This is a genomic window from Nocardia sp. NPDC004722 (assembly GCF_053601505.1).
This window is the reverse complement of sequence record NZ_JBSGBY010000006.1, coordinates 1-43,457: the sequence shown is the minus strand read 5'-3', so window position 1 is coordinate 43,457 and position 43,457 is coordinate 1. Positions and strand designations below refer to the sequence as shown.

The following is a 43,457-nucleotide window of genomic DNA, read 5'->3' as shown; positions in this document are numbered from 1 at the left end:
GCGATTCTGCAGTTCCCAGCGCAGATGGTTGGTGATGAAGTCCTCCCAGGCGTAGCGGTAGCTCTTGCCCGGGCCGCCGCCCATCGCCTCGGTCGGCTGCGGTCGTGCACCACCACCGTGCCCGCCAGCGCGTCCCCGATCCGGCGGCCCTGCGGTGAGCACAGCGACACCACGACGGCGATCAGCCCGGTGCCCAGGATCCAGAAGTCCACGATGCCCGCCAGCCCGCGCGTCACCGCGTGCCGGAAGTCGATGGGGCCGCCGTCGGCGCGCACCACGCGCAGCCCGACCGCCATCTTGCCCAGCGAGCGTCCCCGCGAAAACGTCTCGAACAGCACCGGATACCCGATCATGGCGCTCACCATGCCGACCAGCGCCGCGGTGTCACGCCACGCGGAATCCGCGTCGGCCCACGCCAGAATCGCCTCGAACAGCAGGATCAGCAGGAGTCCGATGACGATCTGCACAATGAGATCGAGCAGGAACGCCGCGGCCCGGGTAGGGACGCGGGCGATCGGAAGCTCCACGGCAACAGCCTCGCCGGTGGTGAAAAGTGCCATGAGGGTCGTCTTCCTCCGCCGGGTGTGATCGCGATGGATAGCATTCTGTCAGCGTTAGCGCAGGAGGGGTACTCATGGATCTGGACGCCTATACCTTCGTGCACAGGCCGTCCTGGGAGCGGCTGGATCAGTTGGCCTCCCGGAGTAAACGGCTCAGTGGCACCGAGGCCGACGAGTTGGTCCGGCTCTACCGGGTGGCGTCGCAACAGCTGGCCCGATTGCAGACGCGGGAGGCGGATCCCGAACTCATCGCCGGGCTCTCGGCGGTTCTGACCCGGGCGCGCGGCCGCATACTGAGCGCCCGCATCGACACCCTGCGTGAGATCGGCTACTTCTTCAGCCATCGTTTCCCGGCCGCGGTCTACCGGGCCTGGCCCTGGTGGGTGTCGGTGGCGACGATCTTCCTGCTGGGCTCGGCGGCGCTGGCGGCGTGGGTGGCCAATTCCGCGGCCGCCCGGCGGCATCTCGGACTGGACACGGATACAGATGCCTTGACGCGCTCCGGTGGCGAATTCGAGACCTACTACTACGAGCATCCCCACGACGCCTTCGCCGCGAAGGTGTGGACCAACAACGCGTGGGTGTCGGCGCTGGCGCTGTTCCTCGGGGTGCTGATCCTGCCCGCGGTCTACCTGCTGTTCATGAACGCGCTGAATCTGGGGATCAGTGCGGGGCTGATGGCCGGGGCGGGACGGCTGGGCCCGTTCTTCGGCTGGATCCTGCCGCACGGAATGCTGGAGCTCACCGCCATTTTCGTGGCGGGCGGGGCCGGTCTGAAACTGGGCTGGACCCTGATCGATCCGGGCCGCGAGAGCCGGGCGCAGGCGATGGCGCGGCAGGGCCGGGCGACGGCCGTGATCGCGCTCGGACTGGTGGGCGTGCTGCTGGTTTCCGGCTGCCTGGAGGGCTTCGTGACGCCCAGCGGGCTGCCCACCGCACTGCGGGTCGGGATCGGGGCGCTGGCCGAACTCGGCTTCCTGGCCTACGTCTTCGGCCGGGGGCGGATCGCGGTGCGCGAGCAGGAGGCGGGGATCGGCCCGGAGCACATCGCGGGCTATTCGATCGAGAAGAGTCCCGAACCGGTTGTGGGAGTGGCGACTTCGTAGTCGCGAACCAGTGGGATTTGATTTCCACTGGCCGCAGCGAGTCCGGCTCAGCTGCGGCCAGCGTTGCCGATGACTCTACACAATCGTTATGGCTACGCAACCTCCGACTTGCCCGCCGGGCGTATAACGCGACCAGGCGAAATGCACCGTCTCCGTAGGGAACACGACAAGATCGCTAATTCCCGGCATCCGCTTTGCGGGCGGTCTGCGGAGGGTTCCGAAACTATCCCCGCGGTCGTGTTTTCGCACCGGTTTCAACCCCTTGCACGCGATGTGTTTCGAACCCCGCCGGAAGGTTTGCGAAAACCATGTAATTTTTCCGCTAACCACCGATTCAACCCACGTTAAGCTGGTGTTTCGCCGCAGCTCAGCCCGATTGCCCGGCGGTCGCCAGAACTCAAACAAACTCAGAGTTTGTTTACCCTGGACTTAGCTAAATGATCATCCGGCAATGCCGGGCAGTAATCGGGCGCATACCCCAGACGTCATCCCCCGGCAAACGATTTACGGCCCTCCGAACGCCCCGAAACGCCCGCCGGCAACGCCTCCGCCGAGTCACCCCGGCCAGGGCATGCGATCTTCGTCACATCCGCTTCGACCTGGGAATTTCCGAGTCCCGCCGAGCGGGGAACGCACAGCGGGTACGCAACGCACAAAGTAGGTACTGAACACGCACGGAGTGGGTACTCGACCTACACCCCCGGACAAAGAAGAAGGCCCCCGATCCGGTGTGGATCGAGGGCCTTCTTCTTCAAGTGGGCGAGGGGGGACTTGAACCCCCACGTCCTTACGGACACTGGCACCTGAAGCCAGCGCGTCTGCCATTCCGCCACTCGCCCGAGCGACGGGAAGAAACGTATCACGAGGTTTGCGCCAAAACGAAATCGCCTGGTTACCGGGGGTTCGAACGCGAAGCTGTGATGCCACGGAGACACGGGAACCCAGGGTTGCCGCCAAGAGTTACAGGTGTGGACGATCGTGGATATCATGCAATCAACGTGTCCCTGCGGCGACACGCCATGTCCGCGTGTTGCTTTGTAGGACGCATCGCGCGCCACGGTCGGTCGGCACACACACGACACGACGCACGCGCTCCCTCGCGGGAGTGACAGAACCCGAGAAGGGAGGGGGCTACATGGGGATCGTTTCCCGTTTCGAACGCCGTCTCCAGGGTGCTGTCGGCGATGTCTTCGCTCGCGCCTTCGGCGGGAGCGTCGTACCCCAGGAGGTCGAGGCCGCCCTGCAGCGCGAGGCCGCCGACCATATCCAGGATCTCGGCGGGGGCCATCTGCTGGCTCCCAACAGCTATGTCATCACCGTCAACGAGTCCGATCTGCGGAATCTCGTCCAGGGTGAGGGACAGCCGGATCGCGATCTCGCCGCGCAGGATTACGAGCTCACCAAGCGTGCTTTCGCCAAACATCTGCAAGACCACATCCGCGAGCAAGGGTGGCAGACCTACGGCGAAGTGCACGTGGAGTTCGAGGCATCCCCTACGCTGCACACCGGACAGTTCAGGACGCGCGGCCGGGTGGATCCGGACGCGGGTGGGCGGGCAGGCCCGTCACCGGGTGCTGAACGTCCACAACGACCCAACCCGCAACCAGGAGCTGGCCCCATGACGCAGAACTCAGGCTACGACCCAAGCCGTGAGCCCGCGGAGTCCGATCCGCGGAGTCGCGGGTACGCGCCCCCGCCTGCGGGCCGTCAAGGTCAGCAGGGTTACGGCGAGTACGGCCGCGGTGGCCAGCAGGGCTACGAGCAGGGCGGCTACGGCCAGTCCGAGCAGGGCTACGGCGACTACCAGAACGGCTACGACTACCAGCAGCAGCCGGGTGGCGGGTACGGCCAGCAGGGCGGCTACGCCGAGCAGGGCTACGGCCAGCAGCAGGGCTACGGCCAGTCCGAGCAGGCGTACGGCCAGCAGGGCTACGCCGAGCAGGGCTACGGCCAGCAGCAGCACGGCTACGAGCAGCAGGGCTACGGCCAGTCCGAACAGGCGTACGGCCAGCAGGGCTACGCCGACCAGGCCTACGGCCAGCAGCAGGGCTACGGCCAGCAGGGCTATGCCGAGCAGGGCTACGGCCAGCAGCAGGGGTACGCCGACCAGGGGTACGGCCAGCAGCAGGGCTACGGCCAGCAGGGCTACGACCAGTACCCCGACCAGGCCGGCTACGGCGACGATCAGGGGTACGGACAGCAGCAGGGCTACGGCCAGCAGGGCGGCGGCTACGGCGCGGCCGCGCCGGCCCGGGCCGGCTCGAGCTACTCCGCCACGCTGCAGCTGGACGACGGCTCCGGCCGGACCTACCAGTTGCGCGAGGGTTCCAACATCATCGGGCGTGGGCAGGACGCACACTTCCGGCTGCCCGATACCGGAGTTTCGCGGCGGCACATCGAAGTTCGCTGGGACGGCCAGACCGCGATGCTCTCGGACCTCGGTTCGACCAATGGCACGCTGGTCAACGGGTCGCCCGTCCAGGACTGGCAGCTGGCCGACGGGGATGTGATCCGCGCCGGACATTCCGAGATCCTGATCCGGATCGTCTGATCCCGTAAGCTCGCGGTGCAGGTCACGATATGGCTAGGAATTCCTCGGTCGTATCGTGATCGCAACCGGTCTACGGCCCTATGATGCTGCCAACACTCGCGGCGGAGGATGGCCGCGCTGACCAGCAACACAACCGGTTGGGGGTCACGGAGTCATACCTCCGTAACTGCCCCGTACCTACGACACGGTCGAACAGGAGGTGGAGCACCGTGCAGGGACTGATCCTGCAATTGACCCGTGCGGGGTTCCTGCTGTTGCTGTGGCTGTTCGTGTGGGCGGTGCTCCGGACGTTGCGCAGCGATATCTACGCGGCTTCCGGCCTTCGGGTCGCGCCTCGGGCCGCAGGCGGTTCCGCGGTGCTCCCATCTTTTCGCCGGGGCCAGAAGGGCGCCAAATATCTCGTGGTGACTCAGGGTTCTCTCGCCGGCACCCGTATCTCGCTCGGCACTCAGCCGGTGCTGATCGGGCGGGCCGACGACTCCACACTGGTTCTCACCGACGACTATGCCTCCACCCGCCATGCGCGACTGTCGCCGCGCGGTGAGGATTGGTACGTCGAGGATCTCGGTTCCACCAATGGGACCTACCTCGACCGGTCGAAGGTCACCACTCCGGTCCGAGTTCCGCTCGGTTCCCCAGTCCGTGTCGGCAAGACAGTGATCGAGCTGCGATCGTGACACTTGTTCTCCGCTACGCAGCGCGTAGCGACCGTGGTCTCGTCCGAGCCAATAACGAGGACTCCGTCTACGCAGGTGCGCGATTGCTCGCGCTCGCGGACGGCATGGGCGGCCACGCCGCCGGTGAGGTCGCCTCCCAACTGATGATCGCCGCGCTGGCGCATCTCGACGATGACGAGCCCGGCGACGATCTGCTCGGCAAGCTGAATCGTGCCGTGCACGAAGGCAATGCGTCGATCGCCGACCAGGTCGAGGAGGAGCCGGAACTCGACGGCATGGGCACCACGCTCACCGCCATCCTGTTCGCCGGGCGCAAACTCGGCCTCGCGCACATCGGCGACTCGCGCGCCTACATGCTCAGAGGCGGTGAGCTGACCCAGATCACCCGCGACGACACCTTCGTGCAGTCGCTGGTGGACGAGGGGCGGATCACGCCGGAGCAGGCGCACACGCATCCGCAGCGGTCGCTGATCATGCGGGCGCTCACCGGCAACGAGATCGACCCCACCCTGGTGGTGCGGGAGGCCCGGGCCGGGGATCGCTATCTGCTGTGCTCCGACGGCCTCTCCGATGTGGTCTCCGACGAGACCATCGCCAACACCCTGCGCGAGGGCACCACCGACGAGTCGGCCGACCGGCTCATCGAATTGGCCTTGCGCAGCGGCGGTCCCGACAACGTGACCGTGGTGGTCGCCGACGTCATCGATCTGGATTACGGCCAGAGCCACCCCATCGTGGCGGGCGCGGCCTCCGGTGAGGACGAGGACACCCCGCCGCCGAACACCGCCGCGGGCCGGGCCGCCGCCATGCGCCCACCGCGCGCCACCCCGCGCCGCGCCGTCGCGCAGCCCGAACCCGAACCCCCGAAGAAGAGCCACAAGCTGCGCTGGCTGGCGCTGTCACTGGCCCTGCTGGTGGCGGTGGGCGCGGGTCTCACCGTGGGCTACAACATGATTCGCAGCAACTACTACGTCGGCGTGGACGGCGAGAAGGTGGTCGTGCTGCGCGGCCTGCCCGGTTCGGTGCTGGGCTACTCGATCCGCGATGTGGATCAGGTCGGATGTGTCACGCGCACCGGCGAATTGACCCTGGCCGGTCCCGGCGACAAGTTCGCCGCCGGCTGTGTCCAGCTGACCCGCAGTGATCTGCGTGCCAGCGGCCGTGATTCGGTCGACAAGGGGCTGCCGCCGGGTTCGCGCGACGACGCCGTCAAGCAGATCCGCAATCTGGTGCAGTCCGAACTGCTGCCGCCGTGCGAGAAGGCGCAACCGCAGCAGCCGGTCACCACCCCCACGCCGACCCCGCCCGCCGATCCGAATCAGCCGGGCACCGCGGTCACCACCACCCCGGCCGCGCCGACCACTCCGGCCGCGCCCGGCGGGCTGACCGGCGGTGAACGCACCGGCGAGAACCACACGCTGGAACCGCACCAGCCCAGCGCCCCTGTCACCACCACCACGGCACCGCAGACTCCGGGGCAGAACTGCAGGATGGCGGACTGATGTCCGCACCGGCACCGCCGTCCACTGGGGCCTTCCCCAGTCCACCCGGCGGATTCGCTCCTGCGCCGCCGCCCGCCACCCGGCGCAACGTGGAGTTGCTGTTGCTGGGGTTGGCGGCGTTGATCACCACGGTGTCGCTGGTGCTGGTGGAGGCGAGTCAGGAGCAGGCGATCACCTGGGAGATCGCCAAGCTCGGTGCCGCGTATCTGGCGTTGTTCGGTGTCGCGCACCTGGCGGTGCGCCGGTTCGCGGCCTTCGCGGACCCCCTCCTACTACCGATCGCGGCGCTGCTGAACGGGTTGGGGCTGGTGATCATTCACCGCATCGACCTAGCGCAGGCCCAGGACGCCGCCTTCGCCTCCCTGCCCATCCCCTCCCCCGACGCCAACCAGCAGGTGCTGTGGACGGGGTTGGGGATGGTGGTTTTCATGGGGTTGTTGATCGTGCTGCGTGACTACCGCAGCCTGGCCCGCTACGCCTACACGCTCGGGCTGATCGGCGTGATCGCACTCGCCCTGCCCGCGCTGCTGCCGGACCGGTACTCGCAGGTGAACGGCGCGAAGATCTGGATTCGCCTGCCCGGCTTCAGTGTTCAGCCCGGCGAGTTCGCCAAGATCGCGCTGATCGTGTTCTTCGCCGGCGTGCTGGTGTCCAAGCGCGACCTGTTCACCGGCGCGGGCAAGCACGTGTTCGGCATGGAGCTGCCGCGCATGCGCGATATGGGCCCGGTGCTGCTGGTGTGGGCGGTGTCGGTGGGCGCGCTGGTGGTGGAGAAGGACCTCGGCACCTCGCTGCTGATCTTCTGCACCGTGCTGTGCATGCTCTACATCGCAACCGAGCGGGTGGGCTGGGTGGCGGTCGGCACGGTGCTGCTGATCATCGGATTCGTGTTCGCCTACAACGTCTTCGGGCATGTGCGGGTGCGGGTCGAGACCTGGCTGCACCCGTTCGCGGACTACTCCAACACCGGCTATCAGATCTCGCAGTCGCTGTTCGGGCTGGCCACCGGCGGACTGGCCGGGACCGGGCTGGGTTCCGGACGGCCCTCGCAGGTGCCGTTCGCCAAGACCGACTTCATCATCTCCGCCATCGGCGAGGAACTCGGCCTGATCGGGCTGACCGCGGTCCTGATGTTGTTCTGCGTGTTCACCATTCGCGGTATCCGAACCGCGCTGGCCATCCGCGACAGCTTCGGCAAGCTGCTGGCCGCGGGGCTGGCCTTCACGATCGCCATCCAGGTGTTCGTGGTGGTCGGCGGCGTGACCAAGCTGATTCCGCTGACCGGTCTCACCACGCCGTACATGTCCTACGGCGGTTCCTCGCTGCTGGCCAACTACATTCTGCTGGGGCTGCTGATCAAGATTTCCGACGCCGCCCGGCGACCGGCCCCCGCCCGTAAGCGGGTGGAGCCGATCGTGGAGGCGTCGACACAACTGCTGCGCAAGGTGGAGGGGGGTGCCGCGTGAACACGCCTCTGCGCCGGGTCGCGCTGGCGGTCATGGTGATGATCGTCGCGCTGCTGGCCAACGCCACCTACGTGCAGGTGTTCAAGGCCGACAGCCTGCGCAACGATCCGCGCAATGTGCGAGTCCTGTTGGACGAGTACTCGCGGCAGCGCGGCCAGATCTCCGCGTCCGGCACCGTGCTGGCCTCGTCGGTGGCCACCGACGACCGCTACAAGTACCTGCGCACCTATCCGACCGATCCGCTGGCCTACGCGCCCGCCACCGGCTACTACTCGATGCAGTACGGCAGCAACGGGCTCGAGCACGCCGAGGACTCGGTGCTCAACGGTTCGGACAACGCGCTGTTCGGGCGGCGGCTCATCGACATGATCTCGGGTCGGGATCCGCGCGGCGGCAATGTGGTGACCACCCTCAACCCGGTCATGCAGAAGGTCGCCTACGACCAGCTGACCGCCAAGAACCTGACCGGATCGGTGGTGGCCATCGAGCCCAGCACCGGCCGCATCCTGACCATGGTGTCCACCCCGTCCTACGACCCGAACCTGCTGGCCGGGCACGACGGCGCGGCCACCCAGAAGACGTGGGAGCAGTTGCAACAGGATCCCCGCCAGCCCATGCTGAATCGCGCTGTCTCGCAGACGTATCCGCCGGGCTCCACCTTCAAGGTGATCGTGACCGCGGCCGCGCTGTCCAACGGCATCGCCAAGCCGGACGACCAGTTCACCGCCGCGCCCCGCATCACGCTGCCCGACACCAGCACCACGCTGGAGAACTACAACGGCAGCCACTGCGGTCCGGGCGACGCCCAAACCGCTTCTCTCACCGACGCTTTCAAGTACTCGTGTAACACCGCGTTCGCGGAGCTCGGTATGAAGGTGGGGGCCGCCAAGCTCAAGGACGAGGCCAACGCCTTCGGCATCGGGACCCAGCATCCGAATATTCCGATCCCGTGGGCGGACAGCACCGTCGGCACCATTCCCGACAGTGCGGCCATGGCCCAGTCCAGCATCGGGCAGCGCGATGTGGCGCTCACCCCGCTCGACAACGCGGTCGTGGCGGCCACCATCGCCAATGGCGGCGTGCGGATGAAGCCGTATCTGGTGGACCAGCTGCAGGCCCCGGACCTGAGCACGCTGGAGACCACCAAGCCGACCTCGGTGGGCCAGGCGGTCACCCCGCAGGTGGCCACCCAGATCACCACTCTGATGCTGGAATCGGAGAAGAACACCCAGGGCGGGACACAGCCGCGCTCGTACCAGATCGCGTCCAAGACCGGTACGGCCGAGCACGGCGACGATCCGCGCAACACCCCGCCGCACGCCTGGTACATCGCCTTCGCGCCCGCGCAGAACCCGAAGATCGCGATCGCGGTGATCGTGGAGAACGGTGGCGACCGGGCGCTGGCCGCGACCGGCGGATCCGTGGCCGCGCCCATCGCGCGCGCGGTGCTGGACGCTGGGCTCGGGGGCTGAACGACATGAAAGTGCAAGGTAGACAGGGTCTCGAATGCTGAACAACGGTGCGATGATCGCGGACCGGTACCGGCTGCAGCGGCTGATCGCCACCGGCGGCATGGGCCAGGTCTGGGAAGCGTTGGACACCCGGCTGGACCGCCGGGTGGCGGTGAAGGTGCTCAAGGCGGAATTCTCCACCGATCCGACCTTCCGGCAGCGGTTCCGTACCGAGGCGCGGACCACGGCGCAGCTCAACCATCCCGGTATCGCGAGCATCTACGACTACGGCGAGACGCAGGACCCGTCCGGCGGCGAGATCGCCTATCTGGTCATGGAATACGTGCAGGGTGAACCGCTCAACGCGGTGCTCTCGCGACTCAACCGGCTCTCGGTGGCGCAGGGTCTCGACATGCTCGAGCAGACCGGCCGCGCCCTGCAGGTCGCGCACCTGGCGGGCGTCGTGCACCGGGATGTGAAGCCCGGCAACATTCTCGTGACGCCGACCGGTCAGGTGAAGATCACCGACTTCGGCATCGCCAAGGCCGTGGACGCCTCCCCGGTCACCAAGACCGGCATGGTGATGGGCACCGCCCAGTACATCGCGCCCGAGCAGGCCACCGGCGAGGACGCCACCGCCGCCTCGGACGTCTACTCGCTGGGTGTGGTCGGCTACGAGGCGCTTTCGGGCGCCCGCCCGTTCACCGGCGACGGCGCGCTGACCGTCGCGATGAAGCATGTGCGGGAGGCCCCGCCGCCGCTGCCCGCCGATCTGCCGCCGAACGTGCGGGAGCTCATCGAGATCACCATGGCCAAGGATCCGACCCAGCGCTACACCGACGGCGGCGAGTTCGCCGACGCGGTGGGGGCGGTCCGTTCGGGTCGCAGACCCACGCCGCCCGGCGGCATCCCGGTCTCGCAGTCCATGACCGGCGCCACCCGGGTGCTGCCGCCCGGGCCCACCATGATCATTCCGGGCGCCCGCGCCGATCAGGCCACCACGCGCTACCAGACCCCGTCGCAGCAGATGCGGCAGACGCCGGAGCCCCCGGCGGTCTCGACCACCGTGATGTCCGGACCTCGCACCCCGGTCGGGCCGATGACCTTCACCGGTCCGGCCCCCGACCCCGACGGCGGCCGCTTCACCGCGGGCCAGAAGGCGATGGCGGGACTGGCCTTCGGCGTGCTGATCCTCATCGCGGGCGTCGGAATCGTGGTGGCCAGCAGCAACTCTCACGAATCCACACCGCCGGCCCGCACCAGCGCGGTGGTCGCGCCACCGGTGGTCCCGCCGACCACCACGACGGTGCCGCCGACCACCACCACGCGGGAACGCCCCGTGCCCCCGCCGCCGGTGACGACCTACGATCCGCCGCCGACCACGACCCCCGAGCCGACGACGACACCGCCGCCGACCACCACCGTTCCGCCGACCACCACGACGCAACGGCCGACCACCACGTCGCGGCCGACCACCACGAGCCGCTGGCCGTGGCAGCAGCCGGGCGACTTACCATCAGTTCCAGCTGTTCCCGGCGTGAGCCCGGGCAGTGATCGCAGTCCGTTGTCGTACCCCCAGGACCCCTATTCATCCACAGTCCCGCAGCAAGGATTGCCATGACGACCCCGAAGAACCTCTCCTCCCGCTACGAGCTGGGCGAGATCATCGGGTTCGGCGGCATGTCCGAGGTGCACAAGGCCCGGGATCTGCGGCTGGGCCGGGATGTGGCGATCAAGGTGCTACGCGCCGACCTCGCCCGCGACCCCACGTTCTATCTGCGGTTCAAGCGGGAGGCGCAGAACGCGGCCGCGCTCAACCATCCGGCCATCGTGGCGGTGTACGACACCGGTGAGGCCGAGATCGACGGGGGCCCGCTGCCCTACATCGTCATGGAGTACGTGGACGGCGACACCCTGCGCGACATCGTGCGCGGCAAGGGTCCGCTGCCGCCGCGCCGCGCCATGGAAGTCATCGCGGACGTGTGTGCGGCCCTGGACTTCTCGCATCGCAACGGCATCGTGCACCGCGATATGAAGCCCGCCAACATCATGATCAACCGGGCGGGCGCGGTGAAGGTGATGGACTTCGGCATCGCCCGCGCCATCGCCGACAGCTCCAACCCGATGACCCAGACCGCCGCCGTCATCGGTACCGCCCAGTACCTCTCCCCCGAGCAGGCCCGCGGCGAGCAGGTGGACGCGCGCTCGGATGTGTACTCGGTGGGCTGTGTGCTCTACGAGATCCTCACCGGCGAGCCGCCTTTCACCGGCGACTCCCCGGTCGCGGTGGCCTATCAGCACGTCCGGGAGGATCCGCGGCTGCCGTCGCAGGTCTATCAGGGCGTGCCGCGCGAACTCGACTCGGTCATCCTGAAGGCGATGAGCAAGAACCCGGCCAACCGGTATCAGACGGCGGCCGAGATGCGCGCGGACCTGATCCGGGTGCTGGGCGGGCAGAAGCCCACCGCGCCGCTGATCATGACCGACGAGGACCGCCTCGACGACGAACTGCCGCCGCCGCGCAGCTACCGCACCGTCGAACGCCGCGACGACACCACCGAACAGGAGATCGTCCAGGCCGATCCGCGCCGGCGCACCGCCCTGATCGCCGTGCTCGCGGTGGTGGCGGTCGCCGCGGTGGCCGGGCTGCTGTTCATGCTGATCGGCCCGGGCTCGCGGCCGGATCAGGTCGCGGTGCCGGACGTGGCCAACCAGACCTATCAGGTGGCGCAGCAGAACCTGCAGAAGGCCGGGTTCAACGTCTCCATTCAGCAGAAGAACGATCCCAAGGTCGCGCAGGGCAATGTCATCTCCACCCAGCCGCTGGGTGGTTCGCGCGTCGACAAGGGCAGCACCGTCACCGTCCAGGTGTCCACGGGCCCGCAGCAGGTGCCGGTGCCGAAACTGGCCGGGCTCACCCAGCAGCAGGCCGAGCAGCAGCTGAATTCGGTGGGGCTGCGACTGAATCCCGATGTGAAGAAGCAGACGTCGAGCGTCGACGACAAGGACAAGGTCGTCGCGCAGAATCCCGACGCGGGTCAGAAGACCGACACCGACGGGCAGGTCACCATCACCCTCGGTTCCGGCCCGGACAAGGTCCGGGTGCCGGACGTGGTCGGCCAGTCCATCGATGTCGCGCAGTCGACGCTGTCGGATACCGCGGGCTTCCAGGTGACCGTCCAGGAGGTGCCGAACAACCAGCCCAAGGGCACGGTCATCGCCACCAATCCGGCCGCTGGCACCAATGCCGACAAGGGCTCGACCATCACCGTCCAGGTGTCCAGCGGCGATCAGCTGACCATGCCCGACCTGCGCGGCATGACCCCGGCGCAGGCCGTGGACATGTTGCGGCAGAAGGGCTGGAACGGTCAGGTCAGCCAGAACACCATGAGCACCCTGAACGCGGGTGAGGTCGGGCGCATCCTCGCGCAGCAGCCGACCGCGGGCTCACCGCTGGGCAAGACGGCGACGGTGACCATCACGACCGGCATCCTGTCGCTCGGCCCGAACTGATCGGGACCGGAACCTGAGAACAGGGGTCCGCGGGCATTCCCGCGGACCCCTGTTTCATGTGAAACCTTGCCCGGTCCTCGAAACCGGGTGAAACCTAAAGGCGCAGATGCCGGTTCATCGACATGGCCTCGTCCGCCAGATCGGCCAGTTCGATCACCTCGACGCCGTGCTCGCGCAGCCGCTCCACGCCCACGCAGTTGTCCACGAAGGTGCCGGGTTCCCGCCAGGCGATGACCACGCGCCGAATCCCCGCCGCCAGAATGCGATCCGTGCAGGGCGCGCGGTCCTTGCTCGCCCGCTGCGAGCAGGGTTCCAGGGTGCTGTAGAGCGTCGCGTGCCGCAGCCGCGGGTCATCGGCGGCCAGCTTGTTGAGCGCCGACTCCTCGGCGTGCACCTTGTCGTCGGTCTCCCGCGACCAGCCGTGCTCGATCTCCACACCGTCCGCGCCGACGATGACCGCGCCCACCGCGAAGGCGGTCTCGCTGTGCGGGCACAGCCGCGCCAAACCGATGGCATGCCGCATCCAGCCGCGATCACCACGCGACTCATCCGACATCGGAATCCTCCTTCGGCAGATAACGCAGCAGCGCGATATCGCCGATCCGCCCGACATCGGCCAGCTGCATGCGGTGCTGAGGGCCGCCGGGGAAGACGGCGGGCCCGAGAAAACGCGGTGCGGCCGGATCGCCGACCACGATCGGCGCGACGGCCATCCAGATCTCGTCGACCAGACCGGCCGACAGGAACGCGGTATGGATCGCTCCGCCGCCCTCCACCATGAGCCGCGCGATACCCCGCTTGCCCAGGTTGTCCAGCAGGTCCCCGAAATCCGTTGCCGCGCCCAGGGATACCACCTCGGCCAGCCCGGCCAGCCGATCGCCGAGCCGGGCGGCCCCGGAATCGGTGGTGTAGACCAGTCTTTCGCCGCCGGTGTGCCAGAACCGCAGCGCCGGATCGAGATCCCCGCCCGCGGTGACGATCACGCGCACCGGGTACTCCGGTTTGCCCGCCGCCACCCGGTGCAGGCGGCGGTCCATGCTGTTGACCAGCAGGCGCGGATTGTCGCTGCGCAGGGTGCCCGCGCCGACGAGGATGGCGTCCGACTCCGCGCGCAGGGCGTCCACTCGATCGAAATCGGCTGCGTTGGACAGCAACAGCCGATCCGGGCTCGCGTCGTCGATGTAACCGTCGATGCTGACGGCCACCGACAGCATGACGTGCGGCCTCATGACGCGGCGCCCATCATGACGCGAGGGCCGCGACCTCCGCCTCCAAGGTCTGCACCAGTCCCTCCGCCGGCCGCTCGCCGCACACGCCCAGCCAGTTGGCGAGCATGCGGTGCCCACCCTGGGTGAGCACGGATTCGGGATGGAACTGCACACCGTGGATGGGCAGATCGCGATGCCGCAGGGCCATAACGATGCCGGATTCGGTGCGGCCCAGCACCTCCAGCTCCGGCGGCATGGTCTCCTCGAGCACGGTCAGCGAGTGGTAGCGGGTGGCGGTGAACGGATCCGGCAGCCCGGCCAGCACGCCCGCACCGATGTGGAAGACCTCGCTGGTCTTGCCGTGCAACAACTCCGGGGCCCGGGTCACGGTCGCGCCGAACGCCTCACCGATGGCCTGATGTCCGAGGCAGACGCCCAGCAGCGGGGTCGCGTGCTTGGCGGCGGCGTGCACCAGCGGAATGCTCGCGCCCGCACGGTCCGGGCTGCCGGGTCCGGGGCTGATCAGAACGCCGTCGAAGTCCTGCACCACCTGGTCGACATCCGCGAGCCGATCATCGTCGTTGCGCCAGACTTCGGCATCCACACCCAACTGTCCGAGATACTGCACCAGGTTGAACACGAAGCTGTCGTAGTTGTCGACGACCAGTACACGCATGATTCGAGGGTAGTGGGCGGGCCCGGCCGCGTCGCATGCAATACCGCCGAACCGTGTCGCCACAATCGCCGCAACCCTCCCCGACGACACTTTCCCCAGGGTTGCCGGGATAATGTCTACGCAGACAGCACGCCGAAAACGAGGATGTCATGCCGAAGTCGAAGGTCCGGAAGAAGACCGATTACACGATCAACCCGGCCAGCCGCACCCCCGTGCGGGTGAAGTCGGCTGGTCCGTCGCCGATCTGGTACGTCGGCATCATGCTGGGCTTCATGCTCGCGGGGCTGGCCTGGCTGCTCGTCTACTACCTGGCCAACGAGCACATCGGGTGGATGAGCGACCTGGGCGCGTGGAACTTCCTGATCGGATTCGGCCTCATGGTCGTCGGGCTGATCATGACCATGCGCTGGCGCTAGCCGCATGGCGGCGTGTGCCTTACATCATTGTTATTCATACACACCTGTGGATGAGCCTGTGGACAACTCGAGGAGGGAGTGGGGACAGTGACCTCGTCCGATCCCTCCTCCCGACTGGCCTGGTCCACCCCCATGGGTGCGCTCGTGGTCTGCGGCATCGGCGGCGTGGTGCTGGCCGGGGCCGCCTTTCTGGCCACCGACGGTCCCGGCCGCCTGCTCATCGGGCTCGCCGCCGCGGGACTGCTGTTCCTGACCGTCATGGGTCTGCGGCAGCGGCCGCGACTGGCGGTCGAGCCCGGTGATCCGGTGCATGTCGTGGTGCGTGGACTGGCCGGGCCGCAGCGCTACACACCCGAGCAAGTCCTGCGCGTCCGCGTGGTGAACTATCGGCGACTCGGTCGCCGGATGCCCATGCTGGAAATGGATGTGGATCACCACGGGGACGAGAAACTACTGATCTTCGGCCGCTGGGATCTCGGCGCGCACCCCGAGGACGTCCTCGAGGTGCTGCGCATTCACCTGGCGCGCTAGCCCGTCAGGGTGGGCGCGGCCAGCACCGTCACCAGCACCGCGATCACCGCCACCGCCGCGACCGAAGCCCAGCCGACGTTGAGCGCGGTGCGGGTGTCGCGGATCCCCAGCCAGCGCGGCAGATAGAGAATCCCCCCGGCGGCCAATGTGCCCGCCAGCAGTCCGCCCAGGTGCGCCCAGATCGAGATGCCGGGCACCGAGAACGTGATGACCAGGTTGATCCCCAGCAGGACCGCGATCTGGGTGAGGTTCTGGCGGGTCCGCAGCATGATCACGCCGACCGCGCCGAAGATGCCGAAGATCGCGCCGGACGCGCCGGCCGAAGCCGTGAGCGGGTCCGCGAGCGCGGTCACCGCGGCCGAACCGCCGAGCAGCGAGGCCAGGTAGACAGCCACGAAACGGCCACGGCCCAGGGCGATCTCGCAGTAGGGGCCGAGCACGTAGAGCGCGAACATATTGGTCAGCAGGTGAATCGGGCCGTAATGCAGGAAACCGGAGCCGATGACGCGCACCCACTCGCCGTCCTGACCGACCGCCGCGGGCACCAGCATCCAGTCGTAGAACAGCCGCGAACGGTTGTTGTCCATCAGGCTGTGCGCCTGCAATGCCGTGATCGCGAAGACGATCACATTGATCGCGATCAGCGAGTAGGTGACATACGGCCTGGGGATCTGTGAGACCGGTGTGCCGGCCGCATTGCGGACCGGTCGAACGTCATTGCGCCCCTGCTGGACACACTCCACGCAGTGCTGTCCGACCGCGGCGGCGGTCAGACACTCCGGGCAGGACGGACGCCCGCACCGGGTGCAGGCCAGACCGGTGGGCCGGTCGGGGTGGCGGTAGCAGGCCGGGGCGGGCGGCTGGGGTTGCATGTGAATTCTCTTCGGCTCTGGCCGGATTCAGGAGAGGGTGATGCTGTTGATCACGATCTCGTCGTTGGGCCGGTCGTTGCGGTCGGTGGAGGTGGCGGCGATGGCGTCGACCACCTTGCGCGAGTCCGGGTCGAGGACCTCGCCGAAGATGGTGTGCTTGCGGTTGAGGTGCGGGGTCGGGCCCACGGTGATGAAGAACTGGGAGCCGTTGGTGCCCGGCCCGGCATTGGCCATGGCCAGCAGGTAGCCGCGATCGAAGCGCAGTTCCGGGTGGAACTCGTCCTTGAATTCGTAGCCGGGGCCACCGCGTCCGGTGCCGGTCGGGTCCCCGCCCTGCAGCATGAAGCCCTCGATCACGCGGTGGAAGATCGCCCCGTCGTAGAACGGGCCGGAGTCGGTGCCCGACGCGTTCTTGGTGGTGTAGGGCGCGGACCCGTCGGCCAGGCCGACGAAATTGCGGACCGTGGCGGGGGCGTGGTTACCGAAGAGCGAGATCTTGATGTCGCCGAGGTTGGTGTGCAGGGTGGCGACGGCGGTCTGATTCGGTGAGGTCACGCCGCCAAGCCTAGGCGCAGGGCCGAATGTCCCTCGGAATCGGCACACGTGAAGCCAGCAAATTCGGCCCAAGATGTGATTCCCTGCCCGAATTCGGGCACAGAAGTGGCGGAAATGGTCGCGGCATGGCAAGTTCGGTCGAGTGAATGACGGGGTTCCGGCCGATCTGGTCCGCCATGTGGCGGCCTCCACCGGCCTGCCGCCCGCCGTCGCGGCCCGCGTGGTCGCCGACGTCGTCGGATACTTCGACGAGACCGCCGAACAGTTCGTGCGCCGCAGACATGCCGAACTACAGGGTCGCCAGCTCCGCAATGCCGAGATCTGGCAGCGCCTGGCCGACGAGCTCGCGCAGCGCCCGGTGGCCGCCCCCGAATTCACCGAACGCCAGCTGCGTCGCCTCGTCTACGGGTAGGAGTCCGTCCCGCAATGTGTGGAATCGTCGGTTACATCGGGCATCGTGAGGCCGTCCCGGTCCTGCTGGAGGGCCTGCACCGGCTCGAGTACCGGGGCTACGACTCCGCGGGCCTGGCCGTGCCGCACCGCGGCCGCCTGCGCGTCACCAAGACCCAGGGCCGAGTCCAGGACCTGCGCGACAAGGTGGACGGCGAGGGCGCCCGGCTCAAGGGCAATGTCGGCATCGCGCACACCCGCTGGGCCACCCACGGCGAACCCTCCGACGCCAACGCGCACCCGCATCTGGACGGTTCGGGCCGGATCGCCGTGGTGCACAACGGAATCGTGGAGAACGCCGAGGAACTGCGCGCCGCACTGACCGCCGAGGGCGTGGAATTCCTCTCCGACACCGACACCGAGGCCATCGCGCACCTGGTCGCCGCCGCCCTCGACGACACCGACACCCTGGAGGACGCCGTCCGCACCGCGCTGCGCCGGGTGCAGGGCACCTTCGGCCTGCTGGTGCTGGACGCCCGCCGCCCCGACGAGCTGGTGGTGGCCCGCAACGGCTCCCCCATCGTGCTCGGCGTCGGCGACGGCGAGATGTTCGTGGCCTCCGACGTGGCCGCCCTGGTGCATCACACCCAGCGCGTGGTGTTCCTCGACGACGGTGAGCTGGCGACCGTGCGGGCGGGCGAATTCCGCACCAGCACACTGGGTCTCGAGGCGCGCCGCACCGACAAGATCCCCACCACCATCGATATGGCGGCCGAGGACTACGCGCTGGGCGGGTACCCCGACTTCATGCGCAAAGAAATGGCCGAACAGCCCGACGCCGTGCGCCGGGCGCTCCGCGGTCGCCTCGACGAACGATTCGCCACCGCCGTGCTGGGCGGGCTCAATATGGACGCGCGCGAACTGCGCGGCATCAGCAAGGTGGTGTTCCTGGGCTGCGGCTCGGCCTACTACGCGGGCCAGCTGGGCGCGCAGCTGGTCGAGGAGCTGGCCCGGATTCCGGCCACCGCCGAACCCGCCTCGGAGTTCCGCTACCGCAATCCGGTGGTGGACCCGGACGCCCTCTACATCGCCATCAGCCAGTCCGGCGAGACCCTGGATACCCTTGCGGCCGTTCAGGAATTGCAGCGCAAGGGCGGCCGGGTGATCGGCGCGGTGAACGTTGTCGGCAGCGCCATCGCCCGCGAATGCGGCGCGGGCGTGTTCCTGCACGCGGGCCCCGAGGTGTCGGTGGCCTCCACCAAGGCGCTCACCAATATGACGGTCTCCTTCGCCATGCTGGCGCTGCTGCTGGGCCGGGTGCGGGACCTGTCCGCGGCGGGCGGCGAGCGCATCGTGAACGGACTGCGCGCACTGCCCGACGCCATCGACGCGGTGCTCGCCGCCGAGGACGTGATCGCCGATATCGCCACCCGATATGCCAAGGCGCGCAGCATGTTCTTCATCGGCCGGGTGCGCGCCTGGCCGGTGGCCCGCGAGGGTGCGCAGAAGCTCAAGGAGATCTCCTACATCCACGCCGAGGCGTACCAGGGTTCCGAGCTCAAGCACGGCCCGCTGGCGCTGATCGATCCGGACATGCCGAGCATCGTGCTGGTGCCGGAGGACGAGTTGCTGGCCAAGAACATCACCACCATCGAGCAGATCAAGGCGCGCGGTGGGCCGGTCATCGCGGTGACCAACACCGATCTGCCGGATGGGTTGGCGGACGCGGTGATTCGCGTTCCGGCGGTCTGCGCGGAACTGGATCCGATCATCCTGACGATCCCGCTCCAGCTGCTGGCCTATCACACGGCGCTGGCATTGGGCCGCGACATCGACAAGCCGCGCAACCTGGCCAAGAGCGTTACCGTCGAGTAGCCGCTCACCGCCCCCCATCCGTGCACGAATTCCATTGCTGTGCCAGCATGGTCGGATGGAGCTGGGGAGCGTTCGTAACAAGGTCATCGTGGCCGCCCTTTTCGCGATTGCGGGCGGCGTCATCGCGTTCTTCGTGAGCAAGCGCCCGCAGCCGCCGGCACCGGCCGCGGAGCCGCCGCGCCTGGGTTATTCGCGCAACGGCTCCGCGCCGACACCGGATCTGGTCACGCACTGACCATCAGCGACTGACGGACCGCTTGTATTGCTTCAACGCGAGCGGCACGAAGATCGCCAGGATCACGACGATCCACAGGAAGGTCGTCGCGACCGGATGCTGCATGGGAAACACGTCCTGGGCCGGGCCCATCGGACTGGTGTTGCCGAACAGGTCGCGGGTCGCCTGCGTCACCGCCGACACCGGATTCCATTCCGCCACAACGCGGAGCACGGTGGGCAGATTCTGCGAGGGCACGAACGTATTGGCGATGAACGTCAGCGGGAAGATCACCATGAAGTTCGCGTTGTTGTACACCTCCGGCGCGCGCACCAGCAGCCCGATCACCGCCAGGATCCACGACACCGCGTACGCGAACAGCAGCAGCAGGACATAGGCGAGCACGGCGTCGAAGAACGAGCCGCGAATGCGCCAGCCCACCACCAGCCCGGTCAGCGACATCACCACCAGGCTCACCACGTTCATCACCATGTCGGCCACGGTGCGCCCGATGAGCACCGCGGACGGGGCCATGGGCAGTGAGCGGAAACGGTCGATGATGCCCTTCTGCATGTCCTCGGCCAGGCTCAAACCGGTGTAGGTCGCGCCGAACACCACGGTCTGGGCGAAGATGCCCGCGATCAGGAATTCGCGATAGGACGTCCCCTGCAAGGTGATCGCCGAACCGAAGACGTAGGCGAACAACAGCACGAACATGATCGGCGACAGCGTGGAGAACACCAGCACGTCCGGCACGCGCCGAATCTTGATCACATTGCGTTTGGTGATGGTGATGCTGTCGGTCACCACCATGGCGAGTCGCTGTGCGACCGAGGGCCTTTCGGCGACCGCGAGTCCGGCGCTCATCGGGCCCCACCCCCGACCTTCTCGTCGGAATCCCGGTTGCCGTTGATCAGATCCTCGGCCTCGTGCCCGGTGAGGGTCAGGAACACGTCGTCCAGCGAGGGCCTGCGCAGACCCACGTCGTGGATCTTCACCTCGTGCTTGGCCAGCTCTCCGATGGCGTCGACCAACGCCTGCGAGCCGTCCTCGACGGGCACGATGATGCGCCGCATGCCCGGTTCGAGCCGAATCTCCCCGTGCGCCAACCCTTCCAGCGCCTGCCGGGCGAGGGCGAGATTGTCGGCATGATCGACGATCAGCTCGATGCGGTCGCCGCCCACCATCGCCTTGAGTTCGTCGGAGGTGCCCTCGGCGATGACGTGGCCGTGGTCGATGACCGCGATGGAATCGGCCAGCCGATCGGCCTCCTCCAGGTACTGGGTGGTCAGCAGCAGCGTGGTGCCGCCCGCCACCAGTTCCTCGATCACGTCCCAGAGATCCAGGCGCGCACGGGGATCCAGCCCCGTGGTGGGTTCGTCCAGGAACAGCACCGGCGGATTGGCGACCAGTGCGCCCGCCAGGTCGAGGCGGCGGCGCATGCCGCCGGAGTAGCCCTTGACCGGCCGGTCGGCGGCGTCGGCGAGGCGGAAGCGGTCCAGCAGTTCCCGGGCGCGGTCCTTACTGCGTTGCACACCCATGTGATACAGCCGCCCGACCATCTCGAGATTCTCGAAGCCGGTGAGGTATTCATCGACCGCCGCGTACTGGCCCGAGGTGCCGATGCGGGAACGCAGCAGCTGCGGATCCTTCAAAACGTCCACCCCGGCCACGGTGGCCCGCCCGGCGTCCGGGACCAGCAGGGTGGTGAGCACCCGCACCGCGGTGGTCTTGCCGGCGCCGTTGGGGCCGAGCAGGGCGGTGACGGTGCCTTCGGGGACGGACAGGTCCAGGCCGTCGAGTGCGACCAGTTGGCCGTACTTCTTGACCAGACCCTCGGCGACAATGGCGTCGGGCATTGATTCTCCTGACTACACGCTGGCTTTGAACTGCGCAGATGAGGTCGAACAGGACCAAACGCTCCCGGCCAGTATGGCGCGGCGCAAAAGTGGCCGCATCCCATCGGTGCTCCGGCGGTGCTCGGGGTTGCCGGGATGGGATGCGGCCAATTCGATGATCCGCCCGGCCACCGGCGTCGATCGCGAGTAGTGCGCTACTCGAATCGAATTCGACGAAGGACGCAATTCGGTCACGATCGCATCGTGCCACTCGGGTACGACACTTTTTCCTCGAAAAAATCTTGGAACGCGGTGCCCCGATAGCTACACAATCCCCATTCGTCGCGTAGGATCGTTCCCGTCGGCCCCTCCCCCCCGGGCCGACCTAACGCGGGCCTCGGCTAACTCCCCCCCTTCGCCGAGGCCCGCCCCTATGTCCGGGGTAGGTTCCGCCGCGGCCCGGACCGCGATTGCATCCGCATTTACACCAGTGGACGAATCACATTGCGGCGCAGCACATGACCGTGCAATCGGTTGATGCCCTTGACCCGCACCGTGGCCAGATGCCGCAGCGTGAATTGCGGGTTCTCGCCGATCTCCTCGGCCACCCCGTCATCGACCAGAACGGTGCCCGGGCGGGCCACACCGGTGAGCCGCGCGGCGGTGTTCACCACCGAGCCGTAGAGGTCGCCGAAACGTTGCAGCACCTCGCCGTAGGCCAATCCGACCCGCAATTCCTGGGTCACACCGTGCGAGGCGATGGCGGCCTCCTGCACCGCGAGCGCGATCCGCGCGCCGTCATCGGCGCTGCGGGCGGCGAACATGACTTCGTCGCCGACGTTCTTGATCACCCAGCCGCCGTGCGCCACGATCGCATTGCTGGTGGCCGTCTCGAACGCCTCCAGCAGCGCCGAGAGCTCATCGGCCTCCAGGTGCCGGGTCAGGCGGGTGTAGCCGACCATATCGGCGAAGCCGACGGCCAGCTCCCGCAGCGTGTCCCCCGCCTCCGCACCGTCCAGCGAGCGGGCCAGGGCGGCGTCCAGATGGCGGCGGAAGGCGTAGCGCTGCAACGTCTCGAACTCGGTGACCACCTCGTCGGTGGCGATGCGGGTCGCCTCGCGGGGGTCGACATCCGGATCGTCGCCGGTGATGGTGGCGATCCGGTCCAGGATCTCCTCGACCACCAGGTCCACCTGCCATTCGGCCAGCCGCGCCATGGACCGGCCGAGCGTGCGCGCCGCGGTGGTCTGGCGGTGCAGGTCGGCGGTGGCGAGCACGTGCAGTTTGGCGAAGGTCTTGGCGGCCTCGATATCGGATTCGCTGTATTCGACCGCGTTGTCGTCCGGATCGGCCGGGAAGCCGAGCGCCACCCACAGCCGACGTGTCATGGCATTGGGCAGCCCGGTCAATTCCGACACCTGGCGGCGATCGTATTTCCGTTCCCCGCCGAGCAGGTACGGCTCCACCACGGACTGCACCAGTTCGTTGAACTCAGCGGACGACATCCCTCGACCTTACGACGTGGATCCGACCGGAAACCGCCGCTTGTTCCGTGTCACAGTCCCGAACTTTCCGGTCGGTTTCACCGGTGTCGCCGGGCCGGTTTCACCGGTGTGACGGCGTGAAACCGCGGTGATACCGCCGTGAATCCGCGCCCGCGCACTCTTCTCTCAGCGGCGGCCACCACGGCCGCGAACCAGAGGGAGACACCATGAACACCCACCCTCGCCCACCGGCGATCACGGTGACCGGACTGCGCAAGTCCTACGGCGACCACCACGTGCTGGACGGCATCGATCTGACCGTCGAGACCGGAACGGTCTTCTCGCTGCTCGGACCCAACGGCGCGGGCAAGACCACCACCGTGCAGATCCTGTCCACCCTCATCGGCGCGGACGCCGGCGAACTGCGGGTGGCCGGGCACGACGTGCGCACCGAACCCGACGCGGTGCGCGCCGCCATCGGGCTCACCGGACAATTCGCGGCGGTCGACAATCTGCTCACCGGCGAGGAGAACCTCGCCATGATGGCGACCCTGCACCACCTCGGCCGGGCCGAGCGCAAACGCCGGACCGCCACGCTCATCGAACAATTCGACCTGGTCGACGCGGCGCGCAAGCCCGCCTCCACCTACTCCGGCGGCATGCGGCGGCGACTGGACATCGCCATGGGATTGATGGGCAGCCCGCAGGTGCTCTTCCTCGACGAACCCACCACCGGCCTGGACCCGCGCAGCCGCCGCGCCGTCTGGCGACTGGTGCGCGAACTGGTCGCGGGCGGCACCACCGTCTTCCTCACCACCCAGTACCTGGAGGAGGCCGATCAGCTGGCCGATCGCATCGCACTGCTGGACGGCGGCAAGGTGGTCGCCCAGGGCACCCCCGAGGAGCTCAAGCGACTGGTGCCCGGCGGGCACGTGAACCTGCGCTTCACCGACCCGCGCGCCCTCGACGCCGCGGCCCGGCTGCTCGGCGCGACCACCCGCGACGACGACGAACTGACCCTCCAGGTCGCCAGCGACGGCGGCGTCGACTCGCTGCACACCCTGCTCGACCGGCTCTCGGCCGCAGGTCTGCGCGCGGCCGAATTGTCCATCCACACACCCGATCTCGACGATGTCTTCCTCGCCCTCACCGGCCAGCCCAAGGAGTCCGTGCGATGAGCACCACCACCATCCAGAACGCCGTCACCGATTCCGCCATGATGGTGCGGCGCAGCCTCAAGCACATCCTGCGCTACCCGTCGATGACCGTGCCGCTGGTCATCGGGCCCATCGTGTTCCTGCTGCTGTTCGTCTATGTCTTCGGCGGCACCCTGGGCGCGGGTCTCGGAAGTTCCGGCGGGCGCGGCGATTACGTCAACTATGTGACCCCGGGCGTGCTGCTGCTGGCCGTGGTCAGCGCGGCGACCGCCACCGCGGTGGCCGTATGCACCGACATGACCCAGGGCATCGTGTCCCGGTTCCGGTCCATGTCGATCTTCCGGCCCTCGCTGCTGGCCGGGCATGTGGTCGGCAGCATGGTGCAGACGTTCATCAGCGTCGCCGCGGTGCTCGGTGTCGCCTTCGCGGTCGGCTTCCGGCCCGGCGCGAGTCCGCTCGAATGGCTCGCCGCAGCAGGCGTTCTCGTCCTGCTGACGCTGGCGGTCACCTGGATCGCCGTGATCATGGGCCTGGTCAGCGAGAACGTGGAGATGGCCTCCAACCTGCCCATGCTGCTGATGATCCTGCCCTTCTTCGGCAGCGGTTTCGTGCCCACCGATTCCATGCCCGCCTGGCTGGGCTGGATCGCCCGCAACCAGCCCTTCACCCCGGTGATGGAGACCCTGCGCGGCCTGATGCTGGGCCACCCGGTCGGCCACCAGGCGCTGCTCGCCGTCGCCTGGTGCCTGGGCATCGCGGCCGCCGCGTTCTGGGGCGCGACCGCACTGCTCAAGCGGGAACCGGGCCGGTAATCCGCTCTCGAACGCGCAGTAGTTCCAGCGCGACAGCCCGCAATTCCGTCACCTCCAGGGCGGCATAGCTCGAGCGAGACTCGAGATATGCCGCCCTGTCGGCGTTTTCGGCGGCTTCCCGGGCGGCGGCCGCGGACATGGTCGGATGGATCTGGTGCGGCGGATCGAACCGTTCCGCCAACGCGGTCAGCCGGGCGCCGGAAACAGCCTGTCCCCCGGCCAGATCCAGGGCCGCCAGCGCCGAAAGCACCGCGCCGCAGGCCGTCAGCTCGGCCAGATGCCCCGATGGCTGGTCGGAAGGCCGCCGCAGCAGAGCGATCGCCTCACCGGTCAGCTCGGCGGCGAGGTCGGCGACCAGATCCGGCCGGGCATGCCGGGCATGCGCCACCACCGCCGCGGCCCGGCCCTCCAGCGACCACACCCGCACGCCGCGCGGATCCGCCTGCTGGAACGGATTGTCCGGACTGGACACCGATTTCACGATCTCCCGCCAGCGCCACAGGCCGTCCTCGATCTCACCGCGGGCCAGCCGCAGCTCGGCGTGCGCCACCGGCGCGTAGGGCTGCGCGAACGGGTCGGCCCGGTCCGGCACCTGGGCCAGCCAGTTCTGCGCACCGTCCAGATCGCCGAGTTGCAGGGCGGTCAGGGCGGCGGCGACCACCAGATCACCGAGATCCGGGCGCGGCCCCAGCCCGTCCATCTGACGCAGCGCGGCCACCAATTCGGCGCGCGCCTGCTCCGGACGTTCGGACAGCAGGGCCAGATGTCCGATGCGGCAGCGGGCTTGGAAGTTCAGCCAGCCACCCGGCATCGGGTCCAGGGCGATGCGCATGCGCTCGGCGGCCGTGAGGGCCGCGCCCCGATCCCCGAACTGTTCGGCGCGCACGCTCACCAGCAGCTCGCCCAGGGCCGCGAGCAGCGGGCGATCGCTGTCGCACAGACGATTCAGCGGCTCCGGGTCCGGACCGAGCAGTTCCGGCGCGGCCAGGAACACCGCGGCGAGGGCTCGCACCGGAGTGTCGGGCGGTGCGTCGGGCAGCTTGCGCAGCGCCAGCAGAGACCGCGCGTCGAGGCGGCCTTGGACCGCGGCGTGCACCGCGCCGACGACGGCGGCCGTCCGGGCCGCCTCCACGAATGCCGGTTCCGGCCGGAAACGCGAGAGCAGCCAGGCGCATTCGGCCGCGAAGTCCCCGACGCGGGCGTACTGCGCACCCACGAACCAGTAGGAGCCGAGCACCGACCACACCCCGGCCACCGCCGGGAGGTCGGCGCGCTCCAGCCCGAGGGCCAGGGCGCGTACCAGATTGTCCTGTTCGGCCTGGACGATCGTCGTCTCGGCCAGCTCGCCGAAGGCACGCGGGGTACGGGTGAGACCGAAATCCCGCGCCCAGGCCAGGAATTCCCGCAGCGCGTACTCCTCCTCGCCCTCTTCGACACGCTGCGCGGTCGCGAATTCCCGCACGGTTTCCAGCATTCGGAAGCGGGTGCCGGAATCGGATTCGGTCACCTGGATCAGGGACTGGTCGGCCAGCGCCGTGAGCGCGTCCAGGGTGTCGACGAGATCGCCTGCCAACAGCCGGTTTCCGGATTCGGCGGTGAAGCCGCCGGGGAAGATCGACAGCAGTCGCATGGCCGCGCGGCCGGGCTCGTCGAGCAGATTCCAACTCCAGTCCACCACCGCCCGCAGCGTCCGATGCCGGGCCGGTGCGTCGCGGGAACCGCCGCGCAGCAAGGTGAATCGGTCGGCCAGCCGCCGCGACATCTCGTCCACCGACATCACCCGCACCCGTGCCGCCGCCAGCTCCAGCGCCAGGGGCAGACCGTCGAGCGCGGCGCATAGGGCCGCGACCGGCCCGAGCGGCAATTCGATATCCGGTCGCACCGCGCGGGCCCGCTGGGCGAACAGTTCCGCCGCCGTTTCCGAGACGAGCGTCGGAAGCTGATGCACCGCTTCGGCACTCACGCCGAGCGGCGCGCGACTGGTGACCAGTACCCGCAGGTCACGGGTCAGCGACACCAGGGCGCTGGCCAGGTCGGCCGCACCGTCGAGCACCTGTTCGCAGTTGTCGAGGATGAGCAGTGCACCCGCGCCCAGCGTGCGGGCGATTCCGGCCACCGCCGTGCCGCCGCCCGGCGCGACCTCTCCCGCGCCGACCGCGGCGGCCACCGCCGCGACCACCGCGCGGTCATCGGTGAGGGCGGCGAGTTCCACCAGGAACACCGACCGCTGTTCGGCGGCCGCGCCCACCGCGTGCGCCAGCCGGGTCTTGCCCAGTCCGCCGGGGCCGACGATGGACACCACCCGATGCCCGTGCAGCAGTGCGGTCACCGCGGCGAGATCGCGTTCCCGGCCCACCAGCGGATTCGGATCGTGCCGGATGCCTTGGCGCACCGCGGGTTCGCCGGCGCGCAGCAGTTGCCGGTGGATGGATTTCAAGGTCTCGCCGGGATCCGTACCGAGGTTGTCGCGCAGCAGGCGGCGGTAGCGGTCGTACCGGGCCAACGCGGCGGCGGGTCCCGAGGTATCGGCCTCGGCGCGCAGCAGTTCGGCCAGCACCTCCTCATTGCGGGGTGCGCGTTCGGCGATCTCGAGCAGTGGCCCGAGGGCCTCGGCGTAGCGGCCGGACCGGGCCAGGCTCAGCGCCCGGACGGTGGCCAGGGCGCGATGGGCGGGCACCCGGGCGGCCCGCAACGCGGCGATCGGGTCCGCGGTATCACGTAGTTCGTCGATTTCGCCGTTCCACAACGCCAGCCCGGCCTCGGCCTGTGCCAGCGCCGCCGCCAGATCGCCCGCGCGGGCATGTCTTTCGGCCGCGGCCGCGTGGATCTCCAAGGCCGCCGTGTCCACCTCGTCCGGCTCCAGGGCGAGCCGGTAACCGGTGGGGGTGCTGGCGATGAGCTCCGCGCCCAGTTGCGCCCGCGTCCGCGAAACCAGCACCTGCAAGGCCTTGGCCGGATTGTCCGGCAGCGCGTCCGCCCACACTCCGTCGACGAGTCCGGCGGCGCTGCTGCCGCCCCGCAGGTCCGCCGCCAGCACCGCCAGCAGGGCTCGTACGCGCGGCCCGGTGATCTCCTGTCCGCGCAGCGAAACACTCGGAAGCAGGGCGAGCTGGATGGTCACGCCATCACCGTAATGGTGCGCGAACGGTGCGCCTACCCGTCATCGGAGGACGAGATCGGCGCACCGTCAGGGGTTTTCAGCGGGTGGTGACCTCGTGCCAGAGGTCGGCGTCGTTGCGCTGACGCAGCTTGCTGATCCCGAACACCACGGCGGCCACGACAACGATCGTGAGAAGGAATTTCATGCTTCCCACCCTACGTGGCGGAGTCTTGACGAACAAACATAGGACTCCTATGGTTCATGGCATGACGATCCCCGCCCCCGCCGGATACACCTACGACAGCGCGGAACTCGCGCCCTCGCCCCTCTCGCTCGACGACCTCGCCGAACTCCAGCGCTCGCTGCTGTGGAGCCCCGACGATGCCGCCGCCCTGCGCCGCGCCGGGGAAATCCTTGTGCCGCAGACCGATCGGATCCTCGACGTCTGGTACGGATTCGTCGGCGCGAACAGCCATCTGGTCGCCACCTTCGCCGGAGCCGACGGACAGCCCGATCCGGCCTACCTGGCCGCCGTGCGCGCCCGGTTCGGGCAGTGGATCGCGGACGTGTGCACCCGCGAGTACGACGCGAATTGGCTGGCCTACCAAGAGGAGATCGCGCGGCGGCACCACACCTCCGGCAAGAACCGCACCGACGGGGTGGACTCCCCCGCCACCCACATCCCGCTGCGGCACCTGCTCGCGCTCATCGTCCCGATCACCGTCACCATCCGCGACTTCCTCGCCGCCACCGGCGCACCCGCGTCCGAGGTCGACGTCATGTATCACGCCTGGTTCAAGGCGATCACCCTGTCGGCGACACTCTGGGCCAGGCCGTACAGTCCTGACCTGTGGTGAACGCGGGAGACGGCGAAGTATCGGAGAAGGTGGTCGCGGCGCTGGACCGGATCGCCCGCGGCGTCCGCGCCCACCGCCAGGCCATCGCCTCCCGCACCGGCCTCACTCCCCTGCAACTGGAACTGCTGCGGACCCTCGCCGAGGGTCCGCCGCCGGAACCCCTCACCGGCCTGCTGGCCACCGAACTCGGCGTCAGCCAGCCCACGGTGTCGGATTCGCTGCTGGCCCTGGAACGCAAGGGTCACGTCGCCCGGCAGCCCGCGCCGGGCGATCGGCGGCGCAGCGCCATCGTCCTCACCGGTGCGGGCGCCGAACTGGCCGCCGAGATCCGGTCCGCGGACGAGGTGCTGCGGGCCTGTGTCGCGGAACTGCCCAGCGCCGACCAGGATCGAACGCTCGCGACACTGCTCGACCTCATCGGCGGTCTCCTGCACGCCGGTGTGGTGCAGGTGGCCCGCACCTGCACCACCTGCCGGTTCTATCGGCCGGGTGCGTCCGGCACCGCCCACTGCGAACTCCTGCGTCAGCCACTCCCCCCGCGCGACCTCCGCGTCAACTGCCCCGAACACCAACCGGCGGCCGACTGAGCACGGGGTTTGACCTGGGCCAACTCCGACATGTACCTTCGTGCAGGTCCGGGGCCTTAGCTCAATTGGCAGAGCACTGCCTTTGCAAGGCAGGGGTTAGGGGTTCGATTCCCCTAGGCTCCACAATGAAAACCGCAGGTTGATACACAGCCTGCGGTTTTTTTCATGCCCGGAATGCCTTCCTTGATCTTGCGACCGGATCCGGGCAACAAAAAAGCCCCCCGGAATTCCGAGAGGCGTTTTCGATCTATTGGGTGGGCCTAGGAGGACTTGAACCTCCGACCTCTTCGTTATCAGCGAAGCGCTCTAACCGCCTGAGCTATAGGCCCTAGTGGGTGTTCGAAGTTGTGTAACTCGAACGAGGCAGAAGATTACCGTACCCAACCGTTGATAACCAAAACGGCCGGTCAGCGACCTGCTGAGGCAGACCGGACCGGCCGTCGAGGCGGATCGAAACAGCGGTTTCTAGTCGGGGTCGGCCAGGGTCACCTGGATGCCGCCGACCAGATCGGTGCACTGGTTGTAGACGAAGACGCCGACGGTCGACAACGCGGTCAGCAGGACCACATTGATCAGGCCGATGACGCCCGCGTAGCCGAAGACCGCGCCCGCGTCGATGAGCGACGAGGAGCTGTCCGAGCTGGAATCGGTGAAGGTGGAGACGGTGGAGTTCAAGCGCTCCCACACGCCCATGCCCTCGAGCACCAGGTACAGCAGGCCGACCGCCAGCATCCACACGAAGAACATGGCCACGCTGATCACCAGCGAGACCTTCAGCGTGGACCACGGATCGATGTGGCGCAGCTGCACGGTGGCGCGCAGCGGCTCACCGGTGGCCGCCGCCTGCGCGACCGCCGCGGGGGCGGACGGCGAGACCGGACCGGCCGGCGCGATCGGCTCCGGCGGCGGCAACGGGTGCCGCAGCTCGGACAGATCGGGCAGATCTTTGACCAGTTCCGGGCGGGCGATGCTGCGGGTCGGTCCGTCGATGCCGACGGACTTCACCATGGCCGCCTCCTTGCGGGCCGCCTTGGCCGCCAGGTCCGCGGTGGTGCGGGCATTGGAGACGCCCGCGTTCAGGCCACCGCCGGAGAGGCCGCCGCCGCTGCCCTTGAGGCTGCCGGTGCTGCCCGGGGTCGGGGCCTGGCCCGGCCGGTACAGGTTGGACTGCGGCTCCCGCTGCGGCAGCTGCGACCAACCCTCCTGGAACGGCGAACCGCCCTGGGCGTCCGCGGATTCCGACGTGGCGGCTGCCGAATTGTTACCTTCCGGCCCGAAATCATCGGACTGGTCCGACAATTCGGGAGATTGCGGCGCACCGCCATCGATCCCGCCGGTGCGCGGAATTGGCCGCGGCGGAATCGGGGACGGGGCGATTCTCTCGGTCACGCCATTGGCATGACCGCGCTGGTCATTCGGCTGATTCGTGGTCAATGGTGAATCCTTCGATCCGTTTGTGCCGCCGCTGCTGTGGTGAAACTACTGCTTCGCCGAACCGCTGGTGTCATCTTCGGCAACCTGGTCGGGCTCATCCGCGTTCCGAGCGATCGCGAGCAAAATATCGCCCTCGCCCAGGTTCATCAACCGCACACCCTTGGTTTGGCGACCGGCCTTGCGAACCTGGTGCGCCAGCGTGCGAATGACGCCACCGCCCGAGGTGATGGCATACAGCTCATCCTCGTCGTTGACGATGAGCGCACCGACAAGACTGCCACGCTTCTCGTCGTACTGGATCGTCAGCACACCCTTGCCGCCGCGACCCTGAGCCGTGTACTCGTCGATGGCCGTGCGCTTGGAGTACCCACCCGCGGTCGCGACAAGCAGATAGATGCCTTCTTCGTCGCGAACCACATTGAGCGACAACAGTTCATCGTCGGCATTGAAGCGCATGCCCTGCACGCCGGAGGTGGCGCGGCCCATCGGGCGCAGCACCTCGTCATTGGCGGAGAAGCGGATGGACTGGCCGTGCGCGGAGACGAGCAGCAGATCGTCCTCGGCCGAACACAGTGCCGCACCGACCAATTCGTCCTCATCGCGCAGATTGACCGCCACGATGCCGCCGGTGCGGTTGGAGTCGAAATCGGTCAGCTTGGACTTCTTGACCAGGCCCTTGCGGGTGGCCAGCACCAGGTAGGGCGCATCCTCGTAGGACTTGATCTGGATGACCTGGGCGATCTTCTCGTCCGGCTGGAAGGCCAGCAGGTTGGCCACGTGCTGACCGCGCGCGGTGCGGTTGGCCTCCGGCAGCTCGTACGCCTTGGCCCGGTACACCCGGCCCTTGTTGGTGAAGAACAGCAGCCAGTCGTGGGTCGAGGTGATGAAGAAGTGCTTGACGATGTCGTCCTGCTTGAGACCCGCGCCCTGCACGCCCTTGCCGCCGCGCTTCTGCGAACGGTAGAGGTCGGTCTTGGTGCGCTTGGCGTAGCCGGTCTCGGTGATCGTCACGACCACGTCCTCGCGGGCGATCAGATCCTCGTCCTGCACGTCGCCGTCGGCCGCGATGATCTTGGTGCGGCGCTCGTCGCCGTACTTGTCGACGATCTCGGCCAATTCGTCACGGACGATGGCGCGCTGCCGCTCCGGCTTGGCCAGAATGTCGTTCAAATCCGCGATCTCGGCCTCGATCTTGGCCAACTCGTCGAGGATCTTCTGCCGCTCCAGGGCCGAGAGGCGACGCAGCTGCATGTCGAGGATGGCGGTCGCCTGGATCTCGTCGATCTCCAGCAACTGCATCAGGCCGGTGCGCGCGGTCTCGGTGTCGGCCGAACGGCGGATCAACGCGATCACGGCATCCAGCTGATCGAGCGCCTTCACCAAGCCGCGCAGGATGTGGGCCCGCTCCTCGGCCTTGCGCAGCAGGTAGCGGGTACGCCGGACGATGACTTCCAACTGGTGATTCACATACAGCCGGATCATCTGATCCAGGCGCAGCGTCCGCGGCACCTTGTCGACGATCGAGAGCATGTTGCAGCCGAAGGACGTCTGCAGCTGGGTGTGCTTGTAGAGGTTGTTCAGCACGACCTTGGCGATGGCGTCGCGCTTCACCGTCACGACGATGCGCAGACCCACGCGGTCCGAGGACTCGTCGTGGATGTCGGAGACGCCCGCGATCTTGCCGTCCTTGACCTGCTCGGCGATCGCGTTGATGAAGTTGTCCGTATTGACCTGGTACGGCAGCTCGGTGATGACAATCGTGGTGCGACCCCGGTTGTCCTCTTCGATCTCCACCACACCGCGCATGCGGACCGAACCGCGACCGGTGGTGTAGGCGTCGATGATGCCCTGGGTGCCCACGATGAGGCCCGCGGTCGGGAAGTCCGGGCCCTTCACGCGCTCGATGCACGCGGCGAGGGTGGTCTCCTCGTCGGCGTCGTGATTGTCCAGCGCCCAGTAGATGGCCTCGGCCAGCTCGTTCAGGTTGTGCGGCGGGATATTCGTCGCCATACCGACGGCAATACCGTTGGAGCCGTTCATGAGCAGGGCGGGCACCCGGCTCGGCAGAACGGTCGGCTCCTGCGTCTTACCGTCGTAGTTCGGGATGAAATCGACCGTCTCGTGGTCGATCTCGCGCAGCATCTCCATCGCCAGCGGCGTCAGACGGCACTCCGTGTAACGCATGGCGGCCGCGCCGTCATTACCGCGCGAACCGAAGTTGCCCTGACCGTCGACCAGCGGGTAGCGCAGCGCCCACGGCTGCGCCATGCGCACCAAGGTGTCGTAGATCGCGGTGTCACCATGCGGGTGGTAGTTACCCATGGTGTCGGCGACGGGGCGCGCGGACTTCACGTAGCCGCGGTCCGGGCGGTAGCCGTTGTCGTACATCGCGTACAGGATTCGCCGGTGCACCGGCTTCAGGCCGTCGCGCACCTCGGGCAGCGCGCGGCCCACGATCACGCTCATCGCGTAATCGATGTAGGAGTTCTGCATCTCCTGCTGGATGTCGACCGGCTCGATGCGGTCGCCACCCGAAGGCGGAAGCGAAGTCTCAGTCATAGATAGGTCTCCGTCAGAAGTAGTGGGTGGTCCTCGCGGCGCGCAGCGAAGGCCCGAAAGGGCCTCCGCCGTCGCGAATTACACGTCGAGGAACCGGACGTCCTTGGCGTTCCGAGTGATGAAGCTGCGCCGAGCCTCCACGTCCTCACCCATGAGGATCGAGAACAGCTCGTCCGCGGCAGCCGCGTCGTCCAGCGTCACCAGACGCAGCACGCGCACGCTCGGATCCATCGTGGTCTCCCACAGCTCCTTGGGGTTCATCTCGCCGAGACCCTTGTAGCGCTGGATGCCGTCGTCCTTGTTGATCTTCTTGCCGGCCGCCAGGCCGCGCTCCAGCAGCCCGTCGCGCTCCTTGTCGGAGTAGGCGAACTCCGGCTCGGACCGCTGCCACTTCAGCTTGTACAGCGGCGGCATGGCCAGATACACGTGACCGTGCTCGACCAGCGGGCGCATGAAGCGGAACAGCAGGGTGAGCAGCAGCGTCGAGATGTGCTGGCCGTCCACGTCGGCGTCGGCCATCAGCACGATCTTGTGATACCGCAGCTTGGCGATATCGAACTCGTCGTGGATGCCGGTGCCGAAAGCCGTGATGATGGACTGGACTTCGGTGTTCTTCAGCACGCGGTCGATGCGCGCCTTCTCGACGTTGATGATCTTTCCGCGCAGCGGCAGGATCGCCTGGTACATCGAGTCACGGCCCGACTTGGCCGAGCCACCGGCGGAGTCACCCTCCACGATGTAGATCTCGGACTTGCTCGGATCCTTCGACCGGCAGTCGGCCAGCTTGCCCGGCAGGCCGCCCAGATCGGTGGCGGACTTGCGCCGCACCAACTCTCGCGCCTTACGGGCGGCGACGCGAGCCTGCGCCGACGAAACCGCCTTCTGCACAATCGTCTTGGCGTCGGCCGGGTTCGCCTCGAACCAGTGCGAGATGTGCTCGTTGCAGGTGCGCTGGACGAACGACTTCACCTCGGTATTGCCGAGCTTGGTCTTGGTCTGGCCCTCGAACTGCGGGTCGGCGATCTTCACGCTCACGATGGCGGCGAGACCCTCACGGATGTCGTCACCGGTGAGGTTCTGATCCTTCTCCTTGAGCAGCTTCTTGTCCTTCGCGTACTTGTTCACCACCGTGGTGAGCGCCGCGCGGAAGCCCTCTTCGTGGGTACCACCCTCGTGGGTGTTGATGGTGTTGGCGAAGGTGTGGACAGACTCGGAGTAACCGGAGTTCCACTGCATCGCGACCTCGACCTCGTGGCCGGTGCCCTTACCGGTGAACGACACGATCGAGTTGTGGATCGGCGTCTTGGTCCGGTTGATGTGCTTGACGTAATCCTCGAGCCCGCCCGGGTAGTGGTAGGTGCGGGTCTTGATCTTCGGCGCGGCGGCCGGGGCATTCTCGTCGAGATGCTTGGGCGCCTCGGCGGTTTCGCTGACCACCTCGTCGATGACGTCGTTCTCGGCCACCCGCTGATCGGTCAGCGTGATGGTGAGGCCCTTGTTCAGGAACGCCATCTCCTGCAGGCGGCGCGCCACCGTCTCGAAGCTGAAGGTGGTGGTCTCGAAGATCTCCGGGTCCGGCCAGAACCGGATGGTGGTACCGGTGCGCTTGGTCGCGCCACCCTGCACCAGCTTGCCCGGCTTGGAGTCCTTGTACTCCTGGGTCCAGTGGTAACCGTCGGTGTCCACATCCGCCTCGAGGCGGGTGGACAGCGCGTTCACCACGGAGATGCCGACACCGTGCAGACCGCCGGAGACGGCGTACGACTCGCCGTCGAACTTGCCACCGGCGTGCAGCTGGGTCATGACCACCTCGATGGTGGGCACACCCTGGGCGTGCATGGCGACCGGGATACCGCGGCCGTCGTCGACGACCTCGACACCGCCGTCATCCAGCAGCGTGACATCCACCCGCGAGGCGTATCCGGCCATCGCCTCGTCGACCGAGTTGTCGACGACCTCCCAGATCAGGTGGTGCAGGCCGCGCTCACCGGTGGAACCGATGTACATACCGGGCCGTTTGCGGACGGCTTCGAGCCCCTCGAGAACGGTGATGGATTCTGCACCGTAGTTCGACGGCTTGCCGTTCTTCGGCGGGGTCGAGCCTTCTGCGTTGGAGTCCATGGCAGCCACTGGTGGGTAGCTCTCCTTACTTGCTGATCCTCCCGGCACAGTGCGGTGGCACGCGTGAGGCCGTCAGACACTGTCTGCTCGAGCTCCAGACTGTGTCTGCTCGAGAATTACGGGGGCTCACGCGCGGGCGCTGCGGAACGCGCCGGGAGATATCGCCGCTAGTTACTCCCCCATCCTACTGGTACGACCGACAGAGAACCCACCTATGACACCCCTGAGTGGGCCGTAGGGTCATGAAATCGAGCGTCGATATGTCTGGTCATAGGCCCCGGGGGTCCGGAGAGCTTCAGCGGGCGATGCGCGGGCGGCCTCCGGAGTGTTTGCGCGAGGGTTCTCAACGATCTCCGGTCACGTTCCACGTGAAACCAAGATCTACCCGTAGGTGTCGCGCGGACCTCGGCCTTTGACGTGCCGATCGCCGTGCCGCCAGCTCGGCGCGGTCGGGCCGTTGATCTTGAGTTGCTTGACCACGCCGTTGCCGACCGCCGCGGCGATCTTGGCCAGGATCTGCGATTGGAACATGCGCAGCTGTGTCGCCCAGGCCGTCGACTCAGCCTGGATGCTCAGGATTCCGTTCTCCAGGGAGATCGGCGTGGCATGCGAGGCGATGTCCTCACCTACGACCGCCGCCCAACGGCCGAAGACCGTGCCCTCGGCGACCTTGCCGGACCAGCCACGGCCCTTGGCCAGCTGCATGGCCAGCGACGAAAGAGTCTGTGGATCACGCTCGTCCGGATGCGCACCCGACCAGCCGGTGCGGCGACGCAGCGACCGGACACCGCCCTTACGCGGGGAAGCGCGGCCCTGGCCTACGGATTTACCGGCCGCCCGGGCCGCCGCTCGTGCTTCCTCGAGTGCGCGCCGGGCCAGGTCGACGCCGCGCAACTCGGGTTCTTGATCCGTGGGCCCGGAGTTCCCTTGGGGAGTATTGCGGTCGTCGGCTTCCGGCGGCTCACCGATCGCTTCCGGCGGCAGAGCCATCCACAACTCCTTCCACACTGGGGAATCGCGATGCTGGCTAATCCCGAATGATCACCTTCGGTTCGTCACGTGATTCTGCCGCATCGCACCGACCAACTCACGCCGCGATCCGGGACGCGCGGTGATCCGCCTCCCCCGTGGTCTCCACGCGCAGCGGCACCGCCTCGAGTTCGGCGGGCACATCCTCCGGCACGGCGGCCGTGATGAAGACCTGCTCGGCTCCCGCGGCCACGGCCGCCAGCGCGGTGCGACGACGGCGATCCAGTTCGGCGAACACGTCATCGAGGATCAGCACCGGATCGGATCCGGCCGTGCGCAGCAGTTCGAACGCGCCCAGCCGCAGCGCCAGCGCGTAGGACCAGGATTCACCATGGCTCGCGAAACCCTTGGCCGGAGCCGAACCCAGCATCAGCTCCAGATCGTCACGATGCGGGCCGACCAGACACACCCCGCGTTCGAGTTCCTTCGTGCGAGCGGCGGCCAACTCCCGCAGCAGGATTGCTTCCAGCACCGATTCGTCCTCAGGCTGTGGAGAACGCGCGGGATCGAGCAACTCCGGCGGCAAACTCGCAGATCGGTAACCGATTGTGGCGGGCCGGGATTCGGGAGCGATACCTGAATAAGCCTGTGCAAGATGTGGATAAAGCTCGTGCACCAGTCGCAGTCGCTGCGCCAGCAACACCGCGCCGTGCGCGGCCAGATGCCCGTCCCACACGTCGAGGGTGCCCATCTCCGCGCCCCGATTGCCCGAACGGGCATTGCGCCCAGCGGTTTTCAACAGGGCCGAGCGCTGCCGCAACACCTTGTCGTAGTCCGCGCGCACCCCGGCCAGCCGCGGCAATCGGGCCGTGGCCAGCTCATCCAGGAAGCGTCGGCGCTCGCCCGGATCCCCGCGCACCAGCGACAGATCCTCCGGAGCGAACAACACCGTCTGCAGGATCCCCAGGATCTCCCGAGGCCGCCGCACCGGCGAACGATTGATCTGCGCGCGATTGGCGGTGCCCTGATTGAGCTCCATATCCACCCGCAGCTCGCGACCGGTGTTGACCACCGTCGCCCCGATCCGCGCCTTGGGTGCACCGATCCTGATGAGGGGTGCGTCGGCCGCCACCCGGTGTGAACCGAGTGTGGACAAGTAGCCGACGGCCTCGATCAGATTGGTCTTGCCGTTCCCATTGGAACCCAGGAAAACCGTTCTACCGGGCGAAAGGTCGAGCTCGGCCGCCTCCCAGGAACGGAAATCGCGCAGCGACAGCGCACGCACGTGCATCGCGTCAGTTCACCACGCGTGTCGCGTTTTTCACAGGTTTGTCAACACTGTGCACAGGTGTGGACTCCGGTGTGCGATCAGCCCGGCAACCGCACCGGCATCAGCAGGTAGATGTAGCTGCCCGACAATGCCGAGAAGGCACCCGACTCCAGCTGGGTGGGCTCCTCCTCCGGAGCGGGCAGGAAGACCGCCGGACGGCTGGGAGTGGTGAACCCGAAGGTCACCTTGTCCGAATGCGCGGCCGAGAGGCCATCGAGCAGATAGCCGGGGTTGAAGGCGATGGTCAGCGGCTCACCGCGGAAATCGGCCTCCAGCCACTCCTCGGCGCGACCGGCGTCGTCACCGCCGGCGGAGAGCAGCAGGCCCTCCTCGGAGAACTCCAGCCGCACCTGGGCGCCGCGCTCGGCCACCAGGGCCACGCGCTTGATGGCCTCGGTCAGCGCGCTCACCGCGATGGTCGCCAGGGAGGTGTGCTCCTTGGGGAGCAGCTGACGGAACTTGGGGAATTCGGCATCGAGCAGACGCGTGGTGGTGCGGCGGCCGCCGTTCACGATGCCGAGCAGACCGTCGGTGCCCGTACCGAAGGCCAGCTGTACCGGCTGATCGGACGCACCAAGGGTTTTCGCGGCCTCGGACAGGGTGCGGGCCGGAACCAGCACCGCGGTCTCCACGTCGGCGCGTCCGGGCTGCCATTCCAGCTCGCGCACGGCGAGACGGAAACGGTCGGTCGCGGCCAGGACCACCTTGGGGCCCTCGATCTCGACGCGGATGCCGGTGAGCATGGGGAGCGTGTCATCGCGCCCGGCGGCCACGGCCACCTGTGACACGGCAGCGGAGAACAGATCCACCCCGAGTTCACCGGTCTGGGGAGGAAGCTCGGGAAGCTGGGGGTAATCCTCGACGGGCATGGTCGGCAGCGAGAACTTGGCACTGCCACAGGCGATCAGCACGCGGGTGCCGTCCACCGACACATCGACCGGCTTGTTGGACAGCGCCTTGGTGATATCGGCCAGCAGGCGGCCCGACACCAGCACCTGACCCGGACCGGCGACCTCGGCGGCCACCCGCATCTGCGCGGAGACCTCGTAGTCGAAGCCGGAGACCGTCAGGCCATCCTCGTCGGCCACGAGAAGCACGCCACCGAGCACAGGGACCGGAGGCCGCGACGGCAGGCTACGGGCCACCCAGGCAACGGATTCGGCGAAGTCCTCGCGAGCGACCCGAAACTTCATGCTTGCAAGCTCCATCGCCCGGTCTGTCCTCTCCCAGTGACTTCGGTGAACTCTGCGGATTGCTGAATGCGCCGCCCACCCAGTCTGGCACGGGGGACTGACAGAGAACCGTACCCGCGTGAGCCCCGACAACCAACGCCGACCCTCCGGGGCATCCGATGCGCCGGAATCCTGCCGCCCCTCTTCTCCTTGCCATCCGATCGGGTGTGGAGGAGCTCCCCTCGGACCGTGTCCCCCCAACCCGAGTTTCCACACACCCTGTTTTAGAAGAGCCTTCTCTAGATGAATAACTGAAGTAGTAGTAGGTCCTGTTAGTTCTGTGGACTTCGCCCGTTTACGCAGGTGGGGCCCGGCGGCGGCGTGTGGATGTCGTCGGGGTGGCTCGAGGATGAACAGCGGGTGGCTGTGGAGTCGATCCGCTACTCCACATTGCTCCTCGAGTCATCCTCGAGTTGCTCCCCGATTCCAGCCCCTGCTGCTCACATCTGAGCGAAACCGGGGACAACTCGAGGATTCCTCGAGGAGCTGACATGGATTCCTCGAGGAATCCACAAGGGCTCGAGCGCATCCGGGCTGGTCAGCCCTCGAGGATGAATCCACCTGTGGGAACTGTGCACTACCACCTGTGCACCACTGTGAGCAGTGACCTGGGGGCAAACCCGTGGACAACAGTGGGATTCCTCGAGGAATCCCCAACCCATCCTCGAGGACTCCTCGAGGAATCCACACCCCGGAAAACGAAAGACCCCCACGTCAGGAGACGTGGGGGCCTGTGGACTGTGGATCAGCGCGAACGCTGTTTAATCCGGGCTGTGAGTTCTTGAACCTGGTCGTACACGCGACGCCGCTCGGTCATCTCCTTGCGCACCTTCTTGTCCGCGTACATGACCGTCGTGTGGTCGCGGCCGAAAGCCTGACCGATCTTGGGTAGCGATAGGTCCGTCAGTTCCCGGCACAGATACATCGCGATCTGCCGGGCCTGCGCCAACGGCCGGGCCTTACCCGGACCGGTCAGCTCCTCCAGCGTGGTGTTGAAGTACTCCGCGGTCACGGCCATGATCGTGGACGCCGTGATCTCCATCGTGGTGGAGTCCGGCATCAGATCCCGCAGCACCACCTCGGCCAGCGAGAGATCCAGCGGCTGACCGTTGAGCGAGGCGAACGCCGTCACCCGGATCAGCGCGCCCTCCAGTTCGCGGATATTGCGCTCCACCCGGCTGGCGATGAGTTCCAGCACGTCGTGCGGCACATCCAGGCGATCCATCCGCGCCTTCTTGCGCAGGATCGCGATGCGGGTCTCCAGCTCCGGCGGCTGCACATCGGTGATCAGACCCCACTCGAACCGGGTCCGCAGCCGCTCCTCCAGCGTCGCCAGCTGCTTGGGCGGGCGATCCGAGGACACCACGATCTGCTTGTTGGCGTTGTGCAGGGTGTTGAAGGTGTGGAAGAACTCCTCCTGGATGCCTTCCTTGCCCTCGATGAACTGGATGTCGTCGACCAGCAGGATGTCGGTCTCGCGGTAGCGGCGCTTGAACGCCACCTTCCGGTCGTCACGCAGCGAGTTGATGAAGTCGTTGGTGAATTCCTCGGTGGACACGTACTTCACCCGCATGCCCGGGAACAGCCGCTGCGCGTAGTGCCCGGCCGCGTGCAGCAGGTGCGTCTTGCCCAAACCCGAAGCGCCCCAGACGAACAACGGGTTGTAGGCCCGGGCCGGAGCCTCCGCGATGGCGACGGCGGCCGCGTGCGCGAAGCGATTGGAGGCGCCGATGACGAAGGTGTCGAACGTGTACTTGGCGTTCAGGCTCGCCGAACCCGACTGCGCGGGCGCGGGCTCACGCTCGGGCGGGCGGTTGAAATAGGTCGGCCACGAATTGCGGACATTGACCACCGGCTCGTCGTCGTGGGTCTCGTCCACCGGTCGGCGCGCGGCCGGTTCGTCGGAATACCGTTGCGGTTCGTCGTAGCGTTGCGGTTCGTCGTAGCGCTGGGGCTCGTCCGAATAACGCTGCGGCTCCTCGGCGTACCGCTGGGGTTCCTCGGCGTAGCGCTGCGGTGCGGGCCGGGCCGGTTCGTCGTCGGGCTCCGGGGAGAACAGCGACTCCTGTCCCGGCGGCATGGACGCGCCGCGATGGTTGTCCCGCCGTCGCGGCGGCGCCTGCGGCTCTCCCGCCGCCATCGGACGCTCCGGAGCCGCCGTCGGCAACTCCTCGGCCATCTGCGGCTGGCCGAATTCCACAGGTGGATAAGCATCCCGGTCGTCGTACTCGGCCGGGTAGTCCTGGGGAGGAAGGTAGCGCGCCGGCGCGTACTCCTGGGGCGCCTGGTACAGCTGCTGTGGACGCTCGGCGGGCGGTGGTTCGGGCGCGTAGGCGGGCGGCGCGGGCTCGGCCTCGCGCGGGCGTTCCGGCCGCGAGGTCATGCGCGCGTGCCGCGGAGCATTGCCCGAGCGACCGGCCGGCGGATTCTGTTGTGCGCGAATGCGCACGCCCAGGCCCTCGACCTGGAGTCCACGGCGGGCCAGCGAGCGCAGAATGAGTTCCCGCAGGTCACGCTCGACCGTGACCTGCGCCATCGTGCCCGGCACCGAGAGCAGAGCGAATCCCTGCGCGAAAGTGATGGGTTCGATAGTGTTCAGCCACGCCTTGTGCGCCTTGCTGACCGGCTGGATCTCCCCGTCCGCGGAACCGCTCGCCAGCTCGGCGATCACCTCCGGCCAGACAGCCGTCAGCACATTCTGCTCGTCGTCCACGAACGTAGTCCTCCCCGGAAATAGGTCGACAGAAGCAGACGGTCTGCGCTGCTCGGCTCCCCCAGTAACCGGGCGTCGGCGAGGTACCGTCGGCCCTACGAATATGCCACTCCAGGGGTCTTTCCACACAATTATCCACAGATGTGGAAAACCTGGGGATACACGCGACCGCGTGTCTGATTCCCCGAATCTGGCGCGTACCTGCGGGTTCACAGCTATCAGCTGGCAAAGTCAACCGCGGTCGCAACGGGGGTACCGTCGAAGGCCTGGAAAGGACCGTACACGACCCCTGCCCCGGGACACGAACCCCCAGCAAGCGCCACGCGGAACGATCGATCCAGTCTGCAAATCGGGCCTCTACCCCCGAGTTTGACCCTCGTCCAGGGGGTAAGTACCCTTCTACAGTCACCCTATGGTGCGGTGGCGGCTGTCTGCTGCCCGTGCCGACAAGGGTATTGCGCCGAAGGACTCCCGTTCTTCGAGAGCACGTTTCACCGAACAGACTTCGGGCGTCACCAGACGTCCACCACTTAGAGGAGTGTTGACCGTGGCCAAGGGCAAGCGGACGTTCCAGCCGAACAACCGTCGTCGGGCGCGCGTCCACGGCTTCCGTCTCCGGATGCGCACCCGTGCGGGCCGCGCCATCGTGTCGGCGCGCCGTGGCAAGGGCCGCGCCAAGCTGACTGCCTGATTCGGTAATCCCGGATGCGGCGTCGTATGAGCGCTTCGCCGTCCGGTCTCCGGTCCCCCTTCCGCCCGCACTCCGCTGGATGCTCAGGTGCTGCCTGAGCCCTACCGGCTGCACCGGCGCACCGACTTTTCCCGGACGGTGCGCCAGGGCCGGCGGATCGGGAGACGGGACCTCGTTGTGCACGTTCTGCTACACGACGATGAACAAGCCAGCGGACCGATTCCACCCGTGCGGGTGGGCGGTCCGCGTTTCGGCTTGATCGTCAGCAAGGCGGTGGGTCCGGCGGTGGTACGCCACCGGGTGGCCCGCCGCCTGCGTCATATCTGCGCAAGCCTGACGGCCGAATTGCCCGGGGGCGCAGACGTTGTCATTCGCGCCCTGCCCGGTGCCGCCGACGCGCCCTCCGAAGAACTGCTGCGGCAGTTGCGGAGCGGGCTGCGCAAGTTGGGCGCCGACTCGAAGTCGATAGTGGGCACCGACTCGTGAACGCGCTGCGCGCGGCTGCCCGCTTCCCGGCCAAAGCTCTGATATTCCTCATCGAGCTGTATCGGACCTATATCTCCCCCACCCGCATGCCGACGTGCCGCTTCACTCCTACCTGTAGTGAGTACGCGGTGACGGCGTTGCGCACCCGCGGACTGTTCGTCGGTTCAGGACTGGCAGCCGTCCGATTGGCGAAATGTGCGCCCTGGCACCCTGGTGGGTGGGACCCCGTTCCGGAGCGTAAGCACCGGCACGCGGCATCAGCTTGTGAAGGGTCATCGCCCGCGGTGACCGGCGATACGAACGACGGGAGTGCATAGAGCCGTGCTCGACTTCATCTATTACCCGGTGTCGGCCATTCTGTGGTTCTGGCACCAGGCATTCGGGTATGTGCTGGGCAAGAACAGCGGATTCGCCTGGGCACTGGCCGTGGTGTTCCTGGTGTTCACGCTCCGGCTCGTGCTCTACAAGCCGTTCGTGAAGCAGGTCCGCACGACCCGGCAGATGCAGGAACTGCAGCCACAGAT

General features: G+C 67.6%; 38 protein-coding genes, 3 tRNA genes and 1 pseudogene. 22 read left to right on the top strand and 20 right to left on the bottom strand.

The annotated features are described in order from the left end of the window. Positions 1-560: RDD family protein (locus tag ACWELQ_RS02095; protein ID WP_452395174.1), on the bottom strand; the 560-nt coding region annotated here is incomplete at its 3' end. 74 nt (positions 561-634) lie between these two features. Here ACWELQ_RS02095 and ACWELQ_RS02090 point away from each other — a divergent pair. Then, positions 635-1,666: a stage II sporulation protein M gene (locus ACWELQ_RS02090; RefSeq protein WP_452395173.1), complete on the top strand. Its 1,032-nt coding sequence runs from the start codon at positions 635-637 to the stop codon at positions 1,664-1,666. A gap of 756 nt (positions 1,667-2,422) precedes the next feature. Here ACWELQ_RS02090 and ACWELQ_RS02085 read toward each other — a convergent pair. Then, a tRNA-Leu gene (locus tag ACWELQ_RS02085) sits at positions 2,423-2,505 on the bottom strand. Positions 2,506-2,801: 296 nt separating this feature from the next. Here ACWELQ_RS02085 and ACWELQ_RS02080 point away from each other — a divergent pair. The 7 genes from ACWELQ_RS02080 to pknB all read left to right on the top strand — a co-directional run bounded on the left by ACWELQ_RS02080 (position 2,802) and on the right by pknB (position 12,826). Next, positions 2,802-4,217 carry an FhaA domain-containing protein gene (locus ACWELQ_RS02080; protein WP_452395172.1) on the top strand — a complete coding sequence of 472 codons (1,416 nt, stop codon included), beginning with the start codon at positions 2,802-2,804 and terminating at the stop codon, positions 4,215-4,217. 209 nt (positions 4,218-4,426) lie between these two features. Next, a complete protein-coding gene (locus tag ACWELQ_RS02075) occupies positions 4,427-4,894 on the top strand; it encodes an FHA domain-containing protein FhaB/FipA (protein ID WP_033085206.1) in 468 nt (155 codons plus the stop codon). Then, positions 4,891-6,396: a protein phosphatase 2C domain-containing protein gene (locus tag ACWELQ_RS02070; protein ID WP_452395171.1), complete on the top strand. Its 1,506-nt coding sequence runs from the start codon at positions 4,891-4,893 to the stop codon at positions 6,394-6,396. The genes ACWELQ_RS02075 and ACWELQ_RS02070 overlap by 4 nt, the downstream gene beginning before the upstream one ends. After that, a complete protein-coding gene (locus ACWELQ_RS02065; RefSeq protein WP_452395170.1) occupies positions 6,396-7,862 on the top strand; it encodes an FtsW/RodA/SpoVE family cell cycle protein in 1,467 nt (488 codons plus the stop codon). Before ACWELQ_RS02070 ends, ACWELQ_RS02065 begins: the two co-directional genes overlap by 1 nt. Beyond that, complete coding sequence (locus ACWELQ_RS02060) at positions 7,859-9,334, top strand: peptidoglycan D,D-transpeptidase FtsI family protein (protein WP_452395169.1); 1,476 nt, start codon at positions 7,859-7,861, stop codon at positions 9,332-9,334. The genes ACWELQ_RS02065 and ACWELQ_RS02060 overlap by 4 nt, the downstream gene beginning before the upstream one ends. 34 nt (positions 9,335-9,368) lie before the next feature. Next, positions 9,369-10,934: a protein kinase domain-containing protein gene (locus tag ACWELQ_RS02055; RefSeq protein ID WP_452395168.1), complete on the top strand. Its 1,566-nt coding sequence runs from the start codon at positions 9,369-9,371 to the stop codon at positions 10,932-10,934. Further along, positions 10,931-12,826 carry a Stk1 family PASTA domain-containing Ser/Thr kinase gene (gene pknB / locus ACWELQ_RS02050; RefSeq protein ID WP_452395167.1) on the top strand — a complete coding sequence of 632 codons (1,896 nt, stop codon included), beginning with the start codon at positions 10,931-10,933 and terminating at the stop codon, positions 12,824-12,826. The genes ACWELQ_RS02055 and pknB overlap by 4 nt, the downstream gene beginning before the upstream one ends. A gap of 94 nt (positions 12,827-12,920) precedes the next feature. Here the strand turns inward: pknB and ACWELQ_RS02045 are convergent, their stop codons facing one another. From ACWELQ_RS02045 to ACWELQ_RS02035, 3 genes are read right to left on the bottom strand one after another with little or no spacing between them, the layout of a single operon-like run. After that, positions 12,921-13,382, bottom strand: a complete 462-nt coding sequence (locus ACWELQ_RS02045; RefSeq protein ID WP_452395166.1) for a dCMP deaminase — start codon at positions 13,380-13,382, stop codon at positions 12,921-12,923. Then, on the bottom strand, positions 13,372-14,055 hold the full coding sequence (locus ACWELQ_RS02040) for a RibD family protein (protein WP_452395165.1): 684 nt from the start codon (positions 14,053-14,055) through the stop codon (positions 13,372-13,374). Before ACWELQ_RS02040 ends, ACWELQ_RS02045 begins: the two co-directional genes overlap by 11 nt. 13 nt (positions 14,056-14,068) lie before the next feature. After that, the gene (locus tag ACWELQ_RS02035; protein WP_452395164.1) at positions 14,069-14,710 is read right to left on the bottom strand and encodes an aminodeoxychorismate/anthranilate synthase component II; all 642 of its coding nucleotides are present in this window, start codon (positions 14,708-14,710) and stop codon (positions 14,069-14,071) included. Between the two features lie 149 nt (positions 14,711-14,859). On the opposite strand from ACWELQ_RS02035, the gene crgA reads away from it, so the two are divergent. Both crgA and ACWELQ_RS02025 read left to right on the top strand, forming a co-directional pair. Continuing rightward, a complete protein-coding gene (gene crgA, locus ACWELQ_RS02030) occupies positions 14,860-15,126 on the top strand; it encodes a cell division protein CrgA (protein ID WP_379359200.1) in 267 nt (88 codons plus the stop codon). A gap of 87 nt (positions 15,127-15,213) precedes the next feature. Beyond that, entirely contained in the window at positions 15,214-15,657 is a 444-nt protein-coding gene (locus ACWELQ_RS02025) for a PH domain-containing protein (RefSeq protein ID WP_452395163.1), read from the top strand. Here ACWELQ_RS02025 and ACWELQ_RS02020 read toward each other — a convergent pair. Then, the gene (locus tag ACWELQ_RS02020; RefSeq protein ID WP_452395162.1) at positions 15,654-16,529 is read right to left on the bottom strand and encodes a rhomboid family intramembrane serine protease; all 876 of its coding nucleotides are present in this window, start codon (positions 16,527-16,529) and stop codon (positions 15,654-15,656) included. The two genes, ACWELQ_RS02025 and ACWELQ_RS02020, sit on opposite strands and share 4 nt — an antisense overlap. Positions 16,530-16,556: 27 nt before the next feature. Further along, complete coding sequence (locus ACWELQ_RS02015; protein ID WP_452395161.1) at positions 16,557-17,084, bottom strand: peptidylprolyl isomerase; 528 nt, start codon at positions 17,082-17,084, stop codon at positions 16,557-16,559. A gap of 142 nt (positions 17,085-17,226) precedes the next feature. Here ACWELQ_RS02015 and ACWELQ_RS02010 point away from each other — a divergent pair, with 142 nt between their 5' ends. From ACWELQ_RS02010 to ACWELQ_RS02000, 3 genes are read left to right on the top strand one after another with little or no spacing between them, the layout of a single operon-like run. Then, positions 17,227-17,496, top strand: coding sequence for a hypothetical protein (locus ACWELQ_RS02010; protein WP_452395160.1), 270 nt, complete (start codon positions 17,227-17,229; stop codon positions 17,494-17,496). A 14-nt stretch (positions 17,497-17,510) separates the two neighbouring features. Further along, positions 17,511-19,349, top strand: coding sequence for a glutamine--fructose-6-phosphate transaminase (isomerizing) (gene glmS / locus ACWELQ_RS02005; RefSeq protein WP_452395159.1), 1,839 nt, complete (start codon positions 17,511-17,513; stop codon positions 19,347-19,349). Between the two features lie 55 nt (positions 19,350-19,404). Continuing rightward, on the top strand, positions 19,405-19,584 hold the full coding sequence (locus tag ACWELQ_RS02000; protein ID WP_040802205.1) for a hypothetical protein: 180 nt from the start codon (positions 19,405-19,407) through the stop codon (positions 19,582-19,584). Between the two features lie 3 nt (positions 19,585-19,587). On the opposite strand, the gene ACWELQ_RS01995 is transcribed toward ACWELQ_RS02000, so the two are convergent. From ACWELQ_RS01995 to ACWELQ_RS01985, 3 genes are all read right to left on the bottom strand, one after another. Beyond that, positions 19,588-20,430 carry an ABC transporter permease gene (locus ACWELQ_RS01995; protein ID WP_452395158.1) on the bottom strand — a complete coding sequence of 281 codons (843 nt, stop codon included), beginning with the start codon at positions 20,428-20,430 and terminating at the stop codon, positions 19,588-19,590. Continuing rightward, positions 20,427-21,422: an ATP-binding cassette domain-containing protein gene (locus ACWELQ_RS01990; protein WP_452395157.1), complete on the bottom strand. Its 996-nt coding sequence runs from the start codon at positions 21,420-21,422 to the stop codon at positions 20,427-20,429. The genes ACWELQ_RS01995 and ACWELQ_RS01990 overlap by 4 nt, the downstream gene beginning before the upstream one ends. A 461-nt stretch (positions 21,423-21,883) precedes the next feature. After that, complete coding sequence (locus tag ACWELQ_RS01985; protein WP_452395156.1) at positions 21,884-22,906, bottom strand: adenylate/guanylate cyclase domain-containing protein; 1,023 nt, start codon at positions 22,904-22,906, stop codon at positions 21,884-21,886. 206 nt (positions 22,907-23,112) lie between these two features. Here ACWELQ_RS01985 and ACWELQ_RS01980 point away from each other — a divergent pair, with 206 nt between their 5' ends. Both ACWELQ_RS01980 and ACWELQ_RS01975 read left to right on the top strand, forming a co-directional pair. Continuing rightward, on the top strand, positions 23,113-24,063 hold the full coding sequence (locus tag ACWELQ_RS01980) for an ATP-binding cassette domain-containing protein (protein WP_452395155.1): 951 nt from the start codon (positions 23,113-23,115) through the stop codon (positions 24,061-24,063). Then, positions 24,060-24,854, top strand: a complete 795-nt coding sequence (locus tag ACWELQ_RS01975; protein ID WP_452395154.1) for an ABC transporter permease — start codon at positions 24,060-24,062, stop codon at positions 24,852-24,854. Before ACWELQ_RS01980 ends, ACWELQ_RS01975 begins: the two co-directional genes overlap by 4 nt. Here ACWELQ_RS01975 and ACWELQ_RS01970 read toward each other — a convergent pair. After that, positions 24,832-27,975: an ATP-binding protein gene (locus ACWELQ_RS01970; RefSeq protein WP_452395153.1), complete on the bottom strand. Its 3,144-nt coding sequence runs from the start codon at positions 27,973-27,975 to the stop codon at positions 24,832-24,834. The genes ACWELQ_RS01975 and ACWELQ_RS01970 overlap by 23 nt on opposite strands. Positions 27,976-28,051: 76 nt before the next feature. Further along, positions 28,052-28,159: a DLW-39 family protein gene (locus ACWELQ_RS01965; protein WP_452395152.1), complete on the bottom strand. Its 108-nt coding sequence runs from the start codon at positions 28,157-28,159 to the stop codon at positions 28,052-28,054. Between the two features lie 61 nt (positions 28,160-28,220). Between ACWELQ_RS01965 and ACWELQ_RS01960 the strand changes: the two genes are divergently transcribed. From ACWELQ_RS01960 to ACWELQ_RS01950, 3 genes are all read left to right on the top strand, one after another. After that, the gene (locus ACWELQ_RS01960) at positions 28,221-28,811 is read left to right on the top strand and encodes a protoglobin domain-containing protein (protein WP_452395151.1); all 591 of its coding nucleotides are present in this window, start codon (positions 28,221-28,223) and stop codon (positions 28,809-28,811) included. Further along, a complete protein-coding gene (locus ACWELQ_RS01955) occupies positions 28,805-29,398 on the top strand; it encodes a MarR family winged helix-turn-helix transcriptional regulator (RefSeq protein WP_452395150.1) in 594 nt (197 codons plus the stop codon). Before ACWELQ_RS01960 ends, ACWELQ_RS01955 begins: the two co-directional genes overlap by 7 nt. 50 nt (positions 29,399-29,448) lie before the next feature. Beyond that, a tRNA-Ala gene (locus tag ACWELQ_RS01950) sits at positions 29,449-29,521 on the top strand. A 132-nt stretch (positions 29,522-29,653) separates the two neighbouring features. On the opposite strand, the gene ACWELQ_RS01945 is transcribed toward ACWELQ_RS01950, so the two are convergent. The 8 genes from ACWELQ_RS01945 to dnaA all read right to left on the bottom strand — a co-directional run bounded on the left by ACWELQ_RS01945 (position 29,654) and on the right by dnaA (position 41,756). Continuing rightward, positions 29,654-29,727, bottom strand: a tRNA-Ile gene (locus tag ACWELQ_RS01945). 136 nt (positions 29,728-29,863) lie between these two features. Continuing rightward, the gene (locus ACWELQ_RS01940) at positions 29,864-30,787 is read right to left on the bottom strand and encodes a DUF3566 domain-containing protein (RefSeq protein ID WP_452395149.1); all 924 of its coding nucleotides are present in this window, start codon (positions 30,785-30,787) and stop codon (positions 29,864-29,866) included. Positions 30,788-30,877: 90 nt separating this feature from the next. After that, the gene (gene gyrA / locus ACWELQ_RS01935; protein ID WP_452395148.1) at positions 30,878-33,391 is read right to left on the bottom strand and encodes a DNA gyrase subunit A; all 2,514 of its coding nucleotides are present in this window, start codon (positions 33,389-33,391) and stop codon (positions 30,878-30,880) included. A 78-nt stretch (positions 33,392-33,469) separates the two neighbouring features. Next, on the bottom strand, positions 33,470-35,512 hold the full coding sequence (gene gyrB, locus ACWELQ_RS01930; RefSeq protein WP_452395147.1) for a DNA topoisomerase (ATP-hydrolyzing) subunit B: 2,043 nt from the start codon (positions 35,510-35,512) through the stop codon (positions 33,470-33,472). A gap of 381 nt (positions 35,513-35,893) precedes the next feature. Further along, positions 35,894-36,502 carry a DUF721 family protein gene (locus ACWELQ_RS01925; protein WP_452395146.1) on the bottom strand — a complete coding sequence of 203 codons (609 nt, stop codon included), beginning with the start codon at positions 36,500-36,502 and terminating at the stop codon, positions 35,894-35,896. 97 nt (positions 36,503-36,599) lie between these two features. Continuing rightward, complete coding sequence (gene recF / locus ACWELQ_RS01920) at positions 36,600-37,772, bottom strand: DNA replication/repair protein RecF (RefSeq protein ID WP_452395145.1); 1,173 nt, start codon at positions 37,770-37,772, stop codon at positions 36,600-36,602. Positions 37,773-37,849: 77 nt separating this feature from the next. Further along, positions 37,850-39,019, bottom strand: coding sequence for a DNA polymerase III subunit beta (gene dnaN, locus ACWELQ_RS01915; protein ID WP_452395144.1), 1,170 nt, complete (start codon positions 39,017-39,019; stop codon positions 37,850-37,852). 769 nt (positions 39,020-39,788) lie between these two features. Next, positions 39,789-41,756, bottom strand: a complete 1,968-nt coding sequence (gene dnaA, locus ACWELQ_RS01910) for a chromosomal replication initiator protein DnaA (RefSeq protein WP_452395143.1) — start codon at positions 41,754-41,756, stop codon at positions 39,789-39,791. Positions 41,757-42,303: 547 nt separating this feature from the next. On the opposite strand from dnaA, the gene rpmH reads away from it, so the two are divergent. The 4 genes and pseudogenes from rpmH to ACWELQ_RS01890 form a co-directional block, all read left to right on the top strand. Beyond that, complete coding sequence (gene rpmH, locus ACWELQ_RS01905) at positions 42,304-42,447, top strand: 50S ribosomal protein L34 (protein WP_033085250.1); 144 nt, start codon at positions 42,304-42,306, stop codon at positions 42,445-42,447. Between the two features lie 87 nt (positions 42,448-42,534). Continuing rightward, positions 42,535-42,933, top strand: coding sequence for a ribonuclease P protein component (rnpA, locus tag ACWELQ_RS01900; RefSeq protein WP_452395142.1), 399 nt, complete (start codon positions 42,535-42,537; stop codon positions 42,931-42,933). Then, on the top strand, positions 42,930-43,250 hold the full coding sequence (gene yidD, locus ACWELQ_RS01895; RefSeq protein ID WP_452395141.1) for a membrane protein insertion efficiency factor YidD: 321 nt from the start codon (positions 42,930-42,932) through the stop codon (positions 43,248-43,250). The genes rnpA and yidD overlap by 4 nt, the downstream gene beginning before the upstream one ends. A 4-nt stretch (positions 43,251-43,254) precedes the next feature. Beyond that, positions 43,255-43,457: pseudogene (locus ACWELQ_RS01890) on the top strand (membrane protein insertase YidC); the annotation flags it as partial.

Bases quoted from the DNA above. Each gene is read 5' to 3' on its own strand.
- ACWELQ_RS01990 (WP_452395157.1), bottom strand. From the start codon at position 21,422: ATGCCCGACGCCATTGTCGCCGAGGGTCTGGTCAAGAAGTACGGCCAA.
- glmS (WP_452395159.1), top strand. From the start codon at position 17,511: ATGTGTGGAATCGTCGGTTACATCGGGCATCGTGAGGCCGTCCCGGTC.
- ACWELQ_RS01925 (WP_452395146.1), bottom strand. From the start codon at position 36,502: ATGGCTCTGCCGCCGGAAGCGATCGGTGAGCCGCCGGAAGCCGACGAC.
- gyrA (WP_452395148.1), bottom strand. From the start codon at position 33,391: ATGACTGAGACTTCGCTTCCGCCTTCGGGTGGCGACCGCATCGAGCCG.
- gyrB (WP_452395147.1), bottom strand. From the start codon at position 35,512: ATGGACTCCAACGCAGAAGGCTCGACCCCGCCGAAGAACGGCAAGCCG.
- ACWELQ_RS02065 (WP_452395170.1), top strand. From the start codon at position 6,396: ATGTCCGCACCGGCACCGCCGTCCACTGGGGCCTTCCCCAGTCCACCC.
- ACWELQ_RS01960 (WP_452395151.1), top strand. From the start codon at position 28,221: ATGACGATCCCCGCCCCCGCCGGATACACCTACGACAGCGCGGAACTC.
- ACWELQ_RS01985 (WP_452395156.1), bottom strand. From the start codon at position 22,906: ATGTCGTCCGCTGAGTTCAACGAACTGGTGCAGTCCGTGGTGGAGCCG.
- ACWELQ_RS01980 (WP_452395155.1), top strand. From the start codon at position 23,113: ATGAACACCCACCCTCGCCCACCGGCGATCACGGTGACCGGACTGCGC.
- dnaN (WP_452395144.1), bottom strand. From the start codon at position 39,019: ATGGAGCTTGCAAGCATGAAGTTTCGGGTCGCTCGCGAGGACTTCGCC.
- recF (WP_452395145.1), bottom strand. From the start codon at position 37,772: ATGCACGTGCGTGCGCTGTCGCTGCGCGATTTCCGTTCCTGGGAGGCG.
- crgA (WP_379359200.1), top strand. From the start codon at position 14,860: ATGCCGAAGTCGAAGGTCCGGAAGAAGACCGATTACACGATCAACCCG.
- ACWELQ_RS02080 (WP_452395172.1), top strand. From the start codon at position 2,802: ATGGGGATCGTTTCCCGTTTCGAACGCCGTCTCCAGGGTGCTGTCGGC.
- ACWELQ_RS02035 (WP_452395164.1), bottom strand. From the start codon at position 14,710: ATGCGTGTACTGGTCGTCGACAACTACGACAGCTTCGTGTTCAACCTG.
- ACWELQ_RS01995 (WP_452395158.1), bottom strand. From the start codon at position 20,430: ATGAGCGCCGGACTCGCGGTCGCCGAAAGGCCCTCGGTCGCACAGCGA.
- pknB (WP_452395167.1), top strand. From the start codon at position 10,931: ATGACGACCCCGAAGAACCTCTCCTCCCGCTACGAGCTGGGCGAGATC.
- ACWELQ_RS01975 (WP_452395154.1), top strand. From the start codon at position 24,060: ATGAGCACCACCACCATCCAGAACGCCGTCACCGATTCCGCCATGATG.
- ACWELQ_RS02045 (WP_452395166.1), bottom strand. From the start codon at position 13,382: ATGTCGGATGAGTCGCGTGGTGATCGCGGCTGGATGCGGCATGCCATC.
- ACWELQ_RS02000 (WP_040802205.1), top strand. From the start codon at position 19,405: ATGGAGCTGGGGAGCGTTCGTAACAAGGTCATCGTGGCCGCCCTTTTC.
- ACWELQ_RS01965 (WP_452395152.1), bottom strand. From the start codon at position 28,159: ATGAAATTCCTTCTCACGATCGTTGTCGTGGCCGCCGTGGTGTTCGGG.
- ACWELQ_RS02090 (WP_452395173.1), top strand. From the start codon at position 635: ATGGATCTGGACGCCTATACCTTCGTGCACAGGCCGTCCTGGGAGCGG.
- ACWELQ_RS02040 (WP_452395165.1), bottom strand. From the start codon at position 14,055: ATGAGGCCGCACGTCATGCTGTCGGTGGCCGTCAGCATCGACGGTTAC.
- ACWELQ_RS02020 (WP_452395162.1), bottom strand. From the start codon at position 16,529: ATGCAACCCCAGCCGCCCGCCCCGGCCTGCTACCGCCACCCCGACCGG.
- ACWELQ_RS02055 (WP_452395168.1), top strand. From the start codon at position 9,369: ATGCTGAACAACGGTGCGATGATCGCGGACCGGTACCGGCTGCAGCGG.